The 57,671-nt window shown below is 41.0% G+C and carries 53 protein-coding genes and 1 tRNA gene (2 of these 54 cut by a window edge); 13 read left to right on the top strand and 41 right to left on the bottom strand.

Annotated elements, in window-relative coordinates; translation table 11 throughout:
* Both BSR19_RS04980 and BSR19_RS04975 read right to left on the bottom strand, forming a co-directional pair.
* Positions 1-7, bottom strand: partial view of a YwiB family protein gene (locus tag BSR19_RS04980; protein ID WP_156246676.1) — the 5' portion only. 380 nt of this gene lie to the left of the window's left edge; only the first 7 of its 387 coding nucleotides appear in the window; it begins with the start codon at positions 5-7; its stop codon lies off the left edge, out of view.
* Positions 8-98: 91 nt separating this feature from the next.
* Positions 99-956: a GNAT family N-acetyltransferase gene (locus BSR19_RS04975; protein ID WP_156246675.1), complete on the bottom strand. Its 858-nt coding sequence runs from the start codon at positions 954-956 to the stop codon at positions 99-101.
* A 178-nt stretch (positions 957-1,134) separates the two neighbouring features.
* Between BSR19_RS04975 and yidA the strand changes: the two genes are divergently transcribed.
* Both yidA and BSR19_RS04965 read left to right on the top strand, forming a co-directional pair.
* On the top strand, positions 1,135-1,944 hold the full coding sequence (gene yidA / locus BSR19_RS04970) for a sugar-phosphatase (protein WP_002890845.1): 810 nt from the start codon (positions 1,135-1,137) through the stop codon (positions 1,942-1,944).
* A gap of 1 nt (position 1,945) precedes the next feature.
* Positions 1,946-3,160 carry an aminoacyltransferase gene (locus BSR19_RS04965; protein ID WP_156246674.1) on the top strand — a complete coding sequence of 405 codons (1,215 nt, stop codon included), beginning with the start codon at positions 1,946-1,948 and terminating at the stop codon, positions 3,158-3,160.
* 51 nt (positions 3,161-3,211) lie between these two features.
* Here the strand turns inward: BSR19_RS04965 and BSR19_RS04960 are convergent, their stop codons facing one another.
* The 4 genes from BSR19_RS04960 to yycF are packed head-to-tail and all read right to left on the bottom strand — an operon-like array spanning position 3,212 to position 6,489.
* Positions 3,212-3,571, bottom strand: coding sequence for a YbaN family protein (locus tag BSR19_RS04960; protein ID WP_156246673.1), 360 nt, complete (start codon positions 3,569-3,571; stop codon positions 3,212-3,214).
* A gap of 59 nt (positions 3,572-3,630) precedes the next feature.
* Positions 3,631-4,443, bottom strand: coding sequence for an MBL fold metallo-hydrolase (locus BSR19_RS04955; protein WP_013990680.1), 813 nt, complete (start codon positions 4,441-4,443; stop codon positions 3,631-3,633).
* Between the two features lie 5 nt (positions 4,444-4,448).
* Positions 4,449-5,789, bottom strand: coding sequence for a cell wall metabolism sensor histidine kinase VicK (gene vicK / locus BSR19_RS04950; RefSeq protein WP_002885062.1), 1,341 nt, complete (start codon positions 5,787-5,789; stop codon positions 4,449-4,451).
* Entirely contained in the window at positions 5,782-6,489 is a 708-nt protein-coding gene (yycF, locus tag BSR19_RS04945; RefSeq protein ID WP_002884978.1) for a response regulator YycF, read from the bottom strand. The genes vicK and yycF overlap by 8 nt, the downstream gene beginning before the upstream one ends.
* A gap of 284 nt (positions 6,490-6,773) precedes the next feature.
* Between yycF and BSR19_RS04940 the strand changes: the two genes are divergently transcribed.
* From BSR19_RS04940 to BSR19_RS04905, 8 genes are all read left to right on the top strand, one after another.
* Positions 6,774-7,541 (top strand): amino acid ABC transporter ATP-binding protein, encoded by a 768-nt coding sequence (locus BSR19_RS04940; RefSeq protein ID WP_038675884.1) that lies wholly within the window; start codon positions 6,774-6,776, stop codon positions 7,539-7,541.
* A 9-nt stretch (positions 7,542-7,550) separates the two neighbouring features.
* Positions 7,551-8,384 (top strand): transporter substrate-binding domain-containing protein, encoded by an 834-nt coding sequence (locus BSR19_RS04935; RefSeq protein ID WP_080611395.1) that lies wholly within the window; start codon positions 7,551-7,553, stop codon positions 8,382-8,384.
* 17 nt (positions 8,385-8,401) lie between these two features.
* Positions 8,402-9,100, top strand: coding sequence for an amino acid ABC transporter permease (locus BSR19_RS04930; RefSeq protein ID WP_002886251.1), 699 nt, complete (start codon positions 8,402-8,404; stop codon positions 9,098-9,100).
* An 11-nt stretch (positions 9,101-9,111) separates the two neighbouring features.
* A complete protein-coding gene (locus tag BSR19_RS04925; protein ID WP_037601175.1) occupies positions 9,112-9,762 on the top strand; it encodes an amino acid ABC transporter permease in 651 nt (216 codons plus the stop codon).
* A gap of 188 nt (positions 9,763-9,950) precedes the next feature.
* Positions 9,951-10,718: an amino acid ABC transporter ATP-binding protein gene (locus BSR19_RS04920; RefSeq protein ID WP_156246672.1), complete on the top strand. Its 768-nt coding sequence runs from the start codon at positions 9,951-9,953 to the stop codon at positions 10,716-10,718.
* A gap of 11 nt (positions 10,719-10,729) precedes the next feature.
* On the top strand, positions 10,730-11,563 hold the full coding sequence (locus tag BSR19_RS04915) for a transporter substrate-binding domain-containing protein (RefSeq protein ID WP_004182612.1): 834 nt from the start codon (positions 10,730-10,732) through the stop codon (positions 11,561-11,563).
* A gap of 17 nt (positions 11,564-11,580) precedes the next feature.
* On the top strand, positions 11,581-12,279 hold the full coding sequence (locus BSR19_RS04910; RefSeq protein WP_002886251.1) for an amino acid ABC transporter permease: 699 nt from the start codon (positions 11,581-11,583) through the stop codon (positions 12,277-12,279).
* Positions 12,280-12,290: 11 nt separating this feature from the next.
* A complete protein-coding gene (locus BSR19_RS04905; RefSeq protein WP_002890834.1) occupies positions 12,291-12,941 on the top strand; it encodes an amino acid ABC transporter permease in 651 nt (216 codons plus the stop codon).
* 77 nt (positions 12,942-13,018) lie between these two features.
* On the opposite strand, the gene BSR19_RS04900 is transcribed toward BSR19_RS04905, so the two are convergent.
* From BSR19_RS04900 to metK, 15 genes are all read right to left on the bottom strand, one after another.
* Entirely contained in the window at positions 13,019-13,900 is an 882-nt protein-coding gene (locus BSR19_RS04900) for a DNA/RNA non-specific endonuclease (protein WP_060972710.1), read from the bottom strand.
* Between the two features lie 61 nt (positions 13,901-13,961).
* Complete coding sequence (locus tag BSR19_RS04895; protein WP_003097027.1) at positions 13,962-14,150, bottom strand: DNA-directed RNA polymerase subunit beta; 189 nt, start codon at positions 14,148-14,150, stop codon at positions 13,962-13,964.
* Between the two features lies 1 nt (position 14,151).
* Positions 14,152-15,423 (bottom strand): UDP-N-acetylglucosamine 1-carboxyvinyltransferase, encoded by a 1,272-nt coding sequence (gene murA / locus BSR19_RS04890; RefSeq protein WP_060972709.1) that lies wholly within the window; start codon positions 15,421-15,423, stop codon positions 14,152-14,154.
* Between the two features lie 67 nt (positions 15,424-15,490).
* The gene (locus tag BSR19_RS04885; protein ID WP_002890830.1) at positions 15,491-15,727 is read right to left on the bottom strand and encodes a DUF1146 family protein; all 237 of its coding nucleotides are present in this window, start codon (positions 15,725-15,727) and stop codon (positions 15,491-15,493) included.
* A 191-nt stretch (positions 15,728-15,918) separates the two neighbouring features.
* Positions 15,919-16,932, bottom strand: a complete 1,014-nt coding sequence (gene galE, locus BSR19_RS04880) for a UDP-glucose 4-epimerase GalE (protein ID WP_021144269.1) — start codon at positions 16,930-16,932, stop codon at positions 15,919-15,921.
* Between the two features lie 14 nt (positions 16,933-16,946).
* Positions 16,947-18,368 (bottom strand): DUF4832 domain-containing protein, encoded by a 1,422-nt coding sequence (locus BSR19_RS04875; protein ID WP_156246671.1) that lies wholly within the window; start codon positions 18,366-18,368, stop codon positions 16,947-16,949.
* Positions 18,361-19,032 (bottom strand): DUF4956 domain-containing protein, encoded by a 672-nt coding sequence (locus BSR19_RS04870; RefSeq protein ID WP_002890827.1) that lies wholly within the window; start codon positions 19,030-19,032, stop codon positions 18,361-18,363. Before BSR19_RS04870 ends, BSR19_RS04875 begins: the two co-directional genes overlap by 8 nt.
* A gap of 49 nt (positions 19,033-19,081) precedes the next feature.
* Positions 19,082-19,810, bottom strand: coding sequence for a polyphosphate polymerase domain-containing protein (locus BSR19_RS04865; protein WP_156246670.1), 729 nt, complete (start codon positions 19,808-19,810; stop codon positions 19,082-19,084).
* Positions 19,800-21,566: a CotH kinase family protein gene (locus tag BSR19_RS04860; protein ID WP_037601164.1), complete on the bottom strand. Its 1,767-nt coding sequence runs from the start codon at positions 21,564-21,566 to the stop codon at positions 19,800-19,802. Before BSR19_RS04860 ends, BSR19_RS04865 begins: the two co-directional genes overlap by 11 nt.
* Positions 21,563-23,014: an exopolysaccharide Pel transporter PelG gene (gene pelG, locus BSR19_RS04855; RefSeq protein WP_156246669.1), complete on the bottom strand. Its 1,452-nt coding sequence runs from the start codon at positions 23,012-23,014 to the stop codon at positions 21,563-21,565. The genes BSR19_RS04860 and pelG overlap by 4 nt, the downstream gene beginning before the upstream one ends.
* Positions 23,014-24,420, bottom strand: a complete 1,407-nt coding sequence (gene pelF / locus BSR19_RS04850) for a GT4 family glycosyltransferase PelF (RefSeq protein ID WP_073687268.1) — start codon at positions 24,418-24,420, stop codon at positions 23,014-23,016. Before pelF ends, pelG begins: the two co-directional genes overlap by 1 nt.
* A 21-nt stretch (positions 24,421-24,441) precedes the next feature.
* Positions 24,442-26,268: a DUF2194 domain-containing protein gene (locus tag BSR19_RS04845; protein ID WP_156246668.1), complete on the bottom strand. Its 1,827-nt coding sequence runs from the start codon at positions 26,266-26,268 to the stop codon at positions 24,442-24,444.
* The gene (locus BSR19_RS04840; protein ID WP_156246667.1) at positions 26,265-27,182 is read right to left on the bottom strand and encodes a hypothetical protein; all 918 of its coding nucleotides are present in this window, start codon (positions 27,180-27,182) and stop codon (positions 26,265-26,267) included. The genes BSR19_RS04845 and BSR19_RS04840 overlap by 4 nt, the downstream gene beginning before the upstream one ends.
* Positions 27,179-28,951, bottom strand: coding sequence for a DUF4118 domain-containing protein (locus tag BSR19_RS04835; RefSeq protein ID WP_156246666.1), 1,773 nt, complete (start codon positions 28,949-28,951; stop codon positions 27,179-27,181). Before BSR19_RS04835 ends, BSR19_RS04840 begins: the two co-directional genes overlap by 4 nt.
* A 667-nt stretch (positions 28,952-29,618) precedes the next feature.
* Positions 29,619-30,812, bottom strand: coding sequence for a methionine adenosyltransferase (metK, locus tag BSR19_RS04830; RefSeq protein ID WP_014634398.1), 1,194 nt, complete (start codon positions 30,810-30,812; stop codon positions 29,619-29,621).
* 279 nt (positions 30,813-31,091) lie between these two features.
* On the opposite strand from metK, the gene birA reads away from it, so the two are divergent.
* Entirely contained in the window at positions 31,092-32,030 is a 939-nt protein-coding gene (gene birA / locus BSR19_RS04825) for a bifunctional biotin--[acetyl-CoA-carboxylase] ligase/biotin operon repressor BirA (protein ID WP_156246665.1), read from the top strand.
* On the opposite strand, the gene BSR19_RS04820 is transcribed toward birA, so the two are convergent.
* From BSR19_RS04820 to miaA, 4 genes are all read right to left on the bottom strand, one after another.
* Positions 32,017-32,202 (bottom strand): DUF3272 family protein, encoded by a 186-nt coding sequence (locus BSR19_RS04820; protein WP_002883500.1) that lies wholly within the window; start codon positions 32,200-32,202, stop codon positions 32,017-32,019. The two genes, birA and BSR19_RS04820, sit on opposite strands and share 14 nt — an antisense overlap.
* A gap of 305 nt (positions 32,203-32,507) precedes the next feature.
* Entirely contained in the window at positions 32,508-34,160 is a 1,653-nt protein-coding gene (gene dnaX / locus BSR19_RS04815) for a DNA polymerase III subunit gamma/tau (RefSeq protein ID WP_156246664.1), read from the bottom strand.
* Positions 34,160-34,660, bottom strand: a complete 501-nt coding sequence (locus BSR19_RS04810; RefSeq protein WP_331462064.1) for a GAF domain-containing protein — start codon at positions 34,658-34,660, stop codon at positions 34,160-34,162. The genes dnaX and BSR19_RS04810 overlap by 1 nt, the downstream gene beginning before the upstream one ends.
* Positions 34,661-34,693: 33 nt before the next feature.
* Positions 34,694-35,605: a tRNA (adenosine(37)-N6)-dimethylallyltransferase MiaA gene (gene miaA, locus BSR19_RS04805; RefSeq protein WP_156246662.1), complete on the bottom strand. Its 912-nt coding sequence runs from the start codon at positions 35,603-35,605 to the stop codon at positions 34,694-34,696.
* 75 nt (positions 35,606-35,680) lie between these two features.
* Between miaA and BSR19_RS04800 the strand changes: the two genes are divergently transcribed.
* Both BSR19_RS04800 and BSR19_RS04795 read left to right on the top strand, forming a co-directional pair.
* Positions 35,681-35,857, top strand: coding sequence for a DUF3042 family protein (locus tag BSR19_RS04800; RefSeq protein ID WP_002883513.1), 177 nt, complete (start codon positions 35,681-35,683; stop codon positions 35,855-35,857).
* A 75-nt stretch (positions 35,858-35,932) separates the two neighbouring features.
* Complete coding sequence (locus BSR19_RS04795) at positions 35,933-36,478, top strand: hypothetical protein (protein ID WP_156246661.1); 546 nt, start codon at positions 35,933-35,935, stop codon at positions 36,476-36,478.
* Between the two features lie 247 nt (positions 36,479-36,725).
* Here the strand turns inward: BSR19_RS04795 and BSR19_RS04790 are convergent.
* From BSR19_RS04790 to BSR19_RS11900, 16 genes are all read right to left on the bottom strand, one after another.
* Positions 36,726-36,797 (bottom strand) — tRNA-Arg (locus tag BSR19_RS04790).
* A gap of 50 nt (positions 36,798-36,847) precedes the next feature.
* Positions 36,848-37,195: a 50S ribosomal protein L19 gene (rplS, locus tag BSR19_RS04785; RefSeq protein ID WP_002883489.1), complete on the bottom strand. Its 348-nt coding sequence runs from the start codon at positions 37,193-37,195 to the stop codon at positions 36,848-36,850.
* Between the two features lie 127 nt (positions 37,196-37,322).
* Positions 37,323-38,549 carry a voltage-gated chloride channel family protein gene (locus BSR19_RS04780; protein WP_156246660.1) on the bottom strand — a complete coding sequence of 409 codons (1,227 nt, stop codon included), beginning with the start codon at positions 38,547-38,549 and terminating at the stop codon, positions 37,323-37,325.
* 9 nt (positions 38,550-38,558) lie between these two features.
* Positions 38,559-38,831, bottom strand: coding sequence for a chorismate mutase (locus tag BSR19_RS04775; RefSeq protein WP_013990705.1), 273 nt, complete (start codon positions 38,829-38,831; stop codon positions 38,559-38,561).
* Positions 38,832-38,904: 73 nt separating this feature from the next.
* Positions 38,905-40,440: a ClC family H(+)/Cl(-) exchange transporter gene (locus BSR19_RS04770; RefSeq protein ID WP_156246659.1), complete on the bottom strand. Its 1,536-nt coding sequence runs from the start codon at positions 40,438-40,440 to the stop codon at positions 38,905-38,907.
* Positions 40,441-40,491: 51 nt separating this feature from the next.
* Entirely contained in the window at positions 40,492-40,935 is a 444-nt protein-coding gene (locus BSR19_RS04765; protein ID WP_002883520.1) for a flavodoxin, read from the bottom strand.
* An 84-nt stretch (positions 40,936-41,019) separates the two neighbouring features.
* The gene (locus BSR19_RS04760; RefSeq protein WP_156246658.1) at positions 41,020-41,391 is read right to left on the bottom strand and encodes a hypothetical protein; all 372 of its coding nucleotides are present in this window, start codon (positions 41,389-41,391) and stop codon (positions 41,020-41,022) included.
* An 11-nt stretch (positions 41,392-41,402) separates the two neighbouring features.
* Entirely contained in the window at positions 41,403-42,122 is a 720-nt protein-coding gene (locus tag BSR19_RS04755; RefSeq protein ID WP_004182633.1) for a matrixin family metalloprotease, read from the bottom strand.
* Positions 42,123-42,241: 119 nt separating this feature from the next.
* Positions 42,242-43,024, bottom strand: a complete 783-nt coding sequence (locus tag BSR19_RS04750; protein ID WP_037611699.1) for an alpha/beta hydrolase — start codon at positions 43,022-43,024, stop codon at positions 42,242-42,244.
* A gap of 134 nt (positions 43,025-43,158) precedes the next feature.
* On the bottom strand, positions 43,159-44,820 hold the full coding sequence (locus BSR19_RS04745; protein WP_070655708.1) for a ribonuclease J: 1,662 nt from the start codon (positions 44,818-44,820) through the stop codon (positions 43,159-43,161).
* Between the two features lie 179 nt (positions 44,821-44,999).
* Positions 45,000-45,758: an ABC transporter ATP-binding protein gene (locus tag BSR19_RS04740; protein WP_156246657.1), complete on the bottom strand. Its 759-nt coding sequence runs from the start codon at positions 45,756-45,758 to the stop codon at positions 45,000-45,002.
* Positions 45,755-46,624 carry an ABC transporter permease gene (locus BSR19_RS04735; RefSeq protein WP_002883493.1) on the bottom strand — a complete coding sequence of 290 codons (870 nt, stop codon included), beginning with the start codon at positions 46,622-46,624 and terminating at the stop codon, positions 45,755-45,757. Before BSR19_RS04735 ends, BSR19_RS04740 begins: the two co-directional genes overlap by 4 nt.
* 9 nt (positions 46,625-46,633) lie before the next feature.
* Complete coding sequence (gene trpX, locus BSR19_RS04730; RefSeq protein ID WP_156246656.1) at positions 46,634-47,635, bottom strand: tryptophan ABC transporter substrate-binding protein; 1,002 nt, start codon at positions 47,633-47,635, stop codon at positions 46,634-46,636.
* A gap of 136 nt (positions 47,636-47,771) precedes the next feature.
* On the bottom strand, positions 47,772-47,993 hold the full coding sequence (locus BSR19_RS04725; RefSeq protein ID WP_156246655.1) for a DUF4649 family protein: 222 nt from the start codon (positions 47,991-47,993) through the stop codon (positions 47,772-47,774).
* Between the two features lie 183 nt (positions 47,994-48,176).
* Positions 48,177-57,341, bottom strand: a complete 9,165-nt coding sequence (locus BSR19_RS04720; protein WP_414820568.1) for an LPXTG cell wall anchor domain-containing protein — start codon at positions 57,339-57,341, stop codon at positions 48,177-48,179.
* Positions 57,342-57,385: 44 nt separating this feature from the next.
* Positions 57,386-57,671: the 3' portion of a CshA/CshB family fibrillar adhesin-related protein gene (locus BSR19_RS11900; protein WP_414820567.1), read on the bottom strand. 2,621 nt of this gene lie beyond the right edge of the window; only the last 286 of its 2,907 coding nucleotides appear in the window; the start codon falls outside the window, past its right edge; its stop codon occupies positions 57,386-57,388.

Raw genomic sequence — 57,671 nt, 5'->3', positions numbered from 1 at the left:
TTTCCATTAAGTATTCCTTCTTTTCTAAAACTATTTTTCTACTTAAGATAATAGCAACTCTATACTAAAAGAGAGTATCAGTATTGCGTCTATCATTTCTATTTCAAGTAAACCACCTGGGTTTGTTTGACAAAGCCAATATTTTCATACAAACGTTTTGCTCCAATATTGCTATCTTCTACTGCAATTTGAAAGGGCTTATCGTTATGCTCAATGAGTTGATTGACGACTGATTTTGCCAGATAGCTGCCATAGCCCTGTCCACGATAAGCTTCAGCAATCGCAAGTCCATAGAGGTAGTTGCTATTTCCAGATAAATCGACCGTACAAACTCCAATGACCTGAGCTTCTTTGAGGAGAATGTAAAGTAGGCCATCGGAATCCTTCAAGGCCTCTGTAATGTATCTGCGACTCACATCGAGCGTTTCCTCTGGATCAGAAAAGGCTTGGTGGTGGAGTTGGGCTATTTCTTCTACATAAGCGGGGTCTGCTAAGAGCACCTTGACATCTGAACGAGAATCCAGAGCATATGGTGTTTTATCTCGTCCTAGCCAGGTTTCGGTCTCTTCATCCTCAACCACCCCCCAATGACTTGCCAGATCAGGATGACGATCTAGAAAAACACGCTCTGTCTGAAAGGTCACTGAGCGAATAGGGTAAGCTGCTGTTTCCTTCTGAAATTTGTCAAACAAACTCCTCGCAATGCCTTTGCGGCGATAATCTGGGGCAACTAAAATCGCCACTTCCACATCATGGTCATCAGCATAAACCGTTAATAAACCAAGCAACTCTCCCTCTTGATAATAGAGGAAAAAGGCCGGCATATTGGGATCAAAATTAAGCATATTGGAGAGATAAGGTTCTCGAAAGGTTTGGTCATAGGCTTGACAGCTAGCAATCAATGCTTTTGCTCCCTTTCGTTCTTTTTCTGTCAATTGGTTGGTTGCTCGAATCACTCTTGTCTCTCCTTTATTTGTCTGACCTTATTTTACCAATTAAAAAGCATTTGGGCAATTTTTACCTAAACTACTTCTTTAAAGAGGCAATTATACTTTTCTCAGGAAGAACTATGACAAAGCGCCTAAATTTTAGTAAAATAGAAGGGAAACTAACTAAACGAAACAGGTAATTATTATGTCTATTAAACTTATTGCAGTTGATATTGATGGAACGCTTTTAAATAGCCAACGTCAAGTTACACCGGAAGTCTTTCAAGCCATTCAAGATGCCAAGGCTGCTGGTGTAAAGGTTGTTATCGCGACTGGTCGTCCTATTCCTGGGGTGCTTCCTCTTCTTGAAGAACTTAACCTCAACCAAGACGGAGATTATGTTATCACCTTCAATGGTGGGCTTGTCCAAGAAACTTCTACTGGTAATGAATTAATTCGTGAGACACTCTCATACGAAGACTACCTTGACATTGAGGTTTTGGCTAACAAGCTTGGTGTTCATTCTCACGCTATTACTAAAGATGGTATCTACACAAGTAATCGCAACATTGGCCGCTACACGGTTCATGAGTCTACACTTGTTCATATGCCGATTTACTATCGTACACCTGAAGAGGTGGCTGACAAGGAATTCGTTAAGGCCATGTATATCGATGAACCTGAAATTCTTGATGCAGCTATTGCCAAACTTCCACAGGAATTTTATGACCGCTTTACTATTGTAAAATCTACACCATTTTACCTAGAAATTCTCAAGAAAACAGCCAACAAAGGAATTGCTGTAACCCATCTTGCTGAGAAACTCGGTCTTTCTAAAGAAGAAACAATGGCTATCGGTGATGAAGAAAATGACCGTGCTATGCTTGAAGTCGTTGGCTCTCCTGTCGTTATGGAAAATGGTAATCCAGAAATGAAGAAAATTGCGAAACACATCACAAAATCAAATGATGAATCTGGTGTCGCTTATGCTATTAGAAAGTGGGTTCTAGAATAATATGTATACCTATAAAACTGGACTCAGTACTTCTGAGCATGACCGTTTTGTTATAGATAGTCCTCAAACAAACTTATTACAAAGTAGTTCATGGGCTAAAATCAAGGATAGCTGGGGAAATGACCGCCTAGGTTTCTATCAAGATGGTAATCTCGTTGCTGTCGCTAGTGTCCTTATTCAGCCACTCCCTCTTGGATTTTCTATGATTTATATTCCTCGTGGACCTATTATGGATTATCAAGATAAAGATTTGCTCGCCTTTGTTATGGCTTCACTTAAAAAATATGCCAAAACAAAGCGTGCTCTCTTTGTGAAATTTGACCCAAGCCTTTTTGTGACAAAGAACCTGGTTTCACAAGAAGCTGAAATCCGTAAAGAGACTATGGCGATTGCCAAAGACATCCAGGCTCTTGGCGTTGAATGGACAGGCCTCACTGAAGATATGTCTGAAAATATCCAGCCTCGCTTCCAGGCTAACATCCATAAGGAAGATTTCACTGAAGAACAACTCTCTAAGAGCACTAAGCAGGCTGTTCGTACTGCTCGAAACAAGGGGATTTCAGTCCAATTTGGTGGCACTGAGCTTCTTGAACAATTCGCTTCTCTGATGAAGAAGACAGAGGCCCGTAAAAACATCCACCTTCGTGGAATCGATTATTATGAAAAGTTGTTGACTACTTACCCAGAGTCTTCTTACATTACACTCTCAACACTAGATTTACCAGCCCGTCTCAAAGACCTCAATAAGCAACTCGAAAATAACATTGCTGATGCAGCCAAGTTTACTGAAAAAACTAAACCAGGAAAAATCGAGAACAATAAACAAGAATACAAAAGACTAAAAGAAGAAATTGACTTCCTTCAAGAAAAGGTTGATGCTGGAAATAAGACGGTCCCACTCTCAGGTACACTCGTTCTTGAATTTGGCAAGACATCTGAGAATATCTATGCAGGAATGGATGAAGACTACCGCCGTTATCAACCGGCTATCCTGACATGGTATGAGACAGCTAATCACGCTTTCGAGCGTGGTGCCGAGTGGCAAAACATGGGAGGAATTGAAAATTCGCTTGATGGTGGCTTGTACAATTTCAAGTCAAAATTTAACCCACGCATTGAACAATTTATTGGGGAATTTAACCTTCCAGTTAGCCCTCTTTACGGACTAGCCAATTTTGCCTATAAACTCCGTAAGAAATTACGTAGCAAACATTAATAATATATAAAATGAGACTCCATCTTGGAAGTCTCATTTTTTGATGATATCTTAGTCTTTATCAGGAATAACCTTAAATAAATAATAAGTAATAAAGACTGTCAGGCAAAAGAGTCCGATTTTCACCCAAAGGATAGGTGCAAAAAAGATTGAAATTCCCATCAAAACATAGATTTGTATGATAATCTTTTTCTTTCGTTCTTTGGAAATTGATTTGGTTTCTCTAAAATCGGCTACATAACTTTGATATAGCTTAGTATGATATAACCATTTCTCAAAACGTTTAGAACTTCTAGCAAAGCAAGCAATGGCTAAAAGTAGAAAAGGTGTTGTGGGTAAGATTGGAAGCGGAATTCCAAGAATTCCCAAACCTAACGACAACATTCCTAGAGAGAGATAAATTACTTTCATGAATACTTTCCTTTTAAAAAGCTGCACTAAACGCATTAGTGTAGCTCTTTTGCTATGTTTTAAATATCTGTCAGTGGTGTCGCTGTGTCTGGTGAGGTATCATAAACCTTGAAGTCAGTTCCAACACCAAAGTCAGCACGTGCCAGCTGATTTTCCATCGTCATGTGGGCCAACTCCTTGATATTATTTTCTTTAGAAAGGTGACCCAAGTAGATCTTTTTAGTTTTGTTACCTATGGTACGAATCATAGCATCCGCTCCATCTTCATTACATAAGTGACCTTGATCAGAGAGGATACGTTGCTTAGTTGACCAAGGATATGAACCTGCTCTAAGGATTTCAACATCATGATTGGACTCAATCAGATAGCCATCGGCATTTTCAATAATACCTGCCATACGATCAGAAACATAACCCGTATCCGTCAACATGACAAAACTCTTTCCATCTTTCATAAAGCGATAGAACTGTGGATCAATAGCATCGTGACTAACTCCAAAAGACTCAATATCAATGTCTCCAAAGGTCAGAAGCTTATCACGAGAAAAAACATGTTTCTGGCTATTATCAATCTTGCCAAGCATATTTTTACTATCCATAATCTGCCAGGTTTTCTCGTTGGCGTAGATATCCATGCCATATTTACGAGCTAAAACGCCTACACCATGGATGTGATCCTTGTGTTCATGCGTAACTAAGATAGCATCCAAATCGCTCGGATCACGATCAATCTCAGCTAGCAAACTTGTGATTTTCTTACCAGACAAACCAGCATCTACAAGAATCTTCTTCTCTGGAGTTTCCAAATAAAAGGAATTACCAGTTGACCCTGAAGCCAAAATACTATATTTAAACCCTAAATCTGAGGTCATTTCTACTACATCTCCCATTCATCAACCATCATGGCATCCTTGTCATATGGAAGCACAATTGTAAAAGTTGAACCCTTACCATACTCACTCTTAGCCCAAATAAAGCCCTTATGTTGTTTAATAATTTCTTTTGCAATAGACAAGCCTAGACCAGTTCCACCTTGGGCACGACTTCTGGCCTTATCAACACGGTAAAAACGGTCGAAAATCAACGGCAAATCTTTCTTAGGAATACCCAAACCTTGGTCAGAAATAGAAACAATCAACTGTGAATCAGTTGTCTTCATAGACACTGTAATCTTACCACCATCAGGCGAATACTTGATAGCATTATTAAGAATATTATCCACAACCTGGGTCATCTTATCTGTATCAATCTCCACCCAAATTGAGTTTACCGGATAATCGCGAATGATTTCGTAAGTTTTACCTGTATTGGTTTCTTGACTTTTAATCTGATCAAAACGATTCAAGATATAGGTCATGAAGGCCGTGAAATTGGTCATCTCAACGTCAAGTTGGGTACTCTTATTGTCAATACGTGATAGTGCCAAGAGGTCAGAAATCATTCGCATCATACGATTGGTCTCATCCAAAGAAACTTTGATAAAGTTAGGAGCAATCTCTTCGTCGAGAGCACCATCATCAAGTGCCTCCAGATAGGATTTTACAGAAGTCAAAGGTGTACGCAACTCATGACTAACGTTTGAGACGAAGAGTCGACGTTCACGCTCTTCTTTTTCTTGCTCAGTGGCATCGTGAAGAACGGCAACCAGACCTGAGATAAAACCTGATTCTTTACGAATAAGGGCAAAATTAACACGTAAGGTCACAAACTCATCGTTGGCATCTCGACGTGACAAATGAATTTCAGGAGTCTTAGAGAGCAATTCACTATAAGTATAGGGATTTTCGCCATCTAATAAATCTAAAATGGACATCTGTGTCGCTGTTTCATAATCTAGATTCAACAAACGCTGAGCTGTGCTATTAATCATGGTAATTTGACCACGACGATTTGTCGCAATAACCCCATCACTCATGTAAGAAAGGACTGATGATAAGCGGTTTTTTTCCTGGGCTAGATTTTCATGCGTCAAACGAAAGACATCCGATAAATCATTCAAGCTGTCAGCTAGCTCTAAAAGCTCTGGATCACCCTTTAAGCGTAACTCCTCGTTATAGTTACCTGCCATTAAGGACTTGACCCTCTTGGTCAACTTTCGAATATTTTTGACTCGTCGATAATCACGATAAGCCAGAAAAATAAAGTAGAAAGCCACAAAGAGGAGCGTAAAGAGTAAGGCTAGTTCAAAGCTTGTGATGTTTAAGCCAATACTAGTCATAATTCTTCATATAATAACCAACACCACGACGCGTCAAAATATATTCAGGACGACTAGGTGTATCTTCAATTTTTTCACGGAGACGACGAATGGTTACGTCAACCGTACGAACATCACCAAAATAGTCATAACCCCAAACAGTTTCAAGTAAATGCTCACGCGTCATCACTTGTCCCATGTGAGTTGCCAGATGGAAAAGCAACTCAAATTCACGGTGTGTGAGCTCGACTTCATTTCCACGTTTTTTAGCAACAAACGCATCTGGAACAATAATCAACTCACCAATTGAAATCTCCTGCTTACCAGAGTTAGAGCTTTCTTCTGCTGCTGTTTCAATAGTCTCTGTACGACGCAAGTGAGCTTTGATACGTGCCAACAATTCACGATTAGAAAATGGTTTCGTCACATAGTCGTCCGCCCCAATTTCTAGCCCGATAACCTTATCAAACTCGCTATCCTTAGCGGAAAGCATGATAATCGGTGTGTGACTTGTCTTTCGAATTTCCTTAGCAACTTCTAAACCATCTAGTTCAGGCAACATCAAGTCCAGGATGACCAAGTCTGGCTTTTCAGCTTCAAACTGCTCCAAAGCTTCACGACCATCAAAGGCTGTAACCACTTCATAACCTTCTTTAGTTAGATTAAACTTGATGATATCCGAAATCGGTCTTTCATCATCAACAACTAGAATTTTTTTCATATAAACACCTCATCGGTTTTCTTAAGTCATTCAATTTGTAAAGTAGAAAACTTTACGTATCAAACATATTATACCAAAAAATAGGTTAAGGACCAAGTTTCTACTATAGATATTGAGCTGATATACAAGCTTTCCTTCTTTTTTGAGATAGCTTTGCTATGTGTAATCGGTTAAAAGGCGAACATTATGATTGAATTTTCAAACATTTTTGACATTCTCCTATATCTATAGTAAAATACACTCTTGTTGTTACATATATTAATGTAAAATTTTAGGAGGCTCTTATGGCACTTATCGAATTTAAAAATGTTAATAAATATTACGGAGATTATCATGCACTTCGTGATATCAATCTAGAAATTGAAAAAGGACAAGTTGTGGTTCTCTTGGGACCTTCTGGGTCTGGGAAATCTACCCTTATCCGTACAATCAACGCCTTGGAATCCATCGATAACGGTACACTTATCGTTAATGGACATAATGTGACGGAAGCTTCTGCCAAAGACTTGGTTGAGCTTCGTAAAGAAGCAGGGATGGTTTTCCAACACTTTAACCTCTACCCGCACAAAACTGTTCTTGAAAATGTAACTTTGGCACCAATTAAGGTTCTTGGAATCAGTAAGGCAGACGCCGAAAAGACTGCTGAAAAATTCCTTCGCTACGTTAACATGTGGGACAAGAAGGATTCATATCCTGGTATGCTTTCTGGTGGGCAAAAACAACGTATCGCTATTGCCCGTGGTCTTGCTATGAATCCTGAGCTCTTGCTCTTTGATGAACCAACGTCAGCCCTTGACCCAGAAACTATCGGTGACGTGCTTGCGGTTATGCAAAACCTTGCCAAAGGTGGCATGAACATGGTTGTCGTAACCCACGAAATGGGCTTTGCCCGCAGTGTGGCTGACCGTATCATTTTCATGGCTGAAGGTCAGGTTCTTGTAGACACTACGGATGTGGATGGTTTCTTCGACAATCCAACTGAACCTCGTGCAGTTCAATTCCTTTCTAAGATTATCGACCACAACTCTGATCGTGTCCAAGTGGACGCCTAAGGAGGGCTTATGTTAATCAAGAAACTTAGTCGCATTTTAGCAATCTCTGTTATAGCTTTTCTAGCAGTTCTCCTCTGGAACACTAAAAGTAGTCAGGCAGATGAAAGCAGTAAACTACTCAATAGTGCTGCAATTCAAAAAATTGTCAAAAAAGGGACACTAAACGTTGGTGTCAAACAGGATGTCCCAAACTTTGGTTACTATTCAGCCAAAACTAATACCTATCAAGGGATGGAAATTGACCTCGCTAAGAAAATTGCCAAAGAACTTAAGGTTAAGGTGAATTTTATAGCGGTTACTCCACAAACTCGTGAAGCTCTTATGGACAATGGGACTATTGACATGCTTATCGCTACTTATACCATTACAGATGAACGTAAGGCTTCATATGCCATGTCAAATCCTTACTACTACGACCAAATCGGTTTCCTCGTTCAAACCAAATCTGGCTACAAGAAACTTTCTGACCTAAACGGTAAAACTATTGGTGTATCTCAAGGGTCCTCTGCCAAAGCTGCTGTTGAAGAGTACGCTTCAGCTAATAACCTTAAGTTTGACTACGTTCAACTTGGATCTTATCCTGAGTTAGCCGTATCACTCTATGCTTACCGTATTGACGCCTTTGCTGGTGATAAATCAATCTTGTCAGGTTACGAAAGTGATAAAACCAAGATCCTCGATGAAGGTTTCAAAACACAAGAGTACGGTATTGCCTCAAGTAAGTCTAACCAAGAGTTGATTGATTATACCAACGATTTGATTGCTAAATGGCAAAAAGATGGTAGCCTTCAAAAACTCTACGATAAGTATCACTTGAAACCAGCTAAGGCTGAAGATAAATAGAAAGGAGTCCTGAATTTATGTATCTTTTAACTGAAACGGCTAGTCCTTTCGCTCTTGAACGTTGGGCTGCTTTCTTCGCTAACTTTGGGCAATTTGCCAAAGGTTTCTTCTATACCCTTGGTATTTCAATTGGTGCCTTGATTGTAGCCCTTCTTCTTGGGCTCATCTTTGGGGCTATGAGTTCGACTCATAACAAGGTCCTTCGTGGCATCTCACGTGTTTATGTCGAAATCTTCCAGAATACACCCTTGCTCGTACAATTCGTGGTTGTCTTCTATGGAATTTCAATCTTGACTGATGGTCATGTCATGATTCCAATTTCATTGACGGCTATCCTTTGTGTAGGGGTCTACACAGGAGCCTATATCTCTGAAATTATTCGTACAGGTATCGAGGCGGTTCCTAAAGGTCAAACCGAAGCGGCTTTATCTCAAGGTTTCACCTACGCTGATACCATGCGTATCATCATCTTGCCTCAAGCAGTCCGTACTATCTTGCCGCCATTGACCAACCAAGTGGTTAACTTGATTAAGAATACTTCTACAGTTGCCATTATTTCTGGGGCTGATATCATGTTCACGGCTAAGGCTTGGGCTTATGATACCACTAACTATGTGCCGGCCTTCGCTGGGGCTGCCTTCCTCTACTTTATCATGTGTTTCCCTCTAGCTACTTGGGCACGTCGTAAAGAAGAAGAGAATAAGAAAGCTTACTAAGGAGGTCCACTATGTCAGAAGTTTTATCAGCTACTAACCTTAAATTCTTGGCACAAGGGATGTGGACGACCCTTTACTTGTCTTTCTTCATCATTGTGCTGTCTACCTTGTTCGGAACTATTCTGGCGGTTATGCGTAACGGAAAGAATCCTATTCTTCGTTGGATGGCTTCTATCTACGTTGAGTTCGTTCGTAACGTTCCTAACTTGCTTTGGATTTTCATTATCTTCTTGGTCTTCCAGCTTAAGTCTACAGCGGCAGGAATTACCTCTTTCACGGTCTTCACTTCAGCGGCCTTGGCGGAAATCATTCGTGGGGGACTGAACTCTATCGACCATGGCCAAACGGAAGCCGGCTTGTCTCAAGGGTTTAACAACAGACAAATCTTTATTTACATCATCTTCCCACAAGCTATTCGTAAGATGTTACCATCTATCATTTCTCAATTCGTAACAGTCATCAAGGATACTTCTTTCCTTTACTCTGTTATCGCCTTACAGGAATTATTTGGTAAGAGTCAGATTTTGATGGGTGGTTACTACGAACCAAGCCAAATCTTTACCTTATACGGTATCGTGGCTTTAGCCTATTTCGTGGTCAACTTTGCCATCTCTAGCTACTCTCGCTACCTCTCTAAACAATGGGAGCAAGCTAGTGAATAAAACAAAAAAACTCACCTGCAGGTGGGTTTTTGTTTGCTCATATTTATATCAAAAAAATGATTAATTATTTAGTAAAAACCGAACGTTTTGAAAGAATATTCGGAATTTTTTGACTTTCGACTTTACTTATGCTAAAATTCAATATATGTTAGAAAAGCTAACAAGTAAATCCATTATAGGAGGCTCTTATGGCACTTATTGAATTTAAAAATGTTAATAAATATTACGGAGACTATCATGCACTTCGTGACATCAATCTAGAAATTGAAAAAGGACAAGTTGTGGTTCTCTTGGGCCCTTCTGGGTCTGGGAAATCTACCCTTATCCGTACAATCAACGCCTTGGAATCCATCGATAACGGTACACTTATCGTTAATGGACATAATGTGACGGAAGCTTCTGCCAAAGATTTGGTAGAATTGCGTAAGAAAGCGGGTATGGTATTCCAACACTTTAACCTCTACCCGCACAAAACCGTTCTTGAAAATGTAACTTTGGCACCTATCAAGGTTCTTGGAATCAGTAAAGCAGACGCCGAAAAGACTGCTGAAAAATTCCTTCGCTACGTTAACATGTGGGACAAGAAAGATTCATACCCTGGCATGCTTTCTGGTGGGCAAAAACAACGTATCGCTATTGCCCGTGGTCTTGCTATGAATCCTGAGCTCTTGCTCTTTGACGAACCAACGTCAGCCCTTGACCCAGAGACTATCGGTGACGTGCTTGCGGTTATGCAGAACCTTGCCAAAGGTGGCATGAACATGGTAGTTGTTACCCACGAAATGGGCTTTGCTCGCAGTGTGGCAGACCGTATCATTTTCATGGCTGAAGGTCAGGTTCTTGTGGATACTACGGATGTGGATGGTTTCTTTGACAATCCAACTGAACCTCGTGCGGTTCAATTCCTTTCTAAGATTATCGATCACAACTCTGATAATGTCCAAGTGGATGCCTAAGGAGGTTGCCTATGATTTTCAAAAAAATCTTACGTTACCTAACTGTTGCAAGCTTGGCAATTCTCACTATTTTTCTTATCACGAGTCACAAGACTAAGGCGGAAGACACTAGTAAGCTTCTTGATAGTAAAGCAGTCCAAAAGATTGTTAAGCGAGGGACACTCAATGTCGGTGTGAAGCAAGACGTTCCTAACTTTGGTTACTATTCTGCTAAGACTAATACCTACGAAGGTATGGAAGTTGATCTTGCTAAGAAGATTGCTGATGAGTTAAAAGTTAAAGTCAATTACATTCCAGTAACGACGCAAACCCGTGAACCTCTTATGGATAACGGAACTATCGACTTGCTTATCGCTACCTATACTATCAATGATGAACGTAAGGCTTCTTACGCTATCTCAACTCCTTACTACTATGACCAAATCGGTTTCTTGGTTCTTAAGGATTCAGGTATTAACAAAATCTCAGATTTGAATGGTAAGACTATCGGTGTTTCTCAAGGGGCGTCAACTAAGGCTGCGTTGCAAGAGTATGCTTCAGCTAATAACCTTAAGTTCAACTATGTTCAACTCGGATCTTTCCCAGAATTGGCTGTTTCCCTTTACGCTCACCGCGTCGATGCTTTCTCAGTTGATAAATCTATCCTCTCCGGATATGAAAGTAAAAAGACTAAAACCTTAAAAGAAGGTTTCAAAACACAAGAATACGGTATTGCTTCAAGCAAGTCTAACCAAGAGTTGATTGATTATACCAACGATTTGTTGGCTAAATGGCAAAAAGATGGTAGCCTTCAAAAGCTCTACGATAAGTATCACTTGAAACCAGCTAAGGCTGAAGATAAATAGAAAGGAGTCCTGAATTTATGTATCTTTTAACTGAAACGGCTAGTCCTTTCGCTCTTGAACGTTGGGCTGCTTTCTTCGCTAACTTTGGACAATTTGCCAAAGGTTTCTTCTATACCCTTGGTATTTCAATTGGTGCCTTGATTGTAGCCCTTCTTCTTGGGCTCATCTTTGGGGCTATGAGCTCTACTCACAACAAGGTTCTTCGTGGCATCTCACGTGTTTATGTCGAAATCTTCCAGAACACACCCTTGCTTGTCCAATTCGTGGTCGTCTTCTATGGGATTTCAATCTTAACTGATGGTCATGTCATGATCCCAATTTCATTGACAGCCATCCTTTGTGTGGGGGTCTACACAGGAGCCTATATCTCTGAAATTATTCGTACAGGTATTGAGGCGGTTCCTAAAGGTCAAACCGAAGCGGCTTTGTCTCAAGGATTCACCTACGCTGATACCATGCGTATCATCATCTTGCCTCAAGCAGTCCGTACTATCTTGCCGCCATTGACCAACCAAGTGGTTAACTTGATTAAGAATACTTCTACAGTTGCCATTATTTCTGGGGCTGATATCATGTTCACTGCTAAGGCTTGGGCTTATGATACCACTAACTATGTGCCGGCCTTCGCTGGGGCTGCCTTCCTCTACTTTATCATGTGTTTCCCTCTAGCTACTTGGGCACGTCGTAAAGAAGAAGAGAATAAAAAAGCTTACTAAGGAGGTCCACTATGTCAGAAGTTTTATCAGCTACTAACCTTAAATTCTTGGCACAAGGGATGTGGACGACCCTTTACTTGTCTTTCTTCATCATTGTGCTGTCTACCTTGTTCGGAACTATTCTGGCGGTTATGCGTAACGGAAAGAATCCTATTCTTCGTTGGATAGCTTCTATCTACGTTGAGTTCGTTCGTAACGTTCCTAACTTGCTTTGGATTTTCATTATCTTCTTGGTCTTCCAGCTTAAGTCTACAGCGGCAGGAATTACCTCTTTCACGGTCTTCACTTCAGCAGCCTTGGCGGAAATCATTCGTGGGGGACTCAACTCTATCGACCATGGCCAAACGGAAGCCGGCTTGTCTCAAGGGTTTAACAACAGACAAATCTTTATTTACATCATCTTCCCACAAGCTATTCGTAAGATGTTACCATCTATCATTTCTCAATTCGTAACGGTTATCAAGGATACTTCTTTCCTTTACTCTGTTATCGCCTTACAGGAATTATTTGGTAAGAGTCAGATTTTGATGGGTGGTTACTACGAACCAAGCCAAATCTTTACCTTATACGGTATCGTGGCTTTAGCCTATTTCGTGGTCAACTTTGCCATCTCTAGCTACTCTCGCTACCTCTCTAAACAATGGGAGCAAGCTAGTGAATAAAACAAAAAAACTCACCTGCAGGTGGGTTTTTATTTTCTGGATACTAAAAACGACTCCAATCAGAGTCGTTCGTTGCTTTAATTCACCGTTACTTTTCCTGAATAATAATCTAGGGTAATCCCTTCTTGTACATTTGGAACAAAGACATTGAACTCAAGTGAGCCATCAGCTGACTTGGCTTCAAGATGTGATCCTGATGGAATGAGGTTATCCCCTTCATAAATTAGGGTAACGCGATAACGGACACGTTTGTTTTTATCCTGAGCCTTTCGTACCAGGCTTTCATAATAGTTTTGTCCCGTAGAACTTTCGCTATTAGCTTGGTTAGCCCAAGCAGTTTGAACGGCAATATTTTCTGGATTTGAAGTCGAGGCATCAAATCCTTTGAGACCACCTACAAGTGCATAGCCTAACAAATGACCTCTATCTACGGCGTGGCTATACTCTCCTGAAAGATTGTGAACTTGATGCCATCCCGCAGGTGTCCAAGAGGTTGAGCCATTCCCTGTTTCTTGACGATTTTTGTACTGTCTGGTTGCTTTACTTAATAAGGCATTCGCAACTGTTGGAACCGTTTGTCCTTGAACCGTTTTGACTTGGTTATTGGCATAGGGTTGGCTAGAAACCTTAGCATTTAGATTAGTTTTATTACCATTAACAATATAAGCCCCTGCCCCATTCCATTCTATGGAATTTCCTAGTTGACTCTTGACGGAGCTAGTCATCACTGACTCAGCAAGCTGCTCCTGTGGCGTAGCCTTTCCATTTGTTGAACCGTTTGATTTGACGGAGTTATTGGATTTTCCCGAGACTAGACTAGCTACCTGCTTGATTGGATTATTAGGCGATAGCTTATTGCTCGTCCCAATGTAACCTAAAACTGCAATCAAGACCGCTATTAGTAACGAGACTAGCTGACGTTTCTGTTTATTTGTTAAAGATGTCTTTCTTTTTGCCATTGTTCTCTTTCTTTTATATGAATGTCATGACTAAAGGAGCGGGATTACTTCCCACTCCCTTTTATTTTCCTGTAAATTTAGCAACAATTGCCTGCCAGGTTTCTGGTTTTAAGATGCTTATAGGATCCTTGCCCTCTCCTAAAACAGCATAGCCAATCATCAATCCGATTGCTAGAAAAGCAAGGCCAATCACACACACACTCAAAACAAGTAATAATTGACGAAAAACATAGCCTTTACCAGTTTCCATACTAAGCCTCACTTACACGTGAAATATTTGCTCCTAGTTTAGCTAGTTTCTCATGGAATTGATAGTAACCACGATCCAAGTGTGTCAGTTTACCAACAGTAGTTGTTCCTTCAGCCACCATCCCTGTAAGAATTAGTGCTGCCGAAGCTCGAAGGTCAGTAGACATAACTTGAGCACCTTGAAGTGGCAAACCACCGTGAATCATAGCCGTATCACGAAGGATTTCTGAATGAAGTCCCATACGACGCATTTCTTCTAAGTGTTGGAAGCGATTCTCAAAGACTGTTTCAATCATGGTTGATTCCCCGTTTACCACTGCCATAAGCGCTGTAAATTGAGCTTGCATGTCAGTTGGGAAACCTGGGTGAGGTAGAGTTTTAACGGTTACTGGTTTCAATTGTGAAACATCAGATTTAACACGAATACCGCCGTATTCTTCCTTAACATAGACACCCATTTCCAATAATTTTGAAATCAAAGGACGGTTATGTTCCCAAATAGCATCTTTGATGAGGACATCACCAGAAGTCATAGCTGCTGCTACCATAAAGGTACCTGCTTCAATACGGTCCTGAACAACCGCATGTTTAGTACCATGGAGAGCTTTAACACCTTTAATCACGAGTGTTTCAGTTCCAGCACCTTTGACATCTGCTCCCATCTCGTTAAGAAGAAGGGCCAAGTCAACGATTTCTGGTTCACGCGCAGCATTTTCAATGGTTGTAACTCCATCAGCCAAAGTCGCTGCCATCATAAGGTTTTGAGTGGCACCGACAGATGGAAAGTCCATATAAATAGTTGCACCTTTTAGTTTTTCTGCTGTCGCAGTGATGTCACCGCCAACTTGGGTAATTTTAGCACCCATTGCTTCTAAACCTTTGAGGTGGAGGTCAATCGGACGGCTACCAATCGTACAACCACCAGGCATTGAAACCTTCGCGTGGCCATTGCGGGCAAGAATTGGTCCAAGTACTACGATAGACGCACGCATCTTGCTCACATACTCATATGGCGCCTGATCAAGAATTTCTCCACTAGCATCAACGACAACGGTATTGTTTTCCTCGTCAAAGTCTACAGCAATATCTAAACCACGAACAACATTATTCATCGTGTAAACATCTGACAAGATTGGAACATTAGTTAAGGTTGTTTGACCTTCCGAGGCCAAGATAGTCGCTGCCAACAAGGGGAGGACAGCGTTTTTAGCACCTTCAATGACAACCTCACCACTTAATCGAGTGTTGCCACCCTGCACAATAATTTTATCCATAAGGATTCCTTTCAAGGGTCATTTTCATCTTTTTGTATTATATCAAAAGTCTTTTAAAATCACTAATTTAAGAAATTGAGCTAGCCATATTCTGTCCAAAAGCTAAAACCGACAGAATAAAGGAACTGATAAGATAGCCTAAGGCAATACTGATAAAGAGCAAAAAGAGTTTCAATTTACCAGTATTTTCAATCGGATTTTTGATGATTTTTGCCCAATCAAAGAGGCTAATCAGCATATGGTAGCTCAATCCTATAAATACAAGGTGACTCGCCAAAGTGACGAATTGATTAATAATAGTCATAATTTCATTATACCATAGAAAGCTAAGCTAAAACATAAAAAGAGGGTGAGACAGTTCTAAATCTGTAATTATTTAGCGACTGCTTTCACTCCTCTTTCCTTTATTTTTGAAGCTACTAGATTAGGGATACTTTAAAATAATCTAGCGCTTATCTTACACTCTCTAGGTACTTATAATTTGAGTTATGCAACTTAGTCTTCATAACCGTTAGGGTTAGTCGTTTGCCAACGCCAAGAATCTCTAACCATTTCTTTCAAGGTCTTCTTAGCTTCCCAGCCAAGAACTTCTTTGGCCTTTTCAGGAGAGGCATAGCAAGTAGCAATATCACCAGCACGACGTCCTTGAATACGGTATGGAATAGCAACCTTGTTTTCAGCTTCGAAAGTCTTAACGAGATCCAATACGCTATAACCATGTCCAGTACCCAAATTGAAAATCTCAGCACCTTTATGACTCAAATTATATTTGACAGCAGCCAAGTGACCTGAGGCCAAGTCAAGGACGTGAATGTAGTCACGCACACCTGTACCATCTGGAGTTGGATAGTCATCCCCAAAGACGTTAAGCTCAGGAAGTTTACCAATAGCTACCTGTGTAATATATGGCATCAGGTTGTTTGGAATACCGTTTGGCAATTCCCCAATCAAACCACTTTCATGAGCACCGATAGGATTGAAATAACGAAGATTTGTGACTGACCATGACGGATCTGAAGCCGCTACGTCTGTAAGAATTTGTTCCATCATCAACTTAGTATAACCGTATGGGTTAATAGCTGACGTTGGCATATCTTCCGTCATTGGAGAAGGATTATTAGTACCGTAAACTGTTGCACTTGAACTGAAGACGATGTTTTTAACATCATATTCTTTCATTTTTTCAAGAAGAGTAATGGTACCACTGATATTGTTTTTATAATATTTCAAAGGTTTTTGAACAGATTCCCCCACTGCCTTGAAGGCCGCGAAGTGAATAACTAACTCAATATCTTCATTTGTAAAAACCTTATCCAAAAAATCAGTATCTAAAATGGAACCTTGATAAAATGGAAATTTTTTACCAGTAATCTTTTCCAAACGTTCAAGAACTGCTGGCGAACTATTTGAAAAGTCATCAACTAAGACTACATCGAAACCTGCATTAAGGAGTTCAACGGTTGTGTGGCTACCGATATAGCCAGCTCCTCCTGTAATTAAAATAGACATATATTTTTCCTTTCTTACTTGTCAGTGCCTTTTTGATCCTTTTGAATCGTTGCTAATTTAGGCATGACTTCTCCTTCAAAACCTTTCATGGCAAAATGAACCGAAGGCTCTTGTGTCATTGGAGATAGAATTCCTAGCTTCACCTGATAATTCTGATCTTTGGAATAGGCGAAACTTGCCTTAAGTTCAGTTGTTTGATCTGGAAGCAATTCTGACAAACGACAATCAAGTTGTTGGGCTTGAAGAACCTTACCATTAGCATTACACAAGTATAATACCACAGGCCAATCCCCATATAAAGGGGCAACCCCAGAATTTTCCAAATTAAGGGTAATTTCAACCTTGCTCTCTCCTTTGGAAATTGTCAAACCTGATACCCAGAGACGGTAGCCCATGTTCTTCAAGAGCTCATTATAAGCAGCTTGCCCGTCACCAATATCTTCAGCAACCTTTGGACCCAAGAAGGTCAAATGAGCTGCTTTGGCTTCATCTGTAAGCTCGTCTAAGTTATTACCAAGCAAAGTAGACATAGACTGCGAACTTGTTAATTCACCACCGATTGGTGCTTTCTCCCAGGCCTTAGGCATGGCTTTCAAGGCAGCTTGCTCTTGGGTTTGATCATATGATCCACCATTTTGAATCCAATTTAACCAGGTTTTAGTTGCTGATTTGTCTCCAAAGACATCATTGTAGATTCCAAAATCACCTTCCAAACCTGTATCAAAAGGTCTTCTCATAAGAATCTTTGCTTTAGGAAAGGCTGGTTGAAACGGAGCAATGTAGTCCTTACGAACTTCTTTTCGTGGCAATTGGCGAATGCCCGCATCTGAGTGAACATGCCACTCACCCCAGTGGCCTAGGCCACCAAGCTCGATGTAGGCGATAAAATCATCATTGCCCCAACGCTGTCCCATAGCAGTAACAGCATCTTTATAGTATTTTCTAAGCAGTTTATTTTGGTAATTTGGTGAAAATCCCTTACCGTAGGATGTGCTATAAGCATCTCCAAGGTCAGAAATTTCATTTCCCAACCAGTCAGGGATATCCTTATGACTTGATTTGCCAGGGTAATCTAGCAAGAAACGTAAGACGACCTGCTTGCCTTCTTTCTTCCATCGTTTAAACTGGTTACTTTCTTCAATTGTTTCCCAGTTATAGTGGCCCTTTTTAGGTTCCAATTCTTTCCATGTAATATCAACATAGACAAGGTGAACGTCTTCAGAAACTGTTTTTTCTTCAGCTGAAGGGACATAACCCATGAGCGGATTCCCAAAACTCTTGTCTGAAAGCGTATATTCAAACTTGGTACCTGTGTTTCTGGTATTCAAATACACAAAAATGGCATAAAGACCACTTGTAATAATGATTAGACAGATGACGAGCCAAAGTTTCTTCTTTCGACTACTCCAACTTTTCTTCTCACGTCTTCTAGCCATGGTATTCGCCGTTGTATTGGATCAGTGTAAGGTCTTTGACACCTTCGATAGATTTAATGTTTTCAACGAAGGTAAGGTCGTTATTTTTCACAAAGACTTCAATAGCCATCTCAACACTGTCTTTTCGCATAGTTTCAGACTTGATAAAGTGCTTGATGCGACCAAGTTCTTGAATAACTTTGTCACCTGTATGCTCACCATCAAAGTGAACCACAGCGATATACACCTTACCAGTCTCTTGCAAGCGGCTAAAGACAATAAGCATCAGTAGGATAACGATAGACGTTACAACGGCTAGGACATACATACCTGCCCCTACCGTAATCCCTGAGGTAATTGCCCAGAAAAGATAGAGCAAGTCCATAGGATCCTTAACTGCAGTACGGTAACGGACGATAGAGAGGGCACCGACCATACCAAGTGAGATAACGATGTTTGAACTGATTGCCAGTGTTACCATTGACGTAAGCAAGGTCATACCGACCAAAGTCATGGCAAAACTGCGTGAATAAATAACGCCTGTAAAGAAATGCTGGTAAACCTTATAGATAAAGGCTCCAATCAACAAGGCAAGTAGCAAGACGATAACAATACGAAACGGTGACTGCGTCGCATAGTTATCAGACTGCAAGATAGATTTTTTTATAAAGTCTTGAACACTCATAAATTCCCCTTCTTATACTAAGTTCTTCCAAACTTAGCACTTTTCCTATTTATATCTTCCCATCTTCCCAGTATTCAAAACCATTTAGATACTGAGATTTTTCATAAGCCAATACGTACTTAGAGACAGCCATCATGTCTGCTTTCCCTGGCAAGACACTTTGGACAATCTTTGGCAGATACTCTGTATATTTAACTTCGAAAACCATCTTTTCCGGATCAATGACTGGAATTGTTGGTAAGTCCGGATCAAAAATATCAAAACTTCCAACCGCTACTCTGACATTTTGGTCAAAGGTTAAGCGAACTGTTCCAAAGTCATAAACCCACGGCTCTCGTTCATAATCAACGATGGTCCGTGGACGCATCATGTTACTAACACATTCATAGTAAAATTCCTGACAGAGAGGATAGGGACTTTTCAAGAGAAAGTCATAATCCCCATCAATGATTTTATAAAATTCTTCGACAGTTAATGGTGCATCCTCTTTCAGAATGTAGGTATCAACCTTTTTCTTACGCTCTAGTTTGATACTATTGGTCCCGAAATTGTAGATACGAATCCGATATTTTTTACGAACCAGAATACCTGCATCTTTTTCAGCATAGGCACTATTCCAATAGTCATCAAAGTAAAGACTTCGAATGGTATAACCACCATTTGTCGCATGCTTATCCAACTGAATCAAATGTTTGAAACGTTCAGTCAACAGGGATTTTTCTGGTTCACCAATGACGTATTTCAACTCATGGCGAAAGGGCTTCTCTTTAGTCTTCATAACCATCTACCCCAATTTTTCCATCTTCGAGGACAAAGAAGCTCATAATACCAAATTGTTTAGAGTTATCACTATTGACATAGTAATCAAAGGCACGTTGTGATTGTCCAGCCTCATTAGTTGCAGTCACACGTACGAAGTATTGTCCCTTAGGCAAGGTATCTGTTTCGGCACTTAGAGTTTTAAGACCAGATTTTTCAAAGACCTTGTCTTTAAATTCATAGTCTTTAGCTAATTCTACAGTGTAAGTCAACTTGCTGTTATTGAAATCGTAAGAGGCACCCCAACTTAATTTCAATTTGTTATTGGCCACTTCCGGCTTATTGATAAAGAATGGTTGTGGTTTTTCAAGACTTGTTTTATAAATCTTGTAGTTGTTCTCCAACTCATTTGGCAAATCTGCCAAAATCTTGTCGTAATTGTCAGGAGTTGTCTTAGCATGCATTTGGTCAGGCATCTTAGCTAGGTAAGGTCTAATGACTGCTGCGTATTCATTACTCATAGAAGTAATCTTGTCACCAGTAATTGTCTTACGTAGCTCATCCATCTTCTCATCTAGACCCTTGCGGAACTCTTTTGATTTGAGCAAACGTTGGAAAAGTTGGTTACCCCAATAGTTGCTGACACCGACTTCCCAGCTATTGGCTTGGTCGCTGTCCTTACTTACCAAACGACGTTCATTCTTCATCAAGATACTATCGTTATCCCAAGGAATGATGTACCATTTGGTTGAGTTTTGTGGGCTATAGAGATACATGTTACGACTCTGTGTATCATCATTACCAAGCAACATCTGGAAGGCCATCCAATATTGGATATTCTCAGGATCTACATACTTGTCCATGATGGTTTCGATCTTCACCGATGGATCGTTGAGCTTGGTTAGAAAATCAATAAGTTTGGTGTGATCATGGCTACCTTTGATTTCCAAAAGTTTCTCGAATTTATCCTTATCGAATTTAGGATCATCTTCTTTAACAATCGTATCTTCATAACGGAAGAATTCGAAGAAGTTTGGTTTATAAAGGTTGGCATTTTCATCCAGACCATGATCTTTCAGATAGTTTTTGTTAATCTGTTCGACTTGCGTGTAGAGACCATAATCTTCAAATTTACCTGAAGGATTGTCAGAGGTTTCATCTTTAACGTAGAGGTGAACAAAACTCGTTCTAGCACCCATGAGTTGTGGAATCTCTTCCATTAGATCATAGGACAACTTATTTCTAAAGCGAAGGGCTTCAGTCTGGTGTTTGTTAAGGTTGATCGTACGTTGACCGTTCCACTCACCCTTGTTCTTTTTAATCTTGATTTTGTAGTTCTTTTGGGCGTTCTTACTTGAACTTTCCCCACGAATCTGAACACTGGCATTTGGCACGTCTTGGTCATAACCTAACTCACCAGAGACAGGACCGTCCTCGTTACCAACTTGAAGGAGCCCTGCTACTTGATATCGTTTAACATGCATTTTCTGATAATCTTCAACGGAATATTGATTGACCTCAGACCATGAGTGATTTTGATTTTCTGTAGCATCTCCTCGACGTACTGTCAGGTACATGGTCGTTACCTTTGTATGATCCTTATCATAGAGACTCTTTTTGTCTCTTAAGTGTACATTAGAGATATCAGTGGCCGCTTGTTTATCTACTTTTTTAGTTGTCACACCGTTTTTTGTCTGTTCCTTGGTTCCACATGCTGTAAAACCAAATACCGTACAGAGCAACAAAACCGCTGCTAAACTCTTTTTCCTATTCATTTCCCCCACCTCTTTTGTATGTTTTCTAAACGCTCAGTCCATTTTTCAAAATAGCCCACGTCTTTCTTAGATACCATGGCTTGGCTTCCTAAGAAATGATACTGAAGATCACTTGTGTATTTATCGATTTCCTGACCACTTTCAAGGAAAAGAAGTAAAGAAGAAATCAAGAAGGCGTAACCGAGAAAGGCTGAGTCCAAGAACTGAGAACCAAAACTCAAAACTACTGTCAAAATAGCAAAGTGTTTGGCAAGTTTCTTGGCCCCCTTATAATCTGCAAAATACATCAATAGCAAGATATTTACATTACCAACAGCATAGAGACCATAAGCCAGACATAGCGTTAAAAAGTACCCATGCATTTGATTGTTAAAACCAATTGGTAAATAAGTCAAGGCCACGCTTCCGAAGAACATAATGAAAATTGTCGCTAGCAATTGTTTCCAAAAAACATATTTGAGTTCGTTACTCATGACATCCAGCATTTGAGTTTCAGCTTCCTGGATATCCGAAAGACTTCCCTCTTCATTGTAGAGGTTAAAATAACGTCGGAAATGCGGATAGAAGGAAACCTCGACAGACATAACGAAATTAAGTGTTGATACCAAAGTCGTTAAGTAAGCTAGCATGGCTGGCACATCGTAAACTGGAGCTGTACGGAAGAAACCATCAAAACTCTTACTGATAGGACCAAACCAGTTAATAATGATATGAGCAAAGAGTGCCACCAACATGTAAAGCCCTGTCTTGGCAAGATCAGAAAATTGATCGAACCATTTCAGAAACTCGAAGGACATTCTTAGATTCGATGGGAAATAGTCATGGATAAGACGAACCATCCAAAACATCATTCCACCGTATCCCAAACAAACACTTAGGAAGATACCATACTTTTGATGTAGGAAAATACTAAGTAACCCAGAGAAAACCGTCACACCAATCGCTAAAAAGAAACCTTTGATAATTTCTTTATAGGATTTAATCGCCGTCAAGTAGGTAATGACATTCCAAACGAGACAGAGCTCACCAAAGAGTAAAACTCCCATAGCCACTTCTGCTAAGCTTCGACTAGCAAAGGCTAGATAGATCGCATAAAGTGGTGTTCCAATCATAAGCATCAAAGCACTCGACGCATAAAATGAAGGGATAATAGTCTCAAATTTTTTCTCGTAGAGCATGTCCGCAACAAAGCGAGTTACCACCAGAGAAAAGAGACTGGTAATCACGAGTGAAAAGATAATAGCGTAAGTTAAGTTTGAAAGAATATAATCACGCTCATTTTCACTGATTCCCGCTACCATTGTTAGAACAACGACACCAGCTGTAAGCAAAATCCCCAAAAGCATAGGACCGGTATAAACAATTCCAGCATAAGCGTAGGCCTTTTGTTTTGAAAAAAGGCTATCCTCGTTGTAAATTTTACGTAATTCAAATCCAATACCGGCCATTAAACAGCCACCTCCTCATATAAGCGTCGGTACTGACCGATCATTTGCGGATATTGATATATCGCCTCAACACGCTTACGCGCAATTTCACCCATTTCAAGACGTCTAGCATCATTAATCGCCATCTTCTTCATAGCTTCTGCAAGAGGCCCTGTACAAGTAGGTGGCGCACAAAATCCTGCAATCCCTAGATTGTCATCCTCACGACCTTCTAGCAATTCTCGACAACATCCGACATCTGTCGTCACACAAGGACGGCTAGCCGCCATTGATTCCAAAACAGAAAGTGGCAAACCTTCAGAAAGGCTGGTCAAAAGCGTAAAATCAATTTTCTTCATATATTCTCGAATATTAACCCGACCAGTGAATAGGAGACGATCTCCCAAGTCCATCTTATCGGCCAAGCTAAAACACTCATCCGCATATTCTTGGTCATCTATACCACCCATGATATGCAAACGAACGTTTGGTACTTGCTGAGCTAGTTCGTAGAAAGAATACAACATGGTTTTGATGTCCTTAATTGGAGCCAAACGAACCACGGCTCCGATATCAATCCAACCATCTGGTTCTTTCAAAGGAATTTGTGAAAAAGCATCGTAGTCAATCCCGTTTGAAATAACCTGACATTTCTCTGGATCACAACCCATCTCAATCTGAATTTCCTTGGCCTTAGTAAAGAGGCTGGTAATTTTTTCAGCATTTTGATAAATCGCATCAGACAACATATAGAAGAATCTTACCCACTGTTGGCGCATTGTAGGTAAAACCCACTTGGCACGAAGCAATTCTTCCTCACGTTCACGTGTATAAATCCCGTGTTCAGTTAAGAACAGAGGTTTGTCATAGGTCAAACTGCCCAAAGTTGCAAGAATACCACCATAACCTGTAGAGATTGAGTGGTAAACATCTGCTTCAGGAGGTGGACAAGATAAAATATTTAAAAGTGGAAACAGCATAGAACGGATTGTGTGAAAAACATCTGAAAAAGATAGTTGCGTGTAGCGTTCACTACAGAGATCCTTCAAGACCTGAAAAAAGGCCTCACTACTCAAGAGATCGTTAGGAACGACCTTACCATCCTGTAAAAGTTTAAACAAGACCTTCCAATCAGGTTGTTGACAAAAAACCATATCTTTAAGCGCTTGTTTTTCCTCATCTGTAAACTGATGTGGCTCTATGTCTTCTTCTTTATCTGGCACAACATAGTCCAAAAAGACTTCGTGTACTTCTACAACATTTTCAGGAAGTTCATAAACAAACTTTCCCTTTTGCTCATGTGTTGCCCCCACAACCCAGAGAACAAATTCATGCTCTTTCATTTCTGTAATATATTGATGCATCCAAGTAGAGACACCACCGTGAACATACGGATAGGACCCTTCAAGAATTAAACATATCTTCATCGGCATTTCCCCTATTTTGCCTTATTTTAATGTGATGGTGACTGACTTATTTGTAGCCTCCAATAGGTAAAGATCACCCGTTAAATGCGTAACCTTACCATTTTTTACCTTCTTAACTTCGTTTTGATTTAAACGAACCATAAGGTAAGCATGATCATGAAAATTCTCAAGATCAATGTTTAGGGCGTCTTTGGTATATTTTTGAGAAACTTTCAAAATACCGTAACGCTGAACAGCACCTGCTAATTCTGAACCTGTTAGATTTCTAAGCGAAGGTGACATATTGTGGACCCAACTAACTTCCTTGTCCAAAGCCTTATACATCTTTGCCCAACCCAATTCTGCACCACGATCGACATCAAGAACATCATCAGGGTGAAGGAAGTGATTATTAACATAGTGCATATTCATTTCAGAAAAGACCGTCATCTGTGAGAAATCGTCCCAAACCGCACCAGAAACTGTACGTGGCTCTTCAATCATTCCATCAGGTGACACTTCAAACTCTTGCGAATAAGTGAAATCTCCTGGGAAATAGTTACTTGAGATAGCCTTGATTTCTGGGAAATCATTAACGATTACCTCTCGCCCTTCTTTTGAAAGGATATTTGATGGTGGAACGTAGACTGATTTTTGCGTTTTAGGAAAGAGTTGGTTGACAAAACGAATCAACTCAGACAGACTGGCCTTCATAGCAGCCTTATCCTTCCAAGTCTTGTAGCTGGCATACTTTTCACCATAATTAACAGATGAAGGACTCAAAGGTTGGTGGTTGTAACCATGATAACCAAGTTCACCGCCATTAGCCAAAAGCGAATTTCCAAAATACTTGAAACGATCTAAATCATTTTGTTGAACAATTTTACCATCTGTCTGGGCCTCATAGTTTTCAATGACCACACCTGTATGAACAATACCATACTTTTCGTGCAGCTTAAGAAGGTCTGGCCACCAAACATTGGTATAAAATTCAGACACAGACATGTCGTAGTCACGTTTAACGAAACGACCATCTCCGGCTGGAACAGGTGATGGGAAATCATCTATATAATAGGTAGAACCATTGATTACCGGATAAACCGTCGCCTCAGTCAAAAGACTATAGGAAGCGGCATAAATACCACGGACATTACGCTCATAGATTCCAAGGTTATCAACGACAAACTTCCCTTTGCCGTATGGTTTTTCCCAAATCAACGGTGTATGAGAATCATCTGTTGTTTTAGCATGTACCTTAACATCACTTTCAAGAGAGACTTTTCTAGCTGACTCAAAAGGTTCTTCAATTTTATAATTGCGTCCCCCACCAATCATGAAGTCAGGATCCACGTAGATTTCCTTGACCTCATCCATCTCAAAATTGGAATAACTTACGCCAAGATTATGATCAATGGCATCCAGATTACTTTCTTTCCCCATGGTTACTGCAAAAAGTGTTTGACCACCTTTTTCAGTCCAATCCATTAGTGGCTGAACCTGGTCCTCCATTCGAGAAAGGTCAGTGACAAGAAGGACTACTTTTTTATAATCTGAAAGTGAATAGGACTCGTGTTTAGCCACATCGACTAACTTAGCTCCCATACGCATATCTTTTAGAATTTGCTCAAACTGTTTCCAAGCCCTTTGACTCGTCTCGTTTTCACTATCATAAAGAACCAGTGTATCTTTATCTAAATCCTTGACCACTGAGGCCGTAGAAGGTACTTTTCCGGTAAGATAGGCTTCCTTACCTTGAGTTGGGTACCATTCCCCTTTCTTTTGAACAAAGAGTCCGATGGCCAAACACAAAATAAGTCCGACACCTAGCAAGGTTTCTTTGCGGATAACATTCTTTTTACCTAATTTCATGCCATCACCTCTTTTCCTTGCCAGAAGTTCAAGAGATCTTGCTTGTCCTTAGAAAGAACAACCTGTTTGCCTTGCATCTCACGAATCATGTTCTTAAATTCATCAAACTGACCAGTTTGATAGTAATATTCCAAATACAAATAATACACATCATCCGCATTTGATTTAATTGAAAGCTGCGTCAAATGCTTTTGAGCCAAATCATACAAACCAAGAGCTAGTTCATTATGGATAACTCTCACTAAGTCTTTAGCAGTCGTTCCGTGACTAAGTTTTTGCAAGAGACGTTCCTCGTACTCCTTACGAAGCAAACCTTCCATTTGTTTACTTAGAAGTTCTTTAGAGAGGTAATCTTCCATAAAATCACAATACTCGGTTAAGAGATCAAAGTCTGCTTCACACTTTTCAAAACGTTTCTCAAAGGCACTCAACTTCTCATCGTATTGACTTGAAATTTCAGAAATAAAGGTTGTCGCGTAGTGAACAATTTCACTGTCCTCATTTAAGCGAGCCAAGTAGAGCAAATCCATAAAATGAGATGGATCATTATTAGCCAATCCCATCAATTGCTGACGAGCTTCCTTAGCCTTATTCAAATAGAGAGATTCTTCAAGAGGAACGATGTCTTCTTCAACCAATTCCTTAGGACGTTGAAAATCATCGATATTTCCAAAATCAATGGTCAAATCTTTAATTTTGCCGCCAACTGCTGCTTCTTGACCACGACGGTGTCTACCAGGATTTGGCTTAGAAATCATATGAATCAGACCGGCACCAAAGAAAGGTAAAGCAATTGGGAAAATCAAGTAAAAAATGGTTAAATCTGATCTGCCACTAACAATAGCTTTATAGACAAGTGCTATAGATAGGAAGTAACAAACCGCTAAAATACTAGTAATTAGGACTGGAATCATTGTGCAACCCTCCCTTGATGACTAGCTTGTTCAAGAAGTTCTGCCTTTTCAATGAAAGAACGACTCATTTTTGAAAGAACCTCAAGCTCGTTTAACACTTTAGTAGACATGGCTTCAAAAGGAACAGCCTCTACCCAAATGATAAAGGTACCCTCTGCCTTGGTCTTAACTTCCATGGCATAAGCTGGACGATTCTCAAGCAATGATTTATTAGCCCAGACACGTCCATGACCGAAGGCATCTCCAACTTCTTTAAAATCTGTCAAAGATACTTGCTTCTTATCGTTATCTCCCAAAAGGAGCTCATATTGGAAAGGACCACCACCATAAAGTGAAACAGGAGCATTCAAAATCTCTGAAACCAAATCAAGCGTCTGTCTGAGAACCTTCTCAACACTAGCATGATCTAAAGTCACAAAGTAAGAATAGGCTTTTCCAAGACCATCTTGACTTGCTAACAAGGCATTTTTCAGGTCTTTATTTTCATTGAGTAATGTATGGTAGGATTGATTAAGGATAAGATAGTCTTCCTTAACTGTTTCCAATTGTTTGTCTAGTTGTAGCTTGTCATCTTTTTTCTTCATTTCCACAAAACCACAAACAACAGCGATAAAGATATAGGCAATAAAAGCAACCCAACGATCCGTATTATATAGAAGTAATTGCCAGCTAGTTCCAGACAAAATTTGACTAATTGTCAAACCAATAATTGCAAGGACTGCTGAGAACAAGCCATAACCCATGCCCAAAACTGTACTAATCAAGACAACAAAGAGCAAACGTAGGTCAATCAATTGGAAATGTAACTGACCTTGAGTCATATATCGAAAAGCTTCAAAGACTAAGAAGGTGGCGACAACCGCAGCAAGTTTCTTATTTCTCTTTTGCTTAACGATATTATCTACGAAGTTGCGGAACTTAGAAACACGTAAAGAACCTTTACGCTGTTTTTGATAGTCTTCGTAAATATCTGGCAAGTCACGCACCAAGGCATAACGCATAAACCAAGCGAATCGATTACGCAAATCATGGTGCTTTTCAGGATCGTTATCATATTTCCTAATTCTTCTTTCCTCTAAGAAATGAACCTGCTTGTTAGGGAAATACTTATCCAAAGCTTGCAAGAGCTCACCAAAAGTCAGTTGGAAAGGATCCGGAATAATAATACTTTCATAGGTGTCATTCCATCGCTCACATAATTTGTGAAGCAAATCTCCCAAGTCAGATAGACTGATAAAAGTCGCCTGACTTTGTGATGACTCCTTCAACTCCACTTGCTCATGATCATCTAAACGTACAAACAGTTTATATAGATAATCTTCTTTATTAATGACTGAATAAAGAAAGGGACTATGTAGAACTTTAAGGTTGATCCCAAACTCTCGAGTCCAGGATAATAAGGTATCCTTAGTTGTCGTCTGTAAGGTTCGTTTCCCATCCTCAAGGACAGGACCTGTAATGTAAAGTAAACGTTTGTTTTTTCTATCTTTAAGACACTCTAATAATCTGATGAGATTTTCAATCTCCCCTGAACTTTCATGTCCATAATTGAGATATTCCGAAAAATAGATGATTTGATCATAATCATGAAAATCAAAAACATCTTCTAATTGATTGTTCTCATAATGTTTGGTATATACGGTGATTTTATTCTTACGAGAGTTCTTTACACCTGTATGACCAAAAATAAAAACTGCTTGATTAGGAAACGTTTTCAAAATGAAATCGTTTGTTAATCCAGCAGTATTACCAAGTATCAAAATATTCATAAACTTCTCCCCACTTTTAAGAGTGTCCCCTTAACTACACTCTCTACCCATTCTAATCATTAGTCTCAAGTATTTCCCAATAATCTCAAGACCACCATGTAATGCCTTTCTTAAGAAAGCTCTTTGAAAGTTATGGCCTCCTCCCCAATGAGTGAGCACGTAACTCTCATCTGAATCTCTTTCGAAGATTCTTAAAGATTTTAAAAATATAAGAAAGAACAAGATCATCCTAAATAAACATTAACGTAAATTAATATTATTAAAGAATAGATTAAATTGACTAACTAAATATCTTGTTATGTTGATTAGCTTCCCCAAGAAATCACAAACTAACCAGATCACTTTAGATTATCTAACACCTGTTAAACCTTATTTAAAGGTATTTCTTCTTACTCTATCAATCTAAAATGACTCTAGTTTTATAATTACATCGTCACTTTTATTATAGCAATTTATTCTTATTTTTCAACTCCTTTCAAAGGTTTTCACCAAAAGAATTTATCTATAGCTAGTAGTTTTTATCCTTAAATCACTCAATCCATAGGCTTTACAAGTGTTTAAAGTCAGAAAATTCATATTATTTATTTTCAAAACAAAAAAACAGAATTCAAAAAAATTAAATTCTGTTACTTTGATATTATTAAATTGAAAGTAATATTAAATCTTTTTAAGCTTCTACAGCCGCTTTGAGGGCATCTACCTTGTCCAATTTTTCCCATGGAAGATCGATGTCCGTACGTCCCATGTGACCATAGGCCGCTGTTTGACGATAGATAGGACGTTTAAGATCCAGCATTTGAATGATACCTGCCGGACGCAAGTCAAAGAGATCGCGGACAGCAGCTTCAAGTTTACTTTCAGCAACTGTCGCCGTTCCGAAAGTATCAACACGGACAGACACAGGGTTAGCAACACCGATAGCATAAGCCAATTGTACTTCTGCTTTCTTAGCAAGACCAGCAGCTACGATGTTTTTGGCAATGTAGCGAGCTGCATATGAAGCTGAACGGTCAACCTTAGTGGCATCCTTACCTGAGAAGGCACCACCACCGTGTCTTGAGTAGCCACCATAAGTATCAACAATGATCTTACGACCAGTCAAACCAGAGTCCCCTTGAGGTCCTCCGATAACAAAACGACCTGTTGGGTTGATAAAGAACTTAGTCTCATCATCCAAGTATTCGGCTGGAATAACTGCCTTAATGACTTTTTCAATGACATCTTGACGAATTTGGTCGTTAGTCGCTTCAGGATCGTGTTGCGTTGAGATAACGACTGTATCAACACGTACTGGTTGGTCATTCTCATCATACTCAACGGTAACCTGAGATTTAGCATCTGGACGAAGGTATGAAATCTCACCAGATTTACGCAAATCTGCCAATTTTTTAACCAATTTATGTGAGAGGCTAACTGGAAGTGGCATAAACTCAGGAGTTTCGTCAATAGCAAAACCAAACATCAAACCTTGGTCACCAGCTCCGATAAGATCAAGTGGATCTTGATCACCAGTTCCACGAACTTCAAGTGCTTCATTGACACCTTGAGCAATATCTGGAGATTGTTCAATCAATGATGGGTGAACCCCTACAGATTCTGCCGCAAAGCCATATTCTGCATTGTTATAACCAATTTCAGCGATAGTATCACGAACCACACGGTTAATGTCCACATAAGCTGTTGTAGAAACTTCACCGAAAACATGGACAGAACCAGTGTAGACAGCAGTTTCTGCTGCAACGTGTGCATCTGGATCTTCTGCTAAAATCGCATCAAGAATGGCATCCGAAATTTGGTCTGCAATTTTATCTGGATGCCCCTCAGATACTGATTCAGACGTGAAAAGTTTACGTTCTGACATATAAAATGTCCCCCTTTTAATATGAAAAATAGTATTAGATAGCACGGATTTAACCGTCTCCTAATAGGTAAAACGCTATACTCCTAACGGAGCTAGACGCCGTTAAAAAGTTACAAAGAACCAACAGCCAACTCTAGGATGACTGTTGCCTTATCGGGACTTAATAACTACCTTCCATTATATCATGTTTTTTCAGTCTAGTCATATAGTTATTTATTATCAAGCCTTATCAATAATTTATAGTGAGCATTTTACCATCTTTTGTATTATACTTAGGATATGAAAACTTATGAACACGTTTATGACATCTTATCGAAGAGTCCTGACTTTGTAACGGGAGAGAGCTTGGCTAAAAGCCTTGGTGTCTCACGGACAGCCATTTGGAAGGCAATTCAAACACTTCAAGAACAAGGAATTGACATTACCAGTGTCCGCAAGAAAGGCTACTATTTAGAAAAGGGAGATATTCTTCTTCCTCAAGACATCTCTAAGCAACTCAACATTCCAGTCTACTTTAATCCAGATTCTAACTCTACCCAACTAGATGCTAAACATGGCATGGAAAAGAATAATCCGACGCCTGCACTTTACCTGGCATCAAGTCAAAAGGCAGCCAAAGGACGATTTGAACGTCACTTCTTTGCCAGTCCACAAGGTGGTATCTACATGAGTATCCACTTAAAGCCCAACTGTCATTTTGAGGAGTTACCACCTTATACGATGATGGCGGCAGCTGCTATTGTCAAAGCTATCCAGCGTCTAACTGGCATCAATACAGAAATCAAATGGGTTAATGACATCTACCTCAACAACAAAAAAATGGCTGGTATCCTTACCGAAGCCATTAGTTCTATCGAATCTGGTCGCATCACAGATGTCATTATCGGGGTTGGGCTTAACTTCTCAATCAGTGATTTTCCTGAAGAGTTAGCTAATAAAGCTACTAGTCTTTTTACTTCTAAAAAACCAAGCATCACTCGAAACCAGCTCATTTCAGAAATTTGGAAACTCTTTTTAACCGTTCCTACTAGCGATTTGGTCAAAGTCTATAAAGAAAAGTCCCTCGTTTTAGACAAACAAGTGACCTTTGAACAAGCTGGAAGGACTTATACTGGTATTGCCAAGGAAATTGGCGATAAGGGCCAACTTCTCGTTCTTACTGATGATGGTCAGGAAAAATGGCTGAGTGCTGGCGAAGTGAGCCTTACTTCTTGGTAGACTTGTCGGCTGCACGCGCAATGCGTGAAACAACATAGGTTGTCCAAAGACGACGAAACAATAAATAACCAAAAAAGGCTGTAAAAAAGTAATAGCCGTGCTGTAAACTGTAATTAAAACAAACCGTTTCAAAAATAGTTTCAAGCGTAATAAACAAAATTTGTTGAATCATAAGATTATTATATCAATAGATAGAGCCTAGTACAAGCAGTCTAGGCTCTTTTCATTTTTACAAGGATGGAACAGCTTCAGAAATCTATCAAATTACACTGGACATCCTCGCTTTTGTGTTTCTTGGCTCGGACCTAAAAAGGTCCAATGGACCTTCCTCGCTTTCTTATTTCTAGGCTCGGACCTAAAAAGGTCCAATGGACCTTCCTCGCTTTCTTATTTCTAGGCTCGGACCTAAAAAGGTCCACTGGACATCCTCGCTTTTGCATTTCTTGGCTCGGACCTAAAAAGGTCCACTGGACCTTTTTAGTCCTCTATTTCTACTACATCAGAGAGAAACTCGAGTTCTTGAGGGATATACTCTTCACGATCTTCTTTTTCCAATTCTTCTTTGGATTTGAGGCTACGTGCAAATTCTGTTCGGAGTTTTTCAAATTCTGCTTTTGGAACAGCCATAATATTAGGTGAGAAACCGGCAGCTGAACTCATGATATTACCAAACATATCATTGAGATCACTGCGTTTCATGACCTGTTCAGCATTAAAGGCAGCATTAAAGGCTAGGATGGCATTTTCCTGATTGGCTAATACAGGCTCGGAGCCATTCAAAAGTGCCCTATTTTGTGGACTAATTGAATCCAAGATTTCAGGCCAAGTTGCCTTTAGGGCATCCAGACACTGGCGGGATTTCTGAGGATTTTCCATAGTTTCACGCATAATAGTGAGAATCTTTTCACGATCCACCTTGTACTGATAAGCAGGTTTGACTTTTCGAGTTGGTGCTACTTCTCCTTGGACTTTGCCCTCTTTAAGAGCTTTACGTAGACCTTCTACCTCGCGACGAAGACTATCTAACTCTTCTTGCAAATTCCCTGAAATTTCTTGTGAAACCTGAGTATGAGTCTCTGACAATTTTATAGTCAGCATTTCCGCATAGATTTTAGGATGTGTTCCAGTTTTAATTTCTGGCAAGGCACTTGTAACCAAGTCAATCAATTGGAAAAGTCGGTCTTGCTCCAGAGAAAGATTCTCCTCAAAAAGGGGACTATGGTGACTGTTCTCTCCGCCCGCTTTGACAATCAAAAGATCACGGAAATACTCCAAGAGATCCGTCGCAAAACGGCTCATAGACTTGCCACTATCAAAGAGAATTTCGAGATTTGATAAAGCTTGCGTAGTCTCTTGATTGCGAACATTAGCGACAAAACTGTCTAGGGCTGTTAAACCAATAGAACCAGTGATTTCTTCAGCTACGGCTTGGCTGACATGATTGTCAGGAGATAGACTCAGTGCTTGGTCTAAGATTGACAAAGCATCACGCATACCACCTTCCGCACGACGAGCAATAATGGTCAAAGCCTCATCATCAAAGGTTAATCCTTCTTTTTCCAGAATTGAAGCCAAATGCTCTTTAATAGCTCCCTGCTTGATCGATTTAAACTCAAAACGTTGGACACGAGAGAGGATGGTTGCAGGAATCTTATGTAATTCAGTGGTCGCTAGGATAAAGACCACATTTTCAGTTGGCTCCTCCAAAGTCTTCAAAAGAGCATTGAAGGCACCTGTCGAAAGCATGTGAACTTCGTCGATAATATAGACCTTGTGAGTCGCACGACTTGGGGCATAGGTCGATTTGTCACGGATTTCACGAATCTCATCCACACCGTTGTTGGAAGCCGCATCAATTTCAATCACATCTTCGAGACTTCCGTTAGTAATATCGCGACAAATATCGCAGTGATTACAAGGCTCACCATCAACTTGATTAGGACAGTTCATAGCCTTGGCAAAGATTTTCGCCGCACTGGTTTTACCGGTACCACGTGGCCCAGAAAAGAGATAGGCATGACTGATTTTCCCTGACTCTACCGCCTGTCTGAGCGTGGTTGAAATCACTTTTTGACCAACCATTTCGCCAAAGGTCTGACTACGGTATTTACGATATAAGGCTTGATACATTAGTTTACCTCAAACATTCCAAATGTAAGCTCGGTTTTCTCGAGTAGAATTTTGACAAATGCTTCAAGATAATCTTGGTCTAGGTCGTTATAGTCTCCTACTTGGTGAGAATCCAAATCGAGAACACCAACTAATTTGCCATCTTTGACCATTGGTACAACAATTTCACTTCGAGCAGCGGAATCACAAGCGATGTAATTGTCGTGTTTGGTGACATCTTCGACAATTAGGGTTCTATTTTCAGCTGCAGACTGGCCACAAACACCCTTACCTAGGGCAATTCGAACACAAGAAACATTACCTTGGAAAGGACCAAGGATTAACTCATTCTTGACATTATCCATCAGGTAGAAGCCTGTGAACACAGAATTTGGCAGGGTTGTATTCAAGAGAGCTGAGGCATTAGAAAAGTTGGCCAAAGCATTGTCTTCATTGGCAAAAAGCACCTTAGCCTGTGCTAGCATTAATTCATAGGCTGATTTTTTTTCTTCGTTAGTCATAACTACCATTATAGCAAAGATTGGTTCTTAAAACTAAGATTGACCTACCTTTTCTCCTTCCCTTTCATTTAAAAATAATTCAAGATCTTGAACGACATTTTCAGGATATTCTGGACTAGAAATCTGATAAAACTTAACAGTCATTCTATTTCTGAACCAGGTTAATTGCCGTTTAGCAAATCGACGCGTATTTTGCTTGAGTTTTTCCAAGGCTTCATCCAAGGTTTGGTTCCCAGCAAAATAAGGAAACAACTCCTTGTAGCCTATACCACGAGCTGACTGGGCATTAGGATAATTATCGTACAACCACATGGCCTCTTCCAAGAGACCATGTTCAACCATCTTGTCTACTCGTGTATTGATGCGGTCATAAATCAAGGAACGTTCATCATCTAATCCGATAAGAAAGGGATCATAAGTCGGCTCAGTATTTTCAAGATTCTCCGAAAAACGATGAAGCTCAAGTGCTCTAATAGCACGCCGACGGTTAATCTCTTTAATCTCAATACCTAAGTTATCAATTTTTTCAAAAAGTTCCTGATCAGATAATTGCTCTAATTCCGTGCGATAGGCTAAGACCTGCTCCTGATCCACCTGTCCCCCTAGGTGATACCCTTCTAAAAGACTTTGTAAATAGAGACCTGTTCCTCCTACTACAATAGGCAGTTTACCACGACTAACGATATCAGTAATGGCAGCCTCTGCCTCTGTCACAAAATCATAAGCTGAATAGGTCTCATCAACATCGCGAACATCAATCAGATGATGTACTGCTGCTGCCTGCTCTTCAGGAGTGGCCTTGGCGGTTCCTATATTCAATTGTCGGTAAACCTGCTGGCTATCTCCTGAAATAATTTCGCCATTAAAACGCTTGGCCAATTCAATTCCAAGCGCTGTTTTTCCCACAGCAGTAGGACCAGCTACTACAATAAGTTTGGTTTTCATAATGTTTTCACTTGCTATTCTAGATATTTTTTTAGATAATATAAGCATATTATAACATATACGGAGGATAGTCTCATGGCTAAAAAACATTCATTCGCTAAAGGTGTCGCTACTGGCGTTATCGGAACTGCTGCTACTGTAGCAGGTGCTGTCTTCGCAGTTAAGAAAACCATTATCGAACCAGAAGAAAAGAAATTGGCTTTCATCGAAGAAAACCGTAAAAAAGCAGCTCGCCGTCGTGTAAGCCGCTAATAATGAGAACCAGGGAAACCTGGTTTTTTACTGTTATTTTTAACTCTTCATCTATGACTAGGAACGGAGCCAAATTTGAAAAGAAAAAAATATAATATTATCACCTTCTCTTTGCTAGCTTTCTTCTTTCTCTTCGGTTTTTTATCAAAACATTTAAAAGAACCTGTAAAGCCAGCAGCAAAAACGCATCACATCTCTCACAGCCTTTCATCAAAAAACAGCTCATCTCATAAAAAAGAGAATACTAAATCATCAACAGCTACTTCGACGGAAGATCATAAGACAGATGCTAAAGACGAAAATAAGGACCAAGCATCTCCTTCAGTTCAAGGAGCAAATCAGAAAACAAACAACCAAACAACTCATCAAGAGGGAAATCAAGAAAAGTCCAAGCCTACTGAAGGCGGACGAGGTTGGGGCGGACCAGAAGATGGCTCCTATGCCACTAACGGAGGAGGCGGTGGAGGTCACGATGCAGCCTTCGCTGCAGGTGCTGGTGGAGGAAGCAATCACTCAAGCTCAACTGATCAGAGCAATGAGTGGGTTAACGACGTTGATAACAATCCTTACGAGTACCCACAAGCTTCATCAAGCACAGACACAACTGCCAATTCCAATTAATGAGATAACAGAATACTAAACATCACCAGTATTCTATTTTGAACCCTAGTTAGGACTAATCCTGACTAGGGTTTTTGCTTATCAAAAAAACACCTATAATTCAATAGGTGTCAAATACATTTAGCTTAAATTTTGGGCAAACTAGCTTAAAACCTTTTCGTTAAAAGCCCATAAAGAACATAACGATAAAAAGATAAAACAAATGTGGACAAATCGCTTTAAAACCGCATGCTTAAAGGCTTAAAAATGTCCCCTGCCGGAATCGAACCAGCAACGACTCCTTAGGAGGGAGTTGTTATATCCATTTAACTAAGAGGACTTATGAAAAAATCTGCCACGAGGACAGATTTTTTATGTGAAATCTGTAAATTATTTACGGATTTCTTTGATACGTGCAGCTTTACCTTGCAAAGCACGCAAGTAGTAAAGTTTAGCACGGCGGACTTTACCGTAGCGTACAACTTCAATCTTTTCAACACGTGGAGTGTGGATTGGGAAAGTACGTTCTACACCGATACCGCTTGAAATTTTACGAACTGTGTACATTTCTGAGATCCCTTGACCTTTGCGTGAAATAACTACACCTTCAAAGATCTGGATACGTTCGCGAGTTCCTTCGACAACTTTCGCGTGAACGCGAACTGTGTCACCAGGACGGAATGATGGGATGTCAGTACGAAGTTGACCTTCTGTCAAACTTTGGATCAATGGATTCATTTTTATATACTCCTATCTTACTAATCTTAAGAGCAACCTCTGTGTCTCAGCGGATTAGCCGTTATTTTTGTGTGTCCATTACACACTCTTAGTATCTTATCAAAAAATTATCAGAATGTCTAGTATCTTATTGCATTTCTAGCATTTTTTGTTGTCCATAAATGCTCGTCTTATGATTAATGAGATAAGCAAAAGCCATGACAATCGCATAAGGGACTGCATTAGCGGGACCAAAGACTTCAACGCCAATGAAAATAGGTGTTAAAAGGGTATTGGTACTGCTACCAAAGACAGACAAATAGCCAAGACCTGCTACAAGTGGAATTGGAAGTCCTAGAACTGGTGCTAGAACAGCACCAAGACTTGCTCCAATAGCAAACAAAGGAGTTACTTCTCCTCCTTGGAAACCAAGAGATAGGGTAAAAACGGTCAAGAGCAATTTCAAGAGCCAATCCAATGGATAAATGGTCCCACCACCAACACTTAAAGCAATCAAATTCGTTCCAAGACCTGTATAGCGTCCCTTCCACAAAATCAAAAGAAGACAGGTTAAGACGACACTTCCTAAGAGAACACGATAATAAGGATTTGGGAGCAGACTTGCTACTTTCTTTTTAGCTAGTGACAAGAGAAAAGCAAAGAGATTTCCTGCTAGACCAAAGGCCAGACCTAAAAGAGCTAACTTAATAAACGTCCCAAGGTCAATAGTTAAACTTTCAGATACAAAGTGGCTAAATTTTTCAAGACCTAAGAGATGGCTTGTCGTACTCGCCACAAAAGATGCAATAAGAGTCGGTACCAAGATTGGCAGACTTAACTGTCCTAGGGTCAAGACCTCAAGCGCAAAGAAGGTCGCAGCAATTGGTGTTTGGAAGAGTCCTCCAAAACCAGCTGCCATACCCATGGTCAAGAAAATACGTGAAGCATTCGGGAGCTTAAAATAGAGACTAAAAGCATGAGAAACTGTGGCCCCCAGTTGTACAGCAACTCCCTCACGACCTGCAGAACCCCCGAAAAGGTGGGTCAGCCATGTGGTTACAGTCACCAGTGGAATTAACCTTAGGGGGACTTGATCCTCCTCATTATGTCCAACCTTGAAAATCAAGCCCATTCCCTGTGCCGCCTTACCCGCAAACTTTTGGTAAAGGTAAACTATCAAAAGACCTGCTAAAGGAAGTGCCGGGACTAGATAAAAGAGATGGTGGTCACGAAATTCCGAGAGTCCTATCAGTACGCGCCCAAAAATAGCATCAATCAGCCCAACAAGCACCCCCAACAAGATTGCATAAAGACTTAACATTACTAAATGTAAGTAAGAAAGACCTTGACTATCACTTAATTGTCTTACTTTCATCCTAGTTGCCTACTTTTCTTCTAGCTTACTTGCTTGATAAGTACGTGAATGCTTCATAATATCCGCGAAACTAGCGACGATAGCTTCTTTATATTCGGGATTAAGAACACTAGCGCCTACTTTGTCTAGCAAGGCTTGCTCTCGTTCGGGATCATAAATCGCCTTTCCAGTGCGTTGTTTATAAGCACTTACTCGAGTTACCAATTTCATACGTTCTTCCAACAAAGCCACGATCTCATTATCAACGGTGTCAATCTGTTGGCGAATCTCATTTAAGTCCATACTGACCTCCTTTTTTCTCTCCATTATAACAAAAATGACCTGAGGACAAAAGAGCCTCAAGCCATTGAATTGCTTATAAAAAGAGTTTTCTTACCTGACTGATATTACTTTCATTAACAACTAGATACAGGGTTGCTCCTGCTTTTAGACGTGTGTCTCCATGAACAACTTCAGACTGGTCTTGAAAAATCTGAGTGGAAATCAAAACCCCATCAGGTAAGGTTAAATCCTTAACCAATCGACCAGCTAGACTATCTGTAACCGGTAAGTCAATCATCGTCGGAATATTATCAACTTGCTCTGGTTTGTGAGCGATTAGATTGTGAAGCATGGCTTCATAGACAGGTTCTCCTCCCATGAAATCCATAACTAGATAGGCAATCAGGGTTACGACTCCAATTGTCATTAATTGGTGAAGGTCACCCACCATCTCAGTTACTAGAATCATAGCAGTTAGCGGTGCCTTAGATACCGCACCGAAATAACCAGCCATACCAAGAATGATAAAAATAGGGAACTGACTGACTTGTAAGAATCCTAGATTTTCAAAAGCTGCCGCAAAAACGCTACCAGAAAGAGCACCTAGAGTCAAAATCGGCAAGAAAATCCCACCAGGAAAACCTGAACCAAAGGACAACATACTCCAAACAAAGCGAATAGCCAAATAGAGGATAGCCACAGTTAGAGCAGGATGTAAACCATTTAGAGCAAGAATCAATTCATTCCCACCACCTAAAAGATGTGGAAAATAAAGACCAATAGGAATGATAAACAGAACTGCCAAGAGGCCATGAAAATGAGATGGCAAGTGGAAGATTTTCCCTAACCCTTGGTAGACCTTACCAATACGTAAGACAACCCACTCATAACCGTATCCAAGCACACCTAGAAAAATCCCCAAAACAATAAGAATCCAATAATCATTCAAAGGAAATACGGGTAATTTTTCTGTCATAGCAAGGACTGGTACCTGGCCAAAGATGCGTAGGGAAACAGCATTGGCCACTAAAGATGCTGTTAAAGCAGTCACCCAAACATGACGAGAGAAATGATGATAGACTTCTTCGACGACAAACAAAAGACCAGCAATCGGGGCATTAAAGGCAGCTGATAACCCTGCTGCTGCTCCTGCAGCAATCAAGACACGCTTCTCACGTGCAGAGAGCTTAAGTCCCTCCGCTAATCCCTTAGCAGTCATGGCACCTAGTTGAATACTAGGCCCCTCACGTCCCAACATCAGTCCCATTGAAATCCCAAGGACTCCACCTAGGAATTTACGCCATAAAACTGACCACCAGGACGGATGTAGAAGCCCCATCAGTTCCCCTTCAACGTGAGGAATCCCTGAGCCCTTGATGTCTTTTTCCTGTTTAATAAGGTAACCAATAAAAAGGGCAATCAAGAGATTAACAAGTACAATTCCCAGAATCAGAAGTGGATTATGAAGAGCGTCTTCGTAAATAGCTACAGAAAATGCGGCTCCTTTGGCAATTAACCAACGAAAAAGACTGACTACTGCTCCTGCTGTCACCCCCACTAAGAGCCCTCGCCAAACGGACCAAAGGAGATGCTGAGATTGCGTCCTAAAATCTCTTTCTATTTCATTCATAAAAACTCCATTTTTGACTACAATAAAAGCAGACTTTACTCTGCTTTTTTCTTATGCTAATGCTTCTGAAACTTTTTCAGCGAAAGCTTCGAGGTTTTCGATATCTTCATCTTCAGCAGAAAGGTCAACCTTGACGCTATCAGCACCTTTAGTCGCCCCTGTGAATGTGAATTGATTTTCAAACTCATCCACTGAATGACAGAAATAATCGTAGAAGGTATCTCCTGAACCTACAACACCAAAGATTTTACCTGACAAGTCGAGGTCAGCCAAATCTTCGTAAAAGTCAACGATTTCATCTGGCAACTCACCATCACCATAAGTGTAAGTCGCTACGATACAGATGTCCGCATCTTCAAAATCAGCGGCATCAACCGTTGTACACTCGTCTACATCTACAGTGTGACCTAATTCTTCCAATTTTTTCGCAACGATATCTGCGATTTCTTCCGTGTTACCGGTCATACTGGCATAAACGATTTTTGCTAAAGCCATAATGTCCTCCAAAATAATAAATTAGCTATATTATATCATATTTCTTCAGAAAATAAATGACCTAATAACTCAAAAAAACTGCCATCAGGACAGTTTTAGATTTTGTAAGAGTTCAAAGTGTCGATAGACTAGCCATAAGCCAAGACCAACTATCAGAATGAGAATCACTGCTCTCATGAGACCTCTCAGAAAAGTCAAGAGCCAAGTGAGAAGCATAGAGGTGATTAACCAACTCCAACCAGAGGCCCCGTATAGGGTTTGAATACTCTGTATGGAATGACTGGTCAGCGTTTTTACCCAATTGGGAATATAAATCCAAATACCATCACCTGATAGTCCCAAACGATTGGCAATCATGGTTCCTGTTGTTTGCAACCAAGTAAAGACCCCAGCATTGAAAAGAAAAAGGAAGGTTTGCATGGGGTAACGTCTAGCAAGGCATTTCAAATAGCGCATGACTCCCCTCCTTAATTCGCATAGAGAGCATGGACCGTATCAATATCCACCTGTTGAATCCCGTAATAAGATCCTGCTGATTGCATAACGGATGTCTTAGAGTCATCATGGTCTAAGCCAATGGCATGTCCCAATTCGTGTTCAGCCGTATTCACAATACGCTTGTGAGTATAACCAAAATCACTATTCAAGAGGAAATAACGGTTCAACTTCACATCTACATGAGTGATGCGATTGGTCAAAACATTGGTTTGAGTGTCTGCTAAACCTGCTGCCTGTGAATTCGCATCGGAATAGTCAGTCGCAACAATATCAGCTGTTGAAGCATCATCAGTTAAAGTAAAGATGAAAGCACCCGTGTTATTCCAGTTAGTAATAGCTTCCTTATAAGCTGCTACCAAGGTTTCATCTGTAGATTGTATATAGATGCTAGCTGTATTTTGCGCCCATCTAGCTCCATTAGACTCTGGAATGGTATCAGTCGTTGATAGGTTAGAGACAACTTTCTCAACGTCACTAGTACTGGTACCACTAAAACCTAGTTCTACTTGATGAAAGGCTTGATTAATGTTTGTGGCTAAGGTACTTGAAGAATTATTGGCATAGTAGACGAGTCCATAACCAATAAGGGCTAGGACTAGGGCAAGTTTAAATATAGCCCAAATAAGATTCCAAATAAATTGTAAAAGAAGTTTGGGAATATAGAAGATTACTCTGAATAATTTTTTCATTATTGAGCCTCCTTTTCGAAACTTCCCCTAGTATATCAAGCTCTAATAGTTCTGACAAGCAAAAAATACCACTTTAAGCTTTTATCATCTCTTTGATAAGATGTTACAAACTTGACCTATTAAGACAAACGTTCTTCTTTAACGTAATCAATAGGTAACCATTCTAAGTAGGCTTCTAGTTGTTTTTCCCAGTAATACCACTCATGTCTTCCATGGTCTGTTCGGTAGTCAATGTCTAAACCAAGGGCCTTCAAATCAGCAACTGCCTTATCTTGAGAATCAAAAAGGAAATCCTCAAGGCCACACCAGGCAAAGAATTTGGTTTTCTTGTCATGTTGTTTGGCTAGGTTAACCAATTTGTGCTGCTCAATGTCTTTTCCTTCCAAATCGCCAAAGACACCTTGCCAGTATTCCTTAGACTCACTCGTTTCATCTGTAATCATCTCTACTGATAATCCAAGGGCACCAGAGAAGGAACCCGCACAAGCAAAGTTATTTGTCGTTAAGGCTAGTTTGAAAGAACCATAGCCACCCATAGAAAGTCCAGCGATAAAGGTCTTTTCACGCTTCTTAGTCATACTAGGGAAGAAACGTTGCATGACTTGAGGAAGCTCCTTAGCAATGGCATCGTAATACTTAACCCCGTAATTGGTATTTGTATACCAGCCATTTTCAGAGTTAGGCATAATAACAATGAGATTAGTCTTACGAAGGAGACGCTGAATATTGGTACGGAAGGCCCAAGAATTATGATTGCCCCCCATGCCATGAAGGAGATAGAGAACTGGGATGTCCGTATCACTTTCCGTTTCAGCAATCTGATCACGATCTGGATAGATGACATCCACTTGGCGGTATTGTCCTAGAACATCTGATGAGTATTCAATTTGAAAAAAAGCCATTTGTATTTTCCTTTCTTAATGTTAGAAAAGCTGGGACACCCCAGCTTTTGATTTTAAAACAAAGTCTTGTTGAGACTTTCCTCAATGTCTATGGTGCAAGCGGTACGCTCACACTCTTATGTGTTAGTCAGTTATTAGCGGACTTCCATGACTACTGGAAGGATTGCAGGGCGACGTTTGGTTTGGTCAAAGAGGAACTTAGCCACATCGTCTCGGACGGCACCTTTAAGTTCACCCCAGTCGAAGCTGTCTCCTGCCAAGTAATTTTCAACGGTAGCATTGACAATGTCAGCAGCCTCACGGAGAATGTCACGGCTCTTCTTCACATAAACGAACCCACGTGTATTCACACGCGCTTTAGAGACAATCTTACGTTCCTTCTTGTTAACAGTGATAGCTACGATAAAGATACCATCTTCAGACAAGACCTTGCGGTCACGAAGGACGATATTACCCACATCACCAATGGCATTACCATCAATCATAACATCACCAGCTGGGACAGCTCCTTCATGAAGGAAACCTTGATCCTCTGACAAGTGCATGATATCCCCGCGTTTAACGATATAAATATTTTCTGGGAGAATACCAACTTCCAAGGCTAACTCTGCATGAGCTTGAAGGTCACGGTACTCCCCTTGGACAGGGAAGAGATACTGTGGACGAAGGAGGTTAATCATCAACTGAAGTTCGCGAGCATTGGCATGTCCAGAAACACGAAGGCTCTGAGTAATCATCTTAACAGTTCCACCAGCTTTATAGATAGCGTTGTTGACACGTGCCACTACGGCTTCCTTAGCAATGCTTGGAGTTGTTACGATATAAACCAAATCTCCATCCTTGATTTGAACGTAACGGTGACGACCAACAGCCATCTTTTGAAGGCCATCGATTGGTTCACCCATACGACCATTTTCGAGGATAATTAACTCGTGGTCTTCGAACTTGTTCATGTCTTTTGGTTTGACAATAAGTTTCTCATGCTCCACAGTCAATTTTTTGAGACGAATGGCTGTGCGGACAATATTTTCTACGTCAAAACCAGTAAGAACAACACGACGTCCGTGATCAGCAGCTGAATCAAAGACTTGTTGAATACGTACCAAGTTTGAGGCAACTGCAGCAACAATAACACGTCCTTCTGCATCAGCAATTACTTGGTCAATTTCTTGGCCAACTTCTGCTTCAGAAGCTGTTTGTTCCGTACTTGTCGCATTTGCTGAGTCTGACAAGAGGGCCAAAACACCTTCACGTCCGATTTCAGCCAAACGACCTAAATCAGTTTTGTAGTAAGGACGGGCAGCTTGGTCAAACTTGAAGTCACCTGTATAGACAATATTGCCCTGGTCAGTACCAAGAACAATCCCCATTGATTCTGGAATTGAGTGAGTTGTTTTGAAGAATGAAACCTCAGCATCTTCAAATTCAATTTCAGTTTCTGCGTCAATAACATGGAAATTGTTGAATTTCTTAACGCCAGCATTCTTGACAAAAAGTTTAGCTAACTCGATTGTGAGTGATGATCCAAAGACTGGTGCTTTGACTTCTTGTAAGATATAAGGTAGGGCACCAATGGCATCAGCGTGTCCGTGAGTTAAGAAAATCCCTTGGATACGATTTCTATTTTCAATCAAGTAATCTAAGTTAGGGATGACAAAGTCAACACCTAGTTGTTCATTTTCAGGATACTTTAGACCAGCATCCAAGATAAAGATAGAGTCGTTAATCTCAACAATATAGAGGTTCTTAGCATTTTCACGTACTCCACCTAGGGCAATAATTTTAATATCGCTCATGCTTGTTTTTCTCCTTTTTAGTTTGACTCTCTTCTAGAGCCTATTTTTACAGACGGTCCAAGAAGCTGAACGTTCATGCGTACAGTCTCCTTGTCGATTTACAGGCCACAACAAAAAGTTGCATACCCTTTAAGTATACAACTTTTTGGCTTATTTTACAATTTAGAGTCAGACTAGGCTTACTCAAACATAGCGTAGTAGTCTGTGATATCCAATTGACCCTTTTCTTCCTTGGTAAGGTCTTTAACGATTTGACCATCCTTCATAACGATCAGACGATTGCCATATTTTAGGGCATCTTCCATGTGGTGGGTAATCATCAAGGCTGTTAGATGGTCACCTGTTACAAACTCATCAGTCAACTCCATGAGGGCTACACTGGTCTTAGGATCCAGAGCTGCGGTGTGCTCGTCTAGGAGCAAGAGCTCAGGACGTTTAAGTGTCGCCATCAAAAGACTGAGAGCCTGACGCTGACCACCTGAAAGGAGACCTGCTGGTGTATCTAAGTGCTTTTCTAAACCATTACTGATACGTTCAATCAGACCTTGGAACTCCTCTGTGTAGAGATGAATTTGGCGTGATTTAAGCCCTCGTTTTTCACCACGGTATTTGGCAATCAAGAGGTTTTCTGCAACAGTCATACGAGGAGCTGTCCCCATTTTAGGATCTTGGAAGACTCGTGAGAGGTACTTAGCACGCTTCTCAGCAGGGAGAGCCGTAACATCTTCACCCATGATGAAAATCTGACCACTGGTCAACATGAGTGTCCCTGCAATGACGTTGAAGAGGGTTGATTTTCCGGCACCATTTCCACCAAGAATGGTAATAAAGTCACCTTCTCTAATGGTAAGATTAACATGGTCCAGGATTGTTTTTTCGGTGTCAAAACCGTTATTGACCTTAACAGTCGCATCTTTGAGTTCTACAATAGCTGTCATCGTGATAAGGTCACCCCCTTAAAGAATTTTCGACGTAGGACAGGCGAAATCAAACAAATAGCCAAAACAATCGCACTAAAGAGTTTGAGGTAGTTTGTGTTAAAGCCAAGAGCAATAACCGCTGTCAAAAGGAACTGATAGAGGATTGAACCAATACAGATGGCAATCAAACGTTCCAACAGAGTCAAGTTAGTCGCATAAAGAACCTCACCAATGATAATGCTGGCAAGACCAATGACGATAACCCCAATCCCTTTAGAAACGTCGGCATAACCGTCCTGTTGGCTAATCAAGGCTCCTGAGAGGGCAATGATACCGTTTGAGATAACAAGACCCATCACTTCCATATTGTCTGTGTTGATACCAAAAGATTTGGCCATGTCTCTATTATCACCTGTGGCAATATAAGCTTGACCTAGGCGCGTGTTAAGAAAGGCAATCAAGGCAGTGATAACAATGGTTACCGCAATGAGACCAACAATCAAGAGGTTGTAGTCCTTGCTGAAAGGAAGCAAATCTTGAATAGTCTTGATATCAAGAAGTCCCAGGTTGGCCCTTCCCATAATCATAAGCATGACTGAGTTAAGAGAGGTCATGACCAAAATCCCTGCCAAAATAGTAGGAATCTCTCCCTTAGTATAGAGGAGACCAGTCACAAGTCCAGCACCACAGCCGGCCAAAACGGCAACCAAGGTCGCTAAAATTGGGTTCCAACCAAAGTTCATAAGGGTTACTGCTACTGCCCCACCAAGAGGGAAGGAACCTTCTGTTGTCAAATCAGGAAAATCCAAGATACGGAAAGTCATGTAAATCCCAAGACCTAGAATTCCGTATAGAAGCCCCTGATAAATAGATGAAATAATCATAAGTCCTCCTTATTTATCAGCTTTAACAGCGATGTCTGACTGTTTAAGCACATCGTCAGGGATGGTGATGTTGAGGTCTTGAGCAACTTTAAGGTTAAGCGTTGGTGTGCCATCATCGATAACATCTACAGGAACATCCTTAACTTTCTTACCTTTAAGAACCTTAACGGCACTACGAGCTGTAGCCTTTCCAAGTTCATATTGACTTTGAGCAACTGAAGCCAAACCTCCCTCTTTCACCATCGTATCAACCGTCGTATAAACTGGAATCTTAGCTTGGTTGGCTGATGAGATTACTGTTGAAAAAGCTGAGGCAATAGTATTATCTTGAGGCGTCCAGATGGCATCTACCTTACCAGTCATGACTGACATGGTTGTATTGATTTCATTGGTTGATGGTACGGCGTACTCGACCACATTTAGACCATCTTTTTCAGCGTATTTCTTAAAGCTTTCAACCTGTGATTTGGAATTATCCTCACTTGAAGCGTAGAGAATACCAATCGTTTTGACATTTGGTGTCAGTGATTTGACCAATTCTACTGTCTGCTTGATCGGCACTTGGTTAGAGGTACCAGTGACATTGCCTTCCGGATGCTTGAGATTCTTAACCAATTTCGCCCCAACAGGGTCTGAGATAGCCCCCATGATAACTGGAATATCCTTGGTAGCTGCCGCTAGCCCTTGTGCTGCTGGTGTGGCAATACCGATAACGACATCGTTCTTGTCATTAACCAATTGTTTAGACATGGTTTGAATTTTAGACTGGTCTCCTTCGGCATTTAGGAGGGTGATTTTAACCTTGTCCCCCTTATAACCAGCTTCCTTAAGGCCATCCTCAATTCCTTTCTCGATTTGATCCAGGGCATCGTGAGTCACGAACTGGAGGATACCTACTTTGACGACCTTATTGGCATCTTGGTGTTCTTTTTTGAAAAGATCTGTACCAATAGAACCGAGCGTCAAGATAGCTAGGAAAACCAAAGTCCAAATTAAACGCTTGTTTTTCATATGTGTCTCCTTCTATAAATTCTTCCTTTCTATTGTAAGTCATTTTCAGTCAATTAGCAATATTCTTAATTTATAAAAATTACACTGCTCAAAGAAAAAGAATCAGAACACCGTGTCTGATTCTTTCCCCTTATTATTACTGATATTGGGCCAAGTCTAGCTTCATTATATAAAAGTAAAGGTCACCATATTGCCCCTTGTAGCCAATATCATGTCCGTTTATCGTCACCTTAGTGACAGTCGTTGCATCTGGTAAGGCAATCCAACAAGCTTGCTGGGCTCTGACAAATTCATTGTAATCTTCAAAAGATGTGTGTTTTTCTTGCTTGGCGGTATTTAAATAAGTTACTTCAATCATAGAGGGACCTCCTTATAATCCTTCATCTAAGGTCTAGATTACGCTTCCTAGAGAGCAAAGTCAATCATGACGACTTAAAAAACAGCAGGCTAGTCCATACAAATAGACCCCATGGCAAATGCCATGAGGTCTATTTTAATTGGAATCTGGATTCTTAAGGTCCTATCCGACCGTTACATCATTTTAACGTTTGCGTCGTTTTGCGCCATAGAGTCCAAATCCAGCTAGAAGACTTGCCAAACCAAAGATTGCAAGGTTTGAATCCTCACTACCAGTTTCTGGAAGTTGAGCTGTCTTATCACTTGGATTGATAAAGTGAGCTTCTTCTTTTGTTTCTGGAAGTACTGGAGCCTTAGGCTCTTCTGTTTGTGGAGCTGGCTGTGGCTCTGGTGTCGGAGTTTTATCCGGCACTGGTGTTGGAGTCACAATTTGTTTGTAGATGTGTTGAGTATTACCATTTTCATCTACAATTGTCTTCACAAATTCATAACCTGGGATTTCTTTCTTAGGTTGTTGGCCATCTTCTGTTGGATAACCAGGGATTGGCGTACCATTTTCATCAACGTATGACGTCGTTACTTGCTCGTAGACATGTTCGATATCACCATTAGGTAATTTCTTAGTTTCTACGAAGCGGTAACCTGGAATTTCAGCTTTTGGCTGTTCACCATCAACTGTAGGATATCCTGGGATTTCCTTACCTTCTTTATCAACAAACTTAGTGATTGGAAGGACCGTTGGTGTGTAGGTTGCTGAAGCCTTAGTTCCGTTAACATCCTCACGAACAACTGTTACTGCTGGGGCAGTTCCTGTAAATTCAGGTTCTGGTGTGAAGGTTACAGTTCCATCTGCAGCTACTGTGTAAGTACCAACACCTGAAATCGTCTTGGTAGTTGAACCATCTTCAAAGGTAGCTGGAACTTGGTTATTCATTGGTACACGGCTATCGCCTTCAGTGAAGCTTGGCTTACCTGTTTGCGTTTGACCCTTATTACCAATTGAAGTAACTGATTCTGCAGTTGGTGTTACTGGTGTAACGGTTGGTGTGTAGGTTGCTGTAATAGCTGTACCGTTCTTATCAACACGTTTCACTGTTACGCCTGTACCTGTTCCTGTGAATGCTTTTTCTGGAACAAAGGTTACTGTTCCGTCTGGAGAAACGGTGTAAGTTCCTTCTCCTGGAATAACTTTAGTTGTTGAACCATCTTCAAAGGTAGCTGGTACATCATCATCCATTGGCACACTTGGGTTACCAGGCGTGAAGCTTGGTTTACCTGTTTGTGTTTGACCTTGGATATCTGTAGATGTTGCTGGCTCTGAAGTTGGTGTAACTGGAGTTACTATTGGCGTGTAGGTTGCTGAAGCCTTAGTTCCGTTAATATCTTCACGGACAACTGTCACAGCTGGTGCAGTTCCTACGAATGATTTTTCTGGAACAAAGGTTACGGTTCCGTCTGCTGCTACTGTGTATGTACCAACACCATCAACAGTCTTAGTCGTTGAACCATCATCAAATGTTGCTGGAACATCGTCATTCATTGGTACACGGCTGTCACCTTCGGTGAAGGTTGGCTTACCGGTTTGAGTTGCACCTTGAATATCTGTTGATGTTGCTGGTTCCGCTGTTGGAGTAACTGGAGTTACTGTTGGTGTGTAGGTTGCTGAAGCCTTAGTTCCGTTAATATCTTCACGGACAACTGTCACAGCTGGTGCAGTTCCTACGAATGATTTTTCTGGAACAAAGGTTACGGTTCCGTCTGCTGCTACTGTGTATGTACCAACACCATCAACAGTCTTAGTCGTTGAACCATCATCAAATGTTGCTGGAACATCGTCATTCATTGGTACACGGCTGTCACCTTCGGTGAAGGTTGGCTTACCGGTTTGAGTTGCACCTTGAATATCTGTTGATGTTGCTGGTTCCGCTGTTGGAGTAACTGGAGTTACTGTTGGTGTGTACTTCGCTGTAATTTCAGTTCCATTCTTATCAACACGTTTCACGGTTACGCCTGTAGCAGTTCCAGTAAATGATTTTTCTGGTACGAAAGTTACTGTTCCGTCTGCTGCTACTGTGTATGTACCAACGCCTTCTACTGTCTTAGTGGTTGAACCATCTTCGAAGGTAGCTGGAGTATCTTCATCGATTGGAACATTTGGATCCCCTTCTGTGAAGGTTGGTTTACCAGATTGTGTTTGACCTTGGATATCTGTCGATGTTGCATCTTCAGAAGTTGGAACGACTGGAGTAATCTTAGGTGTGTAAGTTGTTTCTACAGTTGTTCCATTAGTATCCGCAGCTTGAACCTTAACTGGAACCACATTACCTGAGTAAGATTTATCTGTTGGTGTGAAGGTTACAACACCTGTCTCTTTATCAACTGTGAAGGTACCAATAATATCACCCGCTGGTGATTTCGCAAACACTGCCGCTGCTGGTTGGCCATTTTCATCAAGAAGAGTAATGGTATCTTTGTCGATTGGAGCAACGGAATCTCCCTCGGTAAAGGTTACTGTTCCGGTCTGAACCACGCCTTGAGGACCAGTTGATTCTGCTGGTGTAGCAGTTGGAGTAACAGGAGTTACTGTTGGTGTGTAGGTTGCTGAAGCCTTAGTTCCGTTAATATCTTCACGGACAACTGTTACGGCCGGCGCTTTACCTGTGAATGATTTCTCAGGAACAAAGGTTACTGTTCCGTCAGCTGCTACTGTGTATGTACCAACTCCATCAACTGTCTTAGTCGTTGAACCATCGTCGAAAGTAGATGGAACGTCATCGTTCATTGGTACACGACTGTCACCTTCAGTAAATTCAGGCTTACCTGTTTGGGTTTGACCTTGTTTACCTGTTGTTTCAACTGGTGTCGATGTCGGTGTTACAGGAGTTACTGTTGGTGTGTACTTAGCTGTGATTTCAGTTCCGTTCTTATCCACACGTTTCACTGTTACACCTGAAGCAGTTCCAGTAAATGATTTTTCTGGGACGAAGGTTACTGTGCCATCAGGAGCTACAGTGTAAGTACCTTCTCCTGGAATAACTTTAGTTGTTGAGCCATCTTCAAAGGTTGCTGGTACATCGTCATCCATTGGGATTGCAGGGTTACCAGGTGTGAAGCTTGGTGTACCTGTTTGTGTTTTACCCTGGATATCTGTAGATGTTGCAGGTTCAGCAGTTGGGACAACTGGAGTGATCTTCGGTGTGTAAGTTGTTTCAGCAACTGTTCCGTTTGTATCTTTACCTTGAACCTTAACTGGAACCACATCACCTGAGTAAGATTTATCCGTTGGGGTGAAGGTCACAACACCTGTTTCTTTATCAACAGTGAAGGTACCGATCACATCACCTGCTGGTGATTTCGCTTCTACTGATGCTGCTGGCTGACCATTTTCATCAAGAAGAGTAATAGTATCCTTGTCAATTGGTGCAACTGGGTCACCTTCAGTGAAGGTTACTGTTCCAGTTTGAACCACACCTTGAGGTGCTTCAGATTCAGCAGGAGTTGCTGTTGGAGTTACTGGAGTCACAGTTGGGGTGTACTTAGCAGTAACTGGAGTACCGTTCTTATCGACACGTTTAACCGTTACGCCTGTACCTTCTCCAGTGAATGATTTTTCTGGAACAAAGGTTACGGTTCCGTCTGGAGCAACTGTGTAAGTTCCTTCACCAGGAACGGTCTTCGTAGTTGAGCCATCTTCAAATGTTGCAGGTGTATCATCATCCATTGGAACATTTGGATTACCTGGTGTGAAGGTTGGTGTACCTGTTTGCGTTTGACCTTGTTTGTCAGTAGATGTTGTATCTTCTGCAGTTGGTGTAACTGGTGTTACGGTTGGTGTATAAGTTGCGGAAGCTTTTGTTCCGTTCTTATCTTCACGAACCACTGTTACAGCTGGCGCAGTTCCGACGAATGATTTTTCTGGTACGAAGGTTACTGTTCCGTCTGCTGCTACTGTGTATGTACCAACACCATCAACAGTCTTGGTAGTTGAACCATCTTCAAATGTTGCTGGTACATCGTCATTCATTGGTACACGACTGTCACCTTCAGTAAATTCAGGCTTACCTGTTTGGGTTTGACCTTGTTTACCTGTTGTTTCAACTGGTGTCGCTGTCGGTGTTACAGGAGTCACAGTTGGGGTGTACTTAGCTGTGATTTCAGTTCCATTCTTATCCACACGTTTCACAGTTACGCCTGTTCCTGCTCCAGTAAATGATTTTTCTGGTACGAAGGTTACTGTTCCATCTGGTGCAACTGTGTAAGTTCCTTCTCCTGGAATGGTCTTCGTAGTTGAGCCATCTTCAAAGGTTGCTGGTACATCATCATCCATTGGGATTGCAGGGTTACCAGGTGTGAAGCTTGGTGTACCTGTTTGTGTTTTACCTTGGATATCTGTAGATGTTGCAGGTTCAGCAGTTGGGACAACTGGAGTGATCTTCGGTGTGTAAGTTGTTTCAGCAACTGTTCCGTTTGTATCTTTACCTTGAACCTTAACTGGAACCACATCACCTGAGTAAGATTTATCAGTTGGTGTGAAGGTTACAACACCTGTTTCTTTATCAACTGTGAAACTACCAATTTCTTTACCTTCTGGTGATTTAGCAACTACAGATTCTGCTGGCTGACCATTTTCATCAAGAAGAGTAATGGTATCCTTATCGATTGGTGCAACTGGGTCACCTTCGGTGAAGGTCACAGTTCCAGTTTGAACCACACCTTGAGGTGCTTCTGATTCAGCTGGAGTTGCTGTTGGAGTTACTGGAGTCACAGTTGGTGTGTAAGTCGCAGAAGCTTTGGTTCCGTTCTTATCTTCACGAACCACTGTTACAGCTGGTGCTGTTCCTACGAATGATTTCTCAGGAACAAAGGTTACTGTTCCGTCAGCTGCTACTGTGTATGTACCAACTCCATCAACTGTCTTCGTAGTTGAACCATCGTCGAAAGTAGCTGGAACGTCATCATTCATTGGTACACGACTATCACCTTCAGTAAATTCAGGCTTACCTGTTTGGGTTTGACCTTGTTTACCTGTTGTTTCAACTGGTGTCGCTGTCGGTGTTACAGGAGTCACAGTTGGCGTGTACTTAGCTGTGATTTCAGTTCCGTTCTTATCCATACGTTTCACTGTTACACCTGAAGCAGTTCCAGTAAATGATTTTTCTGGTACGAAAGTTACTGTACCATCTGGAGAAACGGTGTATGTTCCTTCACCATCTACTGTCTTCGTAGTTGATCCATCTTCAAAGGTCGCTGGTGTATCTTCATCAATTGGAACATTTGGATCACCTTCAGTAAAGGTTGGTTTACCAGATTGTGTTTGACCTTGGATATCTGTCGATGTTGCATCTTCAGAAGTTGGGACAACTGGAGTAATCTTAGGTGTGTAAGTTGTTTCTACTGTTGTACCATTTGTATCAGCTGCTTGAACCTTAACTGGGACAACATCACCTGAATAAGATTTATCCGTTGGTGTGAAAGTAACCACACCTGTTTCTTTATCAACGGTGAAGGTACCAATCACGTCACCTGCTGGTGATTTCGCTTCTACTGATGCTGCTGGCTGACCAGTTTCATCAAGAAGAGTAATGGTATCCTTATCGATTGGTGCAACTGGGTCACCTTCTGTGAAGGTTACTGTTCCAGTTTGAACCAAACCTTGAGGTCCCGTAGATTCAGCTGGTGTTGCTGTTGGAGTTACTGGAGTCACAGTTGGTGTGTAAGTCGCAGAAGCTTTGGTTCCGTTCTTATCTTCACGAACAACCGTTACGGCCGGCGCTTTACCTGTGAATGATTTCTCAGGAACAAAGGTTACTGTTCCGTCAGCTGCTACTGTGTAGGTACCAACTCCATCAACTGTCTTCGTAGTTGAACCATCGTCGAAAGTAGCTGGAACGTCATCGTTCATTGGTACACGACTATCACCTTCAGTAAATTCAGGCTTACCTGTTTGGGTTTGACCTTGTTTACCTGTTGTTTCAACTGGTGTCGCTGTCGGTGTTACAGGAGTTACTGTTGGTGTGTACTTAGCTGTGATTTCAGTTCCGTTCTTATCCATACGTTTCACTGTTACACCTGAAGCAGTTCCAGTAAATGATTTTTCTGGTACGAAAGTTACTGTACCATCTGGAGAAACGGTGTATGTTCCTTCACCATCTACTGTCTTCGTAGTTGATCCATCTTCAAAGGTCGCTGGTGTATCTTCATCAATTGGAACATTTGGATCACCTTCAGTAAAGGTTGGTTTACCAGATTGTGTTTGACCTTGGATATCTGTCGATGTTGCATCTTCAGAAGTTGGGACAACTGGAGTAATCTTAGGTGTGTAAGTTGTTTCTACTGTTGTACCATTTGTATCAGCTGCTTGAACCTTAACTGGGACAACATCACCTGAATAAGATTTATCCGTTGGGGTGAAGGTCACAACACCTGTTTCTTTATCAACGGTGAAGGTACCGATTACATCACCTGCTGGTGATTTCGCTTCTACTGATGCTGCTGGCTGACCATTTTCATCAAGAAGGGTAATTGAATCCTTGTTAATTGGCGCTACTTCATCACCTTCTGTGAAGGTTACTGTTCCAGTTTGAACCAAACCTTGAGGTCCCGTAGATTCAGCTGGTGTTGCTGTTGGAGTTACTGGAGTCACAGTTGGTGTGTAAGTCGCAAAGGCTTTGGTTCCGTTCTTATCTTCACGAACAACCGTCACAGCTGGAGCTGTTCCAGTAAATGATTTCTCTGGAACAAAAGTTACAGTTCCGTCGGCTGCTACTGTGTAGGTACCAACGCCATCAACTGTCTTGGTAGTTGAACCATCGTCGAAGGTTGCTGGAACGTCATCGTTCATTGGCACACGGCTGTCACCTTCAGTAAATTCAGGCTTACCTGTTTGGGTTTGACCTTGTTTACCTGTTGATGTTGTATCTTCTGCTGTTGGTGTAACTGGTGTTACTGTTGGGGTGTAAGTCGCAGAGGCTTTGGTTCCGTTCTTGTCTTCACGAACAACCGTTACAGCCGGTGCAGTTCCGACAAATGATTTCTCAGGAACAAATGTCACCGTACCGTCTGCTGCTACTGTGTAAGTACCAACACCGTCAACTGTCTTAGTCGTTGAACCATCGTCAAATGTCGCTGGAACATCTTCATTGATAGCTACTGTTTTCTCAACACCATCAACGGTTACTGTTCCACCCTTGAATTCAGGTTTACCAGTTTGAGTAGCACCTTGAATATCAGTTGTTTCAGCTGGTGTTGCTGTCGGTGTTACCGGTACGATTTCAGGCGTGTAAGTTGTGTCCACCTTGATACCGTTTGAGCTTTCAGCTTGAACCTTGGCCGGTGTTACTACACCTGTGTATGATTTATCAGTCGGTGTGAAAGTGACTTGACCAGTAGCTGAATCGATAGAGTAAGTACCGATTTCAGTTGTACCATCAGCAGCATAAGCTGGTGTACTTGTCACTTCATTGCCATCATTATCCAAAAGCGTGTAGCTATTATCTTTGATTGTAATAGCTTTATCTTCACCGTTTACTTGGACAGTAGTTCCTGCAAAGGTTGGTGTCCCTGTTTGCGTTGCACCTTGAACATCTTTAGATGTAGCTGGTTGAGCTGTTGGAACAGCAGCTACAACAGTTGGTGTGTAGGTCGCATCTGAAGTAATGGTTGCAGTCTTACCGTTAGCATTTGTAATAGTAGCTGTTGCCTGAACAGTTACTCCTTTTGCAGTACCAACAAAGTCTTTTTCTGGCGTAAATGTTACTGCTCCAGTCGTTGGGTCGATAGTATAGCTACCTTCTCCTGCTACTGTCACTGTTGTTTCATCAGTTGGTTGACCAGTTGCTGGATCCACCAATTTCTTGCTTGTGATTTCAGCAGTCTTATCATTACTCAAATCAAAGGTTGGTGTTTGGGTTTGAGGAACGTTTTGAACATCCGCAGAAACCTTGTCTGTAGGAGTCACTGTGATTGGTGTTACTGATGGTGTGTAAGTCGCTGAAGCTTTTGTTCCGTTCTTGTCTTCACGAACGACTGTAACCGCTGGTGCTGTTCCTGTAAAACTTGGTTCTGGTACAAATGTAACAGTACCGTCCGCTGCTACTGTGTAGGTACCAACGCCATCAACTGACTTGGTAGTTGAGCCATCATCAAATGTTGCTGGAACATCATCGTTCATTGGCACACGTCTATCGCCTTCAGTAAATACAGGTTTACCAGTTTGTGTAGCACCTTGGATATCTGTTGTTTCAACTGGTGTTGCAGTTGGAGTTACTGGAGTCACAGTTGGTGTATAAGTTGCAGAGGCTTTGGTTCCGTTCTTATCTTCACGAACAACCGTTACAGCCGGTGCAGTTCCGACAAATGATTTCTCAGGAACAAATGTAACAGTACCGTCTGCTGCTACTGTGTAGGTACCAACGCCATCAACTGACTTGGTAGTTGAGCCATCATCAAATGTTGCTGGAACAGCTTCATTGATAGCTACTGTTTTCTCAACGCCATCTACTGTTACAGTTCCACCCTTGAATTCAGGTTTACCAGTTTGTGTCGCACCTTGAATATCAGTTGTTTCAGCTGGTGTAGCTGTTGGGGTTACTGGAACGATTTCTGGTGTGTAAGTTGTATCCACCTTGATAGCGTTTGAGCTTTCAGCTTGAACCTTTGCTGGTGTGACTGCACCAGTGTATGATTTATCAGTCGGTGTGAAGGTTACTTGACCAGTGGCTGAATCAATTGAGTAAGTACCAATTTCAGTTGTACCATCAGCGGCATAAGCTGGTGTACTTGTCACTTCATTGCCATCACTATCCAAAAGCGTGTAGCTATTATCTTTGATCGTAATAGCTTTATCTTCACCATTTACTTGGACAGTCGTTCCTGCAAAGCTTGGTGTCCCTGTTTGTGTTGCCCCTTGAATATCTTTAGAAGTTGCAGGGCTTTCAGTTGGAACAGCTGGCACTACAGTTGGTGTATATTTCGCATCTGAAGTAATTATTGCTGTCTTACCATTAGCATTGGTAATAGTCGCAGTTGCTTGAACAGTTACACCTTTTGCTGTTCCAACAAAATCTTTTTCAGGAGTAAATGTCACAGCACCAGTAGTAGGATCGATTGTGTATGTTCCTTCCCCTGCTACTGTTACAGTTGTTTCATCAGTCGGTTGACCAGTTGCGGGATCCACCAATTTCTTGCTTGTGATTTTCGCAGCCTTGTCGTTACTCAACTCAAATGTAGGAGTTTGGGTTTGAGGAACATTTTGAACATCCTCAGAAACCTTGTCTGTAGGAGTCACTGTGATTGGTGTGGCAGTTGGTGTGTACTTAGCAGTTGCAGTCTTAAGAGCATTATCTGGCACTCTACCATCTTTGTCACGACCAACTGGAGCCGTAAGAGAAACTGTTACCCCTTGGCAATTCCAGTAAATCCTGGTTCTGGTACAAAAGTAACCTTGCCAGTCAACTCGTCTAGATAGTAAATTCCTTCTCCTTCTACAGTCAAAACAGGATCATTGATGACATTTCCAGTCGCTGGATCGACAAACTTAGCCGGATAATCAAAATCAGGTGTGATTTTAACTTTCTCACCATTACTATTTGTTCCTTCAAGAGCGAATTCTGGCGTACCAGTTTGACTAGCTCCTTGAACATCCGTAGATTTCTTGTCTTCCCCTTCGATATTTTTAGGT

It is taken from the genome of Streptococcus salivarius (genome assembly GCF_009738225.1).
Classification (GTDB): Bacteria; Bacillota; Bacilli; order Lactobacillales; family Streptococcaceae; genus Streptococcus.
Note: the sequence above shows the minus strand (reverse complement) of the source record. Positions and strands in the feature narration are given on the sequence as shown.

Excerpts from the sequence above, each read along its gene's own strand:
- yidA (WP_002890845.1), top strand. The coding sequence starts at position 1,135 with ATGTCTATTAAACTTATTGCAGTTGATATTGATGGAACGCTTTTAAAT.
- BSR19_RS04965 (WP_156246674.1), top strand. The coding sequence starts at position 1,946 with ATGTATACCTATAAAACTGGACTCAGTACTTCTGAGCATGACCGTTTT.
- BSR19_RS04960 (WP_156246673.1), bottom strand. The coding sequence starts at position 3,571 with ATGAAAGTAATTTATCTCTCTCTAGGAATGTTGTCGTTAGGTTTGGGA.
- BSR19_RS04955 (WP_013990680.1), bottom strand. The coding sequence starts at position 4,443 with ATGACCTCAGATTTAGGGTTTAAATATAGTATTTTGGCTTCAGGGTCA.
- vicK (WP_002885062.1), bottom strand. The coding sequence starts at position 5,789 with ATGACTAGTATTGGCTTAAACATCACAAGCTTTGAACTAGCCTTACTC.
- yycF (WP_002884978.1), bottom strand. The coding sequence starts at position 6,489 with ATGAAAAAAATTCTAGTTGTTGATGATGAAAGACCGATTTCGGATATC.
- BSR19_RS04940 (WP_038675884.1), top strand. The coding sequence starts at position 6,774 with ATGGCACTTATCGAATTTAAAAATGTTAATAAATATTACGGAGATTAT.
- BSR19_RS04935 (WP_080611395.1), top strand. The coding sequence starts at position 7,551 with ATGTTAATCAAGAAACTTAGTCGCATTTTAGCAATCTCTGTTATAGCT.
- BSR19_RS04930 (WP_002886251.1), top strand. The coding sequence starts at position 8,402 with ATGTATCTTTTAACTGAAACGGCTAGTCCTTTCGCTCTTGAACGTTGG.
- BSR19_RS04925 (WP_037601175.1), top strand. The coding sequence starts at position 9,112 with ATGTCAGAAGTTTTATCAGCTACTAACCTTAAATTCTTGGCACAAGGG.
- BSR19_RS04920 (WP_156246672.1), top strand. The coding sequence starts at position 9,951 with ATGGCACTTATTGAATTTAAAAATGTTAATAAATATTACGGAGACTAT.
- BSR19_RS04915 (WP_004182612.1), top strand. The coding sequence starts at position 10,730 with ATGATTTTCAAAAAAATCTTACGTTACCTAACTGTTGCAAGCTTGGCA.
- BSR19_RS04910 (WP_002886251.1), top strand. The coding sequence starts at position 11,581 with ATGTATCTTTTAACTGAAACGGCTAGTCCTTTCGCTCTTGAACGTTGG.
- BSR19_RS04905 (WP_002890834.1), top strand. The coding sequence starts at position 12,291 with ATGTCAGAAGTTTTATCAGCTACTAACCTTAAATTCTTGGCACAAGGG.
- BSR19_RS04900 (WP_060972710.1), bottom strand. The coding sequence starts at position 13,900 with ATGGCAAAAAGAAAGACATCTTTAACAAATAAACAGAAACGTCAGCTA.
- BSR19_RS04895 (WP_003097027.1), bottom strand. The coding sequence starts at position 14,150 with ATGGAAACTGGTAAAGGCTATGTTTTTCGTCAATTATTACTTGTTTTG.
- murA (WP_060972709.1), bottom strand. The coding sequence starts at position 15,423 with ATGGATAAAATTATTGTGCAGGGTGGCAACACTCGATTAAGTGGTGAG.
- BSR19_RS04885 (WP_002890830.1), bottom strand. The coding sequence starts at position 15,727 with ATGACTATTATTAATCAATTCGTCACTTTGGCGAGTCACCTTGTATTT.
- galE (WP_021144269.1), bottom strand. The coding sequence starts at position 16,932 with ATGTCTATTTTAATTACAGGAGGAGCTGGCTATATCGGTAGCCACACA.
- BSR19_RS04875 (WP_156246671.1), bottom strand. The coding sequence starts at position 18,368 with ATGGCTAGAAGACGTGAGAAGAAAAGTTGGAGTAGTCGAAAGAAGAAA.
- BSR19_RS04870 (WP_002890827.1), bottom strand. The coding sequence starts at position 19,032 with ATGAGTGTTCAAGACTTTATAAAAAAATCTATCTTGCAGTCTGATAAC.
- BSR19_RS04865 (WP_156246670.1), bottom strand. The coding sequence starts at position 19,810 with ATGAAGACTAAAGAGAAGCCCTTTCGCCATGAGTTGAAATACGTCATT.
- BSR19_RS04860 (WP_037601164.1), bottom strand. The coding sequence starts at position 21,566 with ATGAATAGGAAAAAGAGTTTAGCAGCGGTTTTGTTGCTCTGTACGGTA.
- pelG (WP_156246669.1), bottom strand. The coding sequence starts at position 23,014 with ATGGCCGGTATTGGATTTGAATTACGTAAAATTTACAACGAGGATAGC.
- pelF (WP_073687268.1), bottom strand. The coding sequence starts at position 24,420 with ATGAAGATATGTTTAATTCTTGAAGGGTCCTATCCGTATGTTCACGGT.
- BSR19_RS04845 (WP_156246668.1), bottom strand. The coding sequence starts at position 26,268 with ATGAAATTAGGTAAAAAGAATGTTATCCGCAAAGAAACCTTGCTAGGT.
- BSR19_RS04840 (WP_156246667.1), bottom strand. The coding sequence starts at position 27,182 with ATGATTCCAGTCCTAATTACTAGTATTTTAGCGGTTTGTTACTTCCTA.
- BSR19_RS04835 (WP_156246666.1), bottom strand. The coding sequence starts at position 28,951 with ATGAATATTTTGATACTTGGTAATACTGCTGGATTAACAAACGATTTC.
- metK (WP_014634398.1), bottom strand. The coding sequence starts at position 30,812 with ATGTCAGAACGTAAACTTTTCACGTCTGAATCAGTATCTGAGGGGCAT.
- birA (WP_156246665.1), top strand. The coding sequence starts at position 31,092 with ATGAAAACTTATGAACACGTTTATGACATCTTATCGAAGAGTCCTGAC.
- BSR19_RS04820 (WP_002883500.1), bottom strand. The coding sequence starts at position 32,202 with ATGATTCAACAAATTTTGTTTATTACGCTTGAAACTATTTTTGAAACG.
- dnaX (WP_156246664.1), bottom strand. The coding sequence starts at position 34,160 with ATGTATCAAGCCTTATATCGTAAATACCGTAGTCAGACCTTTGGCGAA.
- BSR19_RS04810 (WP_331462064.1), bottom strand. The coding sequence starts at position 34,660 with ATGACTAACGAAGAAAAAAAATCAGCCTATGAATTAATGCTAGCACAG.
- miaA (WP_156246662.1), bottom strand. The coding sequence starts at position 35,605 with ATGAAAACCAAACTTATTGTAGTAGCTGGTCCTACTGCTGTGGGAAAA.
- BSR19_RS04800 (WP_002883513.1), top strand. The coding sequence starts at position 35,681 with ATGGCTAAAAAACATTCATTCGCTAAAGGTGTCGCTACTGGCGTTATC.
- rplS (WP_002883489.1), bottom strand. The coding sequence starts at position 37,195 with ATGAATCCATTGATCCAAAGTTTGACAGAAGGTCAACTTCGTACTGAC.
- BSR19_RS04780 (WP_156246660.1), bottom strand. The coding sequence starts at position 38,549 with ATGAAAGTAAGACAATTAAGTGATAGTCAAGGTCTTTCTTACTTACAT.
- BSR19_RS04775 (WP_013990705.1), bottom strand. The coding sequence starts at position 38,831 with ATGGACTTAAATGAGATTCGCCAACAGATTGACACCGTTGATAATGAG.
- BSR19_RS04770 (WP_156246659.1), bottom strand. The coding sequence starts at position 40,440 with ATGAATGAAATAGAAAGAGATTTTAGGACGCAATCTCAGCATCTCCTT.
- BSR19_RS04765 (WP_002883520.1), bottom strand. The coding sequence starts at position 40,935 with ATGGCTTTAGCAAAAATCGTTTATGCCAGTATGACCGGTAACACGGAA.
- BSR19_RS04760 (WP_156246658.1), bottom strand. The coding sequence starts at position 41,391 with ATGCGCTATTTGAAATGCCTTGCTAGACGTTACCCCATGCAAACCTTC.
- BSR19_RS04755 (WP_004182633.1), bottom strand. The coding sequence starts at position 42,122 with ATGAAAAAATTATTCAGAGTAATCTTCTATATTCCCAAACTTCTTTTA.
- BSR19_RS04750 (WP_037611699.1), bottom strand. The coding sequence starts at position 43,024 with ATGGCTTTTTTTCAAATTGAATACTCATCAGATGTTCTAGGACAATAC.
- BSR19_RS04745 (WP_070655708.1), bottom strand. The coding sequence starts at position 44,820 with ATGAGCGATATTAAAATTATTGCCCTAGGTGGAGTACGTGAAAATGCT.
- BSR19_RS04740 (WP_156246657.1), bottom strand. The coding sequence starts at position 45,758 with ATGACAGCTATTGTAGAACTCAAAGATGCGACTGTTAAGGTCAATAAC.
- BSR19_RS04735 (WP_002883493.1), bottom strand. The coding sequence starts at position 46,624 with ATGATTATTTCATCTATTTATCAGGGGCTTCTATACGGAATTCTAGGT.
- trpX (WP_156246656.1), bottom strand. The coding sequence starts at position 47,635 with ATGAAAAACAAGCGTTTAATTTGGACTTTGGTTTTCCTAGCTATCTTG.
- BSR19_RS04725 (WP_156246655.1), bottom strand. The coding sequence starts at position 47,993 with ATGATTGAAGTAACTTATTTAAATACCGCCAAGCAAGAAAAACACACA.